The sequence below is a fragment of the Sphingosinicella rhizophila genome, assembly GCF_032378825.1.
Lineage (GTDB): Bacteria > Pseudomonadota > Alphaproteobacteria > Sphingomonadales > Sphingomonadaceae > Allosphingosinicella > Allosphingosinicella rhizophila.
In genome coordinates, this window is the sequence record NZ_JAVUPU010000007.1 from 169,439 (window position 1) to 227,109 (window position 57,671).

49 protein-coding genes (2 of these 49 running past the window's edge) are annotated in these 57,671 nt (G+C 63.0%); 37 read left to right on the forward strand and 12 right to left on the reverse strand.

Annotation, left to right across the window (positions count from 1 at the left end; translation table 11 throughout):
* A protein-coding gene (locus RQX22_RS14480; protein WP_315727263.1) for a hypothetical protein crosses the window boundary here: on the reverse strand, window positions 1-614 show its 5' portion. Its footprint begins 37 nt before the window's first position; only the first 614 of its 651 coding nucleotides appear in the window; the start codon lies at window positions 612-614; the stop codon falls past the left edge of the window.
* A 242-nt stretch (window positions 615-856) separates the two neighbouring features.
* Between RQX22_RS14480 and RQX22_RS14485 the strand changes: the two genes are divergently transcribed.
* Window positions 857-1,927 (forward strand): S41 family peptidase, encoded by a 1,071-nt coding sequence (locus RQX22_RS14485; RefSeq protein WP_315727264.1) that lies wholly within the window; start codon window positions 857-859, stop codon window positions 1,925-1,927.
* A 138-nt stretch (window positions 1,928-2,065) separates the two neighbouring features.
* Here the strand turns inward: RQX22_RS14485 and RQX22_RS14490 are convergent, their stop codons facing one another.
* Entirely contained in the window at window positions 2,066-2,545 is a 480-nt protein-coding gene (locus RQX22_RS14490) for a hypothetical protein (RefSeq protein WP_315727265.1), read from the reverse strand.
* Window positions 2,546-2,702: 157 nt separating this feature from the next.
* Here RQX22_RS14490 and RQX22_RS14495 point away from each other — a divergent pair, with 157 nt between their 5' ends.
* The 6 genes from RQX22_RS14495 to RQX22_RS14520 all read left to right on the forward strand — a co-directional run bounded on the left by RQX22_RS14495 (window position 2,703) and on the right by RQX22_RS14520 (window position 10,699).
* On the forward strand, window positions 2,703-2,882 hold the full coding sequence (locus RQX22_RS14495; RefSeq protein WP_315727266.1) for a Flp family type IVb pilin: 180 nt from the start codon (window positions 2,703-2,705) through the stop codon (window positions 2,880-2,882).
* A gap of 78 nt (window positions 2,883-2,960) precedes the next feature.
* Window positions 2,961-3,527 (forward strand): RNA polymerase sigma factor, encoded by a 567-nt coding sequence (locus RQX22_RS14500; protein WP_315727267.1) that lies wholly within the window; start codon window positions 2,961-2,963, stop codon window positions 3,525-3,527.
* Between the two features lie 12 nt (window positions 3,528-3,539).
* Complete coding sequence (locus RQX22_RS14505; protein WP_315727268.1) at window positions 3,540-4,535, forward strand: FecR family protein; 996 nt, start codon at window positions 3,540-3,542, stop codon at window positions 4,533-4,535.
* A gap of 60 nt (window positions 4,536-4,595) precedes the next feature.
* On the forward strand, window positions 4,596-7,520 hold the full coding sequence (locus RQX22_RS14510) for a TonB-dependent receptor (protein WP_315727269.1): 2,925 nt from the start codon (window positions 4,596-4,598) through the stop codon (window positions 7,518-7,520).
* Between the two features lie 86 nt (window positions 7,521-7,606).
* Window positions 7,607-9,709 carry a prolyl oligopeptidase family serine peptidase gene (locus tag RQX22_RS14515; RefSeq protein WP_315727270.1) on the forward strand — a complete coding sequence of 701 codons (2,103 nt, stop codon included), beginning with the start codon at window positions 7,607-7,609 and terminating at the stop codon, window positions 9,707-9,709.
* 357 nt (window positions 9,710-10,066) lie between these two features.
* Window positions 10,067-10,699, forward strand: a complete 633-nt coding sequence (locus RQX22_RS14520) for a YkgJ family cysteine cluster protein (protein WP_315727271.1) — start codon at window positions 10,067-10,069, stop codon at window positions 10,697-10,699.
* Here RQX22_RS14520 and RQX22_RS14525 read toward each other — a convergent pair.
* From RQX22_RS14525 to RQX22_RS14535, 3 genes are all read right to left on the reverse strand, one after another.
* Window positions 10,686-11,687 carry a homocysteine S-methyltransferase family protein gene (locus tag RQX22_RS14525; RefSeq protein ID WP_315727272.1) on the reverse strand — a complete coding sequence of 334 codons (1,002 nt, stop codon included), beginning with the start codon at window positions 11,685-11,687 and terminating at the stop codon, window positions 10,686-10,688. The genes RQX22_RS14520 and RQX22_RS14525 overlap by 14 nt on opposite strands.
* A gap of 91 nt (window positions 11,688-11,778) precedes the next feature.
* The gene (locus RQX22_RS14530) at window positions 11,779-12,876 is read right to left on the reverse strand and encodes a class I SAM-dependent methyltransferase (protein WP_315727273.1); all 1,098 of its coding nucleotides are present in this window, start codon (window positions 12,874-12,876) and stop codon (window positions 11,779-11,781) included.
* A gap of 241 nt (window positions 12,877-13,117) precedes the next feature.
* On the reverse strand, window positions 13,118-13,240 hold the full coding sequence (locus RQX22_RS14535; RefSeq protein ID WP_315727274.1) for a hypothetical protein: 123 nt from the start codon (window positions 13,238-13,240) through the stop codon (window positions 13,118-13,120).
* Here RQX22_RS14535 and RQX22_RS14540 point away from each other — a divergent pair.
* Window positions 13,230-14,153 (forward strand): AraC family transcriptional regulator, encoded by a 924-nt coding sequence (locus RQX22_RS14540; protein ID WP_315727275.1) that lies wholly within the window; start codon window positions 13,230-13,232, stop codon window positions 14,151-14,153. The genes RQX22_RS14535 and RQX22_RS14540 overlap by 11 nt on opposite strands.
* Window positions 14,154-14,171: 18 nt before the next feature.
* Entirely contained in the window at window positions 14,172-15,413 is a 1,242-nt protein-coding gene (locus RQX22_RS14545; RefSeq protein WP_315727276.1) for a hypothetical protein, read from the forward strand.
* Between the two features lie 45 nt (window positions 15,414-15,458).
* Here the strand turns inward: RQX22_RS14545 and RQX22_RS14550 are convergent, their stop codons facing one another.
* Window positions 15,459-16,298 carry an alpha/beta fold hydrolase gene (locus tag RQX22_RS14550; RefSeq protein ID WP_315727277.1) on the reverse strand — a complete coding sequence of 280 codons (840 nt, stop codon included), beginning with the start codon at window positions 16,296-16,298 and terminating at the stop codon, window positions 15,459-15,461.
* A 546-nt stretch (window positions 16,299-16,844) separates the two neighbouring features.
* On the opposite strand from RQX22_RS14550, the gene RQX22_RS14555 reads away from it, so the two are divergent.
* Window positions 16,845-17,390 carry an RNA polymerase sigma factor gene (locus RQX22_RS14555; protein ID WP_315727278.1) on the forward strand — a complete coding sequence of 182 codons (546 nt, stop codon included), beginning with the start codon at window positions 16,845-16,847 and terminating at the stop codon, window positions 17,388-17,390.
* On the forward strand, window positions 17,387-17,758 hold the full coding sequence (locus RQX22_RS14560; RefSeq protein ID WP_315727279.1) for a DUF6768 family protein: 372 nt from the start codon (window positions 17,387-17,389) through the stop codon (window positions 17,756-17,758). The genes RQX22_RS14555 and RQX22_RS14560 overlap by 4 nt, the downstream gene beginning before the upstream one ends.
* 88 nt (window positions 17,759-17,846) lie before the next feature.
* Here RQX22_RS14560 and RQX22_RS14565 read toward each other — a convergent pair whose 3' ends face one another.
* The 3 genes from RQX22_RS14565 to RQX22_RS14575 are packed head-to-tail and all read right to left on the reverse strand — an operon-like array spanning window position 17,847 to window position 20,565.
* The gene (locus RQX22_RS14565; protein WP_315727280.1) at window positions 17,847-18,671 is read right to left on the reverse strand and encodes a CPBP family intramembrane glutamic endopeptidase; all 825 of its coding nucleotides are present in this window, start codon (window positions 18,669-18,671) and stop codon (window positions 17,847-17,849) included.
* Window positions 18,671-20,026, reverse strand: a complete 1,356-nt coding sequence (locus RQX22_RS14570; RefSeq protein WP_315727281.1) for an MFS transporter — start codon at window positions 20,024-20,026, stop codon at window positions 18,671-18,673. Before RQX22_RS14570 ends, RQX22_RS14565 begins: the two co-directional genes overlap by 1 nt.
* The gene (locus RQX22_RS14575) at window positions 20,023-20,565 is read right to left on the reverse strand and encodes a hypothetical protein (protein ID WP_315727282.1); all 543 of its coding nucleotides are present in this window, start codon (window positions 20,563-20,565) and stop codon (window positions 20,023-20,025) included. The genes RQX22_RS14570 and RQX22_RS14575 overlap by 4 nt, the downstream gene beginning before the upstream one ends.
* A gap of 130 nt (window positions 20,566-20,695) precedes the next feature.
* Between RQX22_RS14575 and RQX22_RS14580 the strand changes: the two genes are divergently transcribed.
* From RQX22_RS14580 to RQX22_RS14595, 4 genes are all read left to right on the forward strand, one after another.
* A complete protein-coding gene (locus tag RQX22_RS14580; RefSeq protein WP_315727283.1) occupies window positions 20,696-21,595 on the forward strand; it encodes a LysR family transcriptional regulator in 900 nt (299 codons plus the stop codon).
* Window positions 21,596-21,937: 342 nt separating this feature from the next.
* On the forward strand, window positions 21,938-24,202 hold the full coding sequence (locus RQX22_RS14585; RefSeq protein ID WP_315727284.1) for a putative bifunctional diguanylate cyclase/phosphodiesterase: 2,265 nt from the start codon (window positions 21,938-21,940) through the stop codon (window positions 24,200-24,202).
* Window positions 24,203-24,224: 22 nt separating this feature from the next.
* Window positions 24,225-24,905, forward strand: a complete 681-nt coding sequence (locus RQX22_RS14590) for a TorF family putative porin (RefSeq protein WP_315727285.1) — start codon at window positions 24,225-24,227, stop codon at window positions 24,903-24,905.
* A gap of 257 nt (window positions 24,906-25,162) precedes the next feature.
* A complete protein-coding gene (locus RQX22_RS14595; RefSeq protein ID WP_315727286.1) occupies window positions 25,163-26,287 on the forward strand; it encodes a dipeptidase in 1,125 nt (374 codons plus the stop codon).
* Between the two features lie 53 nt (window positions 26,288-26,340).
* On the opposite strand, the gene RQX22_RS14600 is transcribed toward RQX22_RS14595, so the two are convergent.
* Window positions 26,341-27,414: an alpha/beta fold hydrolase gene (locus RQX22_RS14600; protein WP_315727287.1), complete on the reverse strand. Its 1,074-nt coding sequence runs from the start codon at window positions 27,412-27,414 to the stop codon at window positions 26,341-26,343.
* 141 nt (window positions 27,415-27,555) lie between these two features.
* Here RQX22_RS14600 and paaK point away from each other — a divergent pair, with 141 nt between their 5' ends.
* The 3 genes from paaK to RQX22_RS14615 are packed head-to-tail and all read left to right on the forward strand — an operon-like array spanning window position 27,556 to window position 29,593.
* On the forward strand, window positions 27,556-28,863 hold the full coding sequence (gene paaK, locus RQX22_RS14605; RefSeq protein ID WP_315727288.1) for a phenylacetate--CoA ligase PaaK: 1,308 nt from the start codon (window positions 27,556-27,558) through the stop codon (window positions 28,861-28,863).
* Window positions 28,864-28,886: 23 nt separating this feature from the next.
* Entirely contained in the window at window positions 28,887-29,270 is a 384-nt protein-coding gene (locus RQX22_RS14610; RefSeq protein ID WP_315727289.1) for a hypothetical protein, read from the forward strand.
* Entirely contained in the window at window positions 29,267-29,593 is a 327-nt protein-coding gene (locus RQX22_RS14615) for a hypothetical protein (protein WP_315727290.1), read from the forward strand. Before RQX22_RS14610 ends, RQX22_RS14615 begins: the two co-directional genes overlap by 4 nt.
* Before the next feature lie 27 nt (window positions 29,594-29,620).
* On the opposite strand, the gene RQX22_RS14620 is transcribed toward RQX22_RS14615, so the two are convergent.
* Window positions 29,621-30,196 (reverse strand): SRPBCC family protein, encoded by a 576-nt coding sequence (locus RQX22_RS14620; protein WP_315727291.1) that lies wholly within the window; start codon window positions 30,194-30,196, stop codon window positions 29,621-29,623.
* Window positions 30,197-30,396: 200 nt separating this feature from the next.
* Between RQX22_RS14620 and RQX22_RS14625 the strand changes: the two genes are divergently transcribed.
* From RQX22_RS14625 to RQX22_RS14690, 14 genes are all read left to right on the forward strand, one after another.
* The gene (locus RQX22_RS14625; RefSeq protein ID WP_315727292.1) at window positions 30,397-30,918 is read left to right on the forward strand and encodes an RNA polymerase sigma factor; all 522 of its coding nucleotides are present in this window, start codon (window positions 30,397-30,399) and stop codon (window positions 30,916-30,918) included.
* On the forward strand, window positions 30,915-31,943 hold the full coding sequence (locus tag RQX22_RS14630; protein ID WP_315727293.1) for a FecR family protein: 1,029 nt from the start codon (window positions 30,915-30,917) through the stop codon (window positions 31,941-31,943). The genes RQX22_RS14625 and RQX22_RS14630 overlap by 4 nt, the downstream gene beginning before the upstream one ends.
* 185 nt (window positions 31,944-32,128) lie before the next feature.
* Window positions 32,129-34,606, forward strand: coding sequence for a TonB-dependent receptor (locus tag RQX22_RS14635; RefSeq protein WP_315727294.1), 2,478 nt, complete (start codon window positions 32,129-32,131; stop codon window positions 34,604-34,606).
* Window positions 34,607-34,663: 57 nt separating this feature from the next.
* A complete protein-coding gene (locus RQX22_RS14640; protein WP_315727295.1) occupies window positions 34,664-36,109 on the forward strand; it encodes an amidohydrolase family protein in 1,446 nt (481 codons plus the stop codon).
* A 30-nt stretch (window positions 36,110-36,139) separates the two neighbouring features.
* Window positions 36,140-36,991 carry an alpha/beta hydrolase gene (locus RQX22_RS14645; protein ID WP_315727296.1) on the forward strand — a complete coding sequence of 284 codons (852 nt, stop codon included), beginning with the start codon at window positions 36,140-36,142 and terminating at the stop codon, window positions 36,989-36,991.
* 91 nt (window positions 36,992-37,082) lie between these two features.
* On the forward strand, window positions 37,083-39,071 hold the full coding sequence (locus tag RQX22_RS14650) for a S9 family peptidase (protein WP_315727297.1): 1,989 nt from the start codon (window positions 37,083-37,085) through the stop codon (window positions 39,069-39,071).
* A 38-nt stretch (window positions 39,072-39,109) separates the two neighbouring features.
* Window positions 39,110-40,510, forward strand: a complete 1,401-nt coding sequence (locus tag RQX22_RS14655) for a M14 family zinc carboxypeptidase (protein ID WP_315727298.1) — start codon at window positions 39,110-39,112, stop codon at window positions 40,508-40,510.
* Window positions 40,511-40,584: 74 nt separating this feature from the next.
* Window positions 40,585-42,132: a prolyl oligopeptidase family protein gene (locus RQX22_RS14660; protein WP_315727299.1), complete on the forward strand. Its 1,548-nt coding sequence runs from the start codon at window positions 40,585-40,587 to the stop codon at window positions 42,130-42,132.
* Complete coding sequence (locus RQX22_RS14665; protein WP_315727300.1) at window positions 42,030-42,680, forward strand: prolyl oligopeptidase family serine peptidase; 651 nt, start codon at window positions 42,030-42,032, stop codon at window positions 42,678-42,680. The genes RQX22_RS14660 and RQX22_RS14665 overlap by 103 nt, the downstream gene beginning before the upstream one ends.
* A complete protein-coding gene (locus RQX22_RS14670; protein ID WP_315727301.1) occupies window positions 42,673-44,097 on the forward strand; it encodes an MFS transporter in 1,425 nt (474 codons plus the stop codon). Before RQX22_RS14665 ends, RQX22_RS14670 begins: the two co-directional genes overlap by 8 nt.
* 3 nt (window positions 44,098-44,100) lie before the next feature.
* Window positions 44,101-45,600, forward strand: a complete 1,500-nt coding sequence (locus RQX22_RS14675) for an amidohydrolase family protein (RefSeq protein WP_315727302.1) — start codon at window positions 44,101-44,103, stop codon at window positions 45,598-45,600.
* A gap of 40 nt (window positions 45,601-45,640) precedes the next feature.
* Entirely contained in the window at window positions 45,641-46,501 is an 861-nt protein-coding gene (locus RQX22_RS14680) for an alpha/beta hydrolase (protein ID WP_315727303.1), read from the forward strand.
* 16 nt (window positions 46,502-46,517) lie between these two features.
* Window positions 46,518-47,861 (forward strand): serine hydrolase domain-containing protein, encoded by a 1,344-nt coding sequence (locus tag RQX22_RS14685; RefSeq protein ID WP_315727304.1) that lies wholly within the window; start codon window positions 46,518-46,520, stop codon window positions 47,859-47,861.
* Window positions 47,862-48,044: 183 nt separating this feature from the next.
* Window positions 48,045-49,775, forward strand: coding sequence for a CocE/NonD family hydrolase (locus RQX22_RS14690; RefSeq protein ID WP_315727305.1), 1,731 nt, complete (start codon window positions 48,045-48,047; stop codon window positions 49,773-49,775).
* Between the two features lie 54 nt (window positions 49,776-49,829).
* On the opposite strand, the gene RQX22_RS14695 is transcribed toward RQX22_RS14690, so the two are convergent.
* The gene (locus tag RQX22_RS14695; RefSeq protein ID WP_315727306.1) at window positions 49,830-50,930 is read right to left on the reverse strand and encodes a GlxA family transcriptional regulator; all 1,101 of its coding nucleotides are present in this window, start codon (window positions 50,928-50,930) and stop codon (window positions 49,830-49,832) included.
* A 149-nt stretch (window positions 50,931-51,079) separates the two neighbouring features.
* On the opposite strand from RQX22_RS14695, the gene RQX22_RS14700 reads away from it, so the two are divergent.
* The 5 genes from RQX22_RS14700 to RQX22_RS14720 form a co-directional block, all read left to right on the forward strand.
* Window positions 51,080-52,228 (forward strand): NAD(P)/FAD-dependent oxidoreductase, encoded by a 1,149-nt coding sequence (locus tag RQX22_RS14700; protein ID WP_315727307.1) that lies wholly within the window; start codon window positions 51,080-51,082, stop codon window positions 52,226-52,228.
* 168 nt (window positions 52,229-52,396) lie between these two features.
* On the forward strand, window positions 52,397-54,055 hold the full coding sequence (locus RQX22_RS14705; RefSeq protein ID WP_315727308.1) for a serine hydrolase domain-containing protein: 1,659 nt from the start codon (window positions 52,397-52,399) through the stop codon (window positions 54,053-54,055).
* Between the two features lie 42 nt (window positions 54,056-54,097).
* Entirely contained in the window at window positions 54,098-55,909 is a 1,812-nt protein-coding gene (locus tag RQX22_RS14710) for a DUF885 domain-containing protein (protein ID WP_315727309.1), read from the forward strand.
* A gap of 42 nt (window positions 55,910-55,951) precedes the next feature.
* Window positions 55,952-57,322: an APC family permease gene (locus tag RQX22_RS14715; protein WP_315727310.1), complete on the forward strand. Its 1,371-nt coding sequence runs from the start codon at window positions 55,952-55,954 to the stop codon at window positions 57,320-57,322.
* Between the two features lie 234 nt (window positions 57,323-57,556).
* Window positions 57,557-57,671 carry the 5' portion of a TonB-dependent receptor gene (locus RQX22_RS14720; RefSeq protein ID WP_315727311.1) on the forward strand. It continues 2,096 nt past the right edge of the window, so only the first 115 of its 2,211 coding nucleotides appear in the window; it begins with the start codon at window positions 57,557-57,559; the stop codon falls past the right edge of the window.

Consider the following 57,671-nt stretch of genomic DNA (forward strand, 5'->3'; position numbering starts at 1 on the left):
CCGGCCTGGATGGTCTCGACCGTGCCTTCTCCGCCGAGCACGTAGCGTATGCCGCGCGCGGCCACGTCCTGCACCCAATCGTCTTTCGGGCCCGTCGTCCACCAGGTCAGATAGGCGGCCGGCGGATCCTGATATTTGTGGGGGGAGGTGACGAGCTCCGCGCCATAGGCCTTGGTCACCGCCGCCGCATCGTCGCCGACGCGCAGGCCGCGGTCCGTCGCGATAGGAGAATCGTCGATCAGCGAAACGCTCGTCAGGCGGCCATCCTCGATCATCACCAGCATGCCCTTCGGCGCGCGTTCCGGCCGGAACTGGTCGCAGCTTTCGGGGTCCGGCCCGCCGACCGCATCGGGATTCGCGTCCGGGCCGAGCACCCGGGTGACCTCCGCCAACGTCATGCCGATCCGCAGCGGACCCCAGCCTTGGGCGGTGAGGGGCGCCGACGCATTTGCCATCGGCTCCGGCTGCAGGTCCGCTTGCGGCGGAACCGGCGTTGCGGGCGCGGCAGGATCGGCCGCATCGGTCGACGATTCGGCCTGGTTGGCGCTTCGTTCGGGCGCGCAGGACACAAGCAGCAGGGCGCCGAGGGCCATCGAATAAGTCGGCAATTTCATTATCTTCCCCTTCACTTCGTCCGGCAGGTTGCACCTGGCCTTCTTTGCTTTCGCTATTTTCGGGTCATCGGAGGATTCCAGCCGACTTGAACAACTATGCCATTCCAACGCAGCGGCGCCAGTGCGGTTGCGCCGAGCGGTCGCGATCGCGCCGCGGCGCTTGCCCGCGCCGGTTCATCCTGGCGCAAGCATTCCTGCAGGAATGTCGGCGCGCCGCGGCACGGGATGAAGGAGCAAGACCCATGGGCATCACGGGAAGAGTTGCAGCGATCGGATCGGGCCTGGCTGCACTGGCATGCGGCGGCGCGATGCTTCATGCCCAGCCGGCACCGCCTGCTCCCGCCGCCGATGCCGCGCCTTCCGGCGAAGAAGCCTTCGACCCCGTCCTCGCAAAGCAAATCGTGGAAAAGCTCGCGACCGCGCTGGAGGAGAATTTCGTCCGGCCCGAAACCGGAAGCGCTTATGCGGCAGCTGTGCGTGCGAAGGCGGCGAGCGGCGCTTATGCCCATTTCCCCTCCGCCAAAAGCTTCGCGGAGGCGGTCACCGCCGATCTGCAGGCGGTCGCTCCCGATCGCCATTTGCGGCTGTTTCCGCCCCATGCGCTCAACCTTGGCGGCGCCGGCGGCGGGCCTCCGCCGGGATCCTCGATCGTCAAGAGCGGCTGGGTGGGCGACGGCATCGCCTATATAAGCTTTCGCGCCTTCTTCGGCGATGAAAAGACCTTGACGGATCTGCGGAAATTTCTCGCCGACCATGCCGCTGCCTCCAGCCTCATCATCGACGCGCGTGAGCATCGCGGCGGCGGGCTCGCGGAAATCGACCTTCTGTTTGCGCAGCTCTTCGCCCAGGAGACCGAACTGGTCCGCATGGATACCAGGCTGGCGATCGAGCAGAGGGGCGAAGAGGCTTTCGGCGACGGCCCGACGCTGAAGCGCCTCCAAGGTCCGCCGACGGTCGTCCGGCGTGCCCATGTCGCGCTGCCCGATCCGCATGGCAGCACCCTCGCCAAGGCGCGCGTCTTCCTGCTGACGTCGGGCCGCACGGCCTCCGCTGCCGAGCATCTCGCCCTTTCGCTGAAGCGCACGCACCGGGCGCTGCTGATCGGCGAAACGACGCGGGGCGCCGGTAATTATGGCCACACGGTCGATCTTGGCGGCGGCTATGGCGCCTTCATCCCCTTCGGACGTACCTTCGATCCCGATACGGGCGAAGGCTGGGAAGGGGTCGGCGTAAAGCCCGATGTCGAAGTGCCTGCCGACAAGGCGCTGGACGAGGCGATCCGCCGCGCGAGCAGTCCGGCCTCGGCCCTATAGGGCGGGGCTCGGCAAATCAGGCTCCATTCAAAAGTCTGGCGCGCGCTGCGTTAAACGTGACGCAATTCGCACGCTCTAAACCTTTGTCATCGCATCGTGAAAAGCTGAAAACCGGTACCCACTTTTCAGCACGATGCTTTAGCGTCCGCCGCCGCCGGGGCCGCGCGGCTTGCCCCCACTCGGCCTGCCCCCACCCGGCCTGCTAGCGCCCGGCCTGCCGCCTCCGCCGGGAGGGCGCGGCCCGGAAGGCTTGCCGGGTCCCGATGGCCGGTCTGGGCCGGATGGGCGCCGCTGGCCGGGCTTTCCCGGCCCGCCGCCCGGGCGCCCGGAGCGCGGGACATCGTGGCGTGGCGGCGCGTGCCGCTGCGGCGGCGCGTCCGCATGGGAAACCGAATAGCCTTCCTTGAGCAACCGGTTGAAGGCGGAGCGGACATTGGCCGTGATCGCCGCCTGCAACTCCTTGGGAAGATCGCCGAAGGTCGAATTGGCGTGGATGGCGCCTATGTCCCTGAGCAGGGTGTTGGGAACGCCCTTCGACGCGCCCTTGAGCGCGTCGAGCGCATCGACGACGGCGGCATAGAGGATGTCCTGCATCACGTCGGTGGCGGATCTGGCCATGGGAAACCTTCGAATTCGCAAAGCGGCGGAAGTGCCGGCGCATGCGTTAGACGCGATGCGTGACGGTTTCCACCACATAGAAGTGGATCGGAATCGGACCTTTCTCTTCGTACCCGCTTAAGGGTTGGGCAAGCATGGTTCCGCCAGCATCCGGATCATGGACGCATTCCTCACCTTCGCCGCGAAGATCCTGACCAACGAAAGGGCCGCTACGGCGATCGAATATGCTTTGATCGCGGCCCTCATCTCGCTGGCCTGCATCATGGCCTTCCTCAGCCTGGGACTGAACCTGTCCAATATCTTCACGACCGCGTCCGCCGCCATGCGCGGCGGTTGAGGAATTTCCTCGCGGAAATTTGTCACTGGCGTGTCTAGACTGAATCGGCACGGTTTCAGTGTGCGAAGTCGAGGAACGATGGGCGAGGACCGGCAGACGAGGGTCGCGGACTGGGTGAAGCGCGAGGTGCTGCCTTGCGAGCATCTGGTGCGCGCCTGGCTCGCGCGCTCGCTCGTCAGTCACGCGGACAGCGACGATCTGATCCAGGAAGCCTATTGCCGGCTGGCCAAGATCGACGATTTCGAAAGCATCGAGCGGCCCGATGCCTTCTTCTTTCAAACCGTGCGCAACTTGCTGCTGAACCAGATCCGCCACGCCCGCATCATCCGCATCGAGACGGCGGCGGAGCTGGACGATCTCGGCCTGGCCGACGAAGCGCCTTCGCCGGAGCGGATTGTCGGTGCGCGGCGCGACCTGGCCCGCGTGCGGGAGCGCATCGACGCGCTGCCGGAACGGTGCCGGCGGATTTTCGAGATGCGGCGGATCGAAGGCCTTTCGCAGCGCGAGATCGCGGCGCGGATGGGAGTCAGCGAGAATATCGTCGAACATGATACGGCCAAGGCGATCAAGCTGGTCCTGAAGGCGCTCAGGCGGTCCAGCGATGTGGCGGCGGCCGAACCCTATTTGCGCACCAGGCTGCGTTGAGGATTTGACAGGATGAGCAGGCAGAGCGCGGAAGCGATCGAGGAGGAAGCCGCCGAATGGCTGGCGCGGATCGACCGGGATGGCGAAACGCCCGAGCTGATGCAGGCGCTCGGGCAATGGCTGCAGGGCGATACGCGCAGGGAAGGGGCGCTCGTCCAGGCGCGGGCGGCCTTCGCGCTGCTGAACGATCATTTCTCGGGCGTCGACCCGAATGAGGAGGAGGCGATCGATGCGCCGGTCCGCGCAGGCACGATCGGCCGCCGCCGGCTGCTTGCCGGCGGCGCGGCGGCGCTGGCGGCATCCTTCGCCGGCGGCCTGTTCCTGTGGCGCAACGGCGAAACCTATCGCACCGGTCTCGGCGAGGTGCGCCGGATTCCCCTGGCCGATGGATCGGTTGCGGCGATCAACACCGAAAGCGTGGTCCAGGTCGCGATGGCGCCCGATCTTCGCAGGGTCGAGGTCAAGAGCGGCGAAGCCTGGTTCCAGGTCGCGCCCAATCCATCCCGGCCCTTCCTCGTCGAAACCGGACGCGTGCGGGTGCGGGCGATCGGCACCGCTTTTTCGGTGCGGCGGCGCGAAGGCGGTGCCGACGTGCTGGTGACGGAGGGCGTCGTGGAGGCCTGGGCCGACGGCGCCGAAGGCAATGTCGTCAAGCTGGCCGCCGGCAACCGCGCCTTCGTGGCCGACGATGCGGCGATCGCGGTCGCCGCCAGCGCCCCGGCAAGCGTCGACCGCGCCTTGGCCTGGCGCGCCGGACAGATCGACCTGGACGGCGATCCGCTCGGCGAGGCGATCGAGGAGTTCAACCGCTACAATCAGCGCAAGCTCGTCCTCGCCGATCCCTCGGCGGCCGGCGAGCCTTTATACGGCATCTTCAGGATCGACGATCCGGAAGGCTTTGCCAACGCGATCCGGCACGGGCTCGATCTTCCCGTCCAGACCGCCGATCCGCGCCGCATCGTCATCGGCGGGCCGCGCCGGCCGCAAGAAAGTTCGCGGAAAAGCTGAGATTGCGTGTCTAGACCTCCGAAGGGTGTGAAGAAGCGCCGGCATCGAGGGGGAAGCGAAATGGCAAATCGGGTTGGACGTTTCAGGCACGCGGCACTGGCGGCAACGGGAGCGATGGCGATCATGTGCGCGGCCGCACCGGCAGCCGCGCAGACGCGGATGTTCGATGTCCCCGCCCAGCGCGCCGCCACCGCCGTCTCCGCCCTCGCCAGACAGGCCGGGGTCCAGATCCTGCTGCCGGGCCGCACCGGCGGCAATGTCCGCACCCAAGCCGTCCGCGGCAATCTGTCGGTCGAACAGGCCCTGGACGCGATGCTCGCCGGTACCGGCCTTCGGGCTATGAAGACCGGACCGCAGACTTATACGATCCTCCGCGCCGCCGGTGCGAGCGCGACGGATGCCGGCACCGTTTCCGCACAAGCCCAAGATATCGTGTCGGCGGACGTTGAGCGGGATGAGGGTCAGGACATCGTCGTGACCGGATCGCGTCTTCGCTCCCAAGGGGAGCAGCCGGTCACCGTCTTCAACGAAAAGAGGATAGATGAGCTCGGCGTCAACCAGGTCGCCGATGTGCTGCGCTATTTGCCGCAGCAATCGTTCCAGACTTCGGAAGCCACCTCGTTCGGCGCAGCGCGATCGGTGCAGCTGAGAGGTCTCGGACTTGGCACGACGCTCGTCCTGGTCAATGGACGCCGGACGGTCACGTCGGCTCTTCAGGGTACGCGGAACGTCTTCGATCTGAACATGCTTCCGCTCGCTGCGGTGGAACGGATCGAGGTGCTGACCGAGTCCGCCTCTTCCGTCTACGGCGCGGACGCGATCGGAGGCGTGCTCAACCTCATCCTGAAGGACGAAGTCGATCGCCCGACCGCCGACTTCTCCTACGGCACGGCCAAAGGAGGCGGCGCGGAATATCAGGGGTCACTTGCCTTCAGCGTGCCGGCAGGGCGCCTGCGCAACGTCTTCGTGTTAGAATATTTCAAGCGTGAGCCCCTTTTCGGACGCGACCGCGATTATACGCGAGATGCCGATTTTCGACGCTTCGGCGGTACCGATCAACGCGTCGAAAACGCAAATCCTGGCAATATATGCGCCGCCGATTTCTCCAATCTGCCGGGACTTCCTGGGCCCTGCGCAGCAGTGCCGGTCGGAAGCACCGGCGTTGGGTTAACGCCGGAAGACTTCGCCCAGACGGTCGGCCAGACGAATCTCGCCAGCAGCTATGCCGACCTCTCGATCATCCCCGCCGGGCGTCGATACAGTGCATTCGCGCGCGCCGAATTTGATCTGAGCTCGGCCATCACCGCCTTTGGCGAATTGATGTATGTCGATCGCGAGGATCATCATATCCAGCCCGCGCCGTCGCTCGACTTCACTTACGTTCCCGAAACCAATGCGTTCAATCCGTTCAGCGTGCCGGTTCTGGTGAATTATAGGTTTGATACCGAAGCCTACGGCCCCCGATTTGATCGCTACACGTCCAAGGCCTGGCGCATAGTCGGCGGTCTGGAAGGCAATTTCGACAAAGGCGGGTGGGAGACGGCCTTCCTTTATACCCATGATAAGGGCCGCAATATCGCGGAAGGCGGTCTCGATCTGGCCGCACTTGATACAGCTTTGGCCGAAAGCGATCCGACAAAGGCGTTCAACCCGTTTCAAGATGGACCCGGCGGAAGTCCTGCGTTGCTGGCGTCGCTTCGCAGAGCCACTCCGATCGTAGACAGCCTCGTCTCCGAGGCTGTCCAGGGCAGCGCATTCGTGCGCCGCGAGCTGTTCGCACTGCCCGGGGGAGCTGCCGAAGCGGTAGTCGGTGGCGAATTGCGCAATGAGTCGGTCGGCGTTCATTCACAAATATTCGGCATCGATCTGGCAGCCGACCGTGACACCGCATCCGCCTTCTTCGAACTTCGTGCTCCTCTGATCGGACCGGACCAGGACAGTCCGCTTGGCGAGAGGCTTACGATCACTGCTTCCGGCCGCTTCGATCACTATAGCGATTTCGGAGGAACCCTTAATCCGCGCATTGGCGCTTTGTGGGCGCCGACGAAATCATTTCTTGTTCGCGGCTCTTATGGAACGAGCTTTCGGGCCCCGTCGCTTTTCGAGTTGTTCCTGCCGCCGACATTCATTCCAGGTATTCCGTTGCCGGACGCCAGGCGTGGCGGCGAAATATCCCTGGTGGACATAACCCTGTCCGGCAATCCGAACCTGGACCCGGAAAAGGCGAGATCGTTCAATGCGGGCTTCGTGTTCACGCCCGCCTCGGCGGCGGGGCTGAGTCTTGGCGCCACTTATTGGTCCGTGGAGCAGGATCAGCGGGTCGTGCTCACCGATCTTTTCCTCATCCTGCAGAATGAGGAGGCTTTTCCGAACCTTGTCGTCCGAGCGGCGCCGACGCCGGCGGATGTCGCTGCCGGCCGGCCGGGAAGGCTGCAAGCGCTCAATGTCCAGAACATCAATTCGGGCAAGGTCGAGACCAGCGGCATGGATTTCGACGTTTCCTTTGGCATCGACACGTCGATAGGCCGATTTGCGCCGAGCCTGACGGCAACCTGGGTTCACAGCTACAAGGCCGCCGACTTTCCTTTCTTCCCGAGCACGGAGCGCGTCGGCCTCGCCCAACCCGACGGTACCATTCCCGATTGGAGGGCCGTCGGCACTTTGACCTGGTCGCGTCGCGGCTTCGGCGCGACCGCGAGCGCTCGCTACGTTTCCCCTTATGACGATATCGATTTCTCCGGAGAACGGACCGGCCGGAAGATTGAGCCGCCGATCGTGATAGACTTCCAATTGTCCTTCAACCTGGGAGAAATTGCCAAAGCGGACGGAGGCTTGCTCGAGGGCTTTCTGGTTCGGGCGGGAGCGATCAACCTGTTCGACGCGGATCCGCCCTTCAGCGAGGTTCGGGATGCATATGGCCACGACGCTTCCCAGTCCGAAATACGGGGCCGCTTCCTCTATCTGAAGCTCACCAAGGCGTTCTGATCGACGCCGATGCCGATGGGCGCAACGTCTCGCCCCCGCGCATATCCCGATTGCTGCCCTCCGACCTATGCGAGGAGTTCATTTTAATGGCGCATCATAAGGGTCTGTTCGCTGTCTTTCTCGCCATCGCATCGCCAGATGTGGGCTTGGCACGGCAACAGGCGGAGGCTCGGTTGCCCCACGCCATCGCCGAAGCGTCCATCCGCGTCACCGAACTCGTGGAATTTGCCGTGGCGCCGGACGGCCGTACAGTTGCTTATGTGACCGCGGCGCCAACATCCAATGGCGATGCTTATGCTCTTTCTGTCTGGGCGAGCGAGGCCAGGAAGGGGAGCAAGGGCCGCAAGCTAGCCGACCTGGCGGACAGCCCTTCGACTTACGTCCGACCCGCGCTGACATTTTCTCCGGATGGCAACCGCCTTGCCTATCTTAGTGCTGGCCAGGCGCATCTGCTTGACGTCGCAACCGGCAGGGACCGGCTAATCGCCGAGGGAAGGATTCCTGAAGGCGCCGTCGTCACGGATGCCGCCTGGTCTCCCAACGGCGAGGATGTCGCGCTGATCGTCGCATCGCCACAGCCGCAGGAAGAGGCAATAGGGGGCAAGGAGATGGACGTGTCCTGGCCCTATTGGGGAGGCGATGCGGGACCCGGCCGCCGCATCCTTCTGGTGGATGTCGCCTCGGGAGGGGTGGAATTCCTCACCGGACCGGATCTGGACGTTGCGGAGATGAGCTGGTCTCCCGATGGCCGGCGATTGGCGCTTGCCGCCACTCCGTCAGCTAGCGCAGACCGCTTCTATGAGCTCGATCTCTATATCCTCGATCGGCGTAGCCGGACCGTCACACCGATTGTGAAGCTTGAAGGCGTCGACAACCAGCCGAAATGGTCCCCGGGCGGCAAATGGATCGCTTTTGCCACTCAGGGAGGCAGAGGCGACAAGAATTGGCTCCAATTCCTTGGCCTCTACAATGTGGAGACGGGCGCGATCGAAAATCCTGCGCGCGCCGAGCTCGCAGCCGGCATGGGCACGCCGCGTGATTTCAGCTGGGGCTCCGACGCGCTTCTATATTTTGTCGGCGACCATCGGCTGCACACGCCGATCTTCGAGCTCGACCTGACCTCCGCGCGGCTTCGCCGATTCAGCCCGCTCGACCATCAGATTCTGTCGGGAGTGAGTGTTTCTCCCGCCACGCGTGCCATCCTGTTCGGCTGCGAATCCTTCGCCAGGCCGCGCGAGCTTTGCCAGTCGCCAATGGCGGATTTCAAACCTCAGCTCGTGACCGATCTCAACCCCAAGTTGAAGCTGCCGCCCCACAAGTTGGAAACCATCTCCTGGAAAAGCGAGGATGGACGCTGGGACCTGGAGGGCGTGCTGATACGTCCGGCAGGAGCCGCGTCCCGGTTGCCGCTCGTCACCCTTATCGAGGGCGGGCCATCGATGGTCCGGACACATTTCGGGCTCGTGCAGCAATATCCCGTGCACGCTCTCGTTGCCGGCGGCTATGCCGTCTTCGCGCCGAACACGCGGGGGCGCGGCGGCTATTCCAAAGCCTTCCGGCAGGCGATTCCCGACAATAAGGACTTCGTGAAAGGCGCCTTCGGCGACATGATGAGCGGGGTCGACAAGCTCGTGCGCGACGGCGTCGCGGATCCCGAAAGGCTGGGCATAGCCGGCTTCAGCTATGGCGCCGTGCTGACGGCCTATAGCATAAGCCAGACGAAACGGTTCGGCGCGGCTTCGATCAACGATGGACCCGTGGATTTCCCGGAGACGATGGCACTGGGGGCGGCGAACCTGGCGTTGCAACAGCATTGGCAGCACCAGACAGGCTTCAGCGATCCTTATGACATTGAGGATCTGTCGCGGATGAAGGCGCAGTCGCCAATCTGTCATGTCGCCAACGTCCGGACGCCCAGCCTCCTCGAATATGGCCGTCATGATTTCGGTGGGGTGGGCGAAATGATGGGCGGAAAGCTCTTCCAGGGGCTTCGCCGGTTCGAAATCCCGTCGGAATTCATCCTCTATCCTCGAACCGGACATGGCATTTACGAACCACGTCTCCGCAAGGAATCGGCACGGCGTAACCTGGAGTGGTTCGATTATTGGCTGCTTGGGCGCGCCACCGAGCGGATGATTCTGAAATACGGGCCGCCGCACCAGAGCCGCAGGGCATCGTCCGGTAGGTAGCCTTCGCACTCTGTCGTCCGGACGCCTCTGATAATGGCGGAAGCCGCGCGCGCCCCTCGAAGCAGTGAGGGGAAGAGTGGTTTGGGAGCTGCCCAACGAGGAGTGTCGAACTGGAGTCGTCCGCCGACTGTATCATAGCCAAAGTGCTTATTGGCCATGCCGGCGGACGCTTTCATCCCGATCATCGACATTGGCCTGCACATGGCGGCGATACGCCGGCGGTCGGACGGGAGATCCATGCCGCCTTTACCGGCTCCGGCCTTGCGACGTCCTCAACCATGACGTTCTTGATGCGCGGCGCGGAGGCGCCCGAGCCTCGCCCTTGTTTTCCCGCTGGTGTCCGGGCACCGATAAGGGATGGAGTCTGAGGCGGACCTGGAGACCATCTTGTTGGGGCCGGTTGTTCCCGATCGGTCATGCGGCGAATGCACGGCCTGTTGCACCACCCTGACCGTCGACACGCCTGATTTCAAGAAGCCGGCGGGGATACCCTGCACGCATCTCGGGTCGGGTGGATGCAGCATTCATGCCGTGCGTCCGCATATCTGCCGGACATGGTTCTGCGCCTGGCGAAGAATGAAGGACATGCCGGACGAGGCCCGGCCCGACCGATCCGGCCTTCTGGTATCGCTCAGCTTCGTGAAAGAGGCTCGAAATTGCTTCGAAGGCGTTTCGATCAACGTCCGGGCGCTCCCCGGGAGCGACGCCATCAGCAGCGGCATGGCAGCAACGATCCTCGATGTCCTGTGCGATCAATTGGTCCCCGTCTGGTTCAGCGACGGGAAGCGGAAAATGCTGATGCATCCCGATCGGGACGTGGCCGACTTGGTGATTTCGGGACTACCCGCACCGCAACACCTGCAAGATGAAGTGAATGCATGGCGCAAGCATTACGGGTTGTTTGCCGTCGGCGGCCAGGATGAACGTGGGAAGGATTACGACATCGATTCCCCGGATAAGGAGCCGCCCTGGTGGCTCAGGCGAGACTGAGGGTGCCAGGAGCGGTGCGCCGGGATGGCGGACCGTCCGAACCATTTTCGCCGTCCGCCAGCGGCGCGGCGAGACAGGCTTCCGCGATGGCCGTTATGTGCCTGTGATCGGTGCCGCAACAGCCGCCGAGCACCATCAGTTGCGGGTGCTGCTCGCGGAGCATGCGATATTCGCGCCCCAGTTCTTCCGGGTCGCCCTCGTCCAGATCGGTCATCGCCTCGAGCTCCGCATGGCTGCAACGCGAGGCATTCGCACGCACCCCGCCTAGCCTTTGCGTCCAGCTCTCACCGGTACGGAGGGTGTCGGCGAAATGGGACGGGTGGGCACAGTTGACCATGAAGTAGGCGACACTCCCGTCCGTAGCCTCATCCACGGCTGCTATTGCCGAACCAAGCTGTTCGCCCGTTGGCAGCCGGCCATCGGTTTCGACGGTGAACGAGATGACGGCTGCCGCTCCGGCATCCTCCGCGGCGCGAGCTATTCCGATCGCTTCCGGAACATTGGTTATGGTCAATCCCGAAATCAGGTCCGCGCCGGCTGCCGCCAGAATCTGCGCCTGCCGCGCGTGGTAGCGATGCGCCTCGTCCACGGTCATGACTTCGCCTGGATCATAGCCGTCGCCTCGCGGACCGATGCAGCCGCTGACGACGATCGGCATATCGTTGCGAGCTCTCAGGTCCCTAAGGTGGGAGATTGCCTCGGCATTCAGCTGTTCGAGTTCTGCCTGCGATAGGCCGATCCGTTCGGCCCAATCCGAACTCGCGCGCCAGGTCGGAGATTCAAGCACGAGTCCCGCACCGGCGCGACGGGCGATTCCGATATAGGCGTTGAAATAGTCGTCGAGCATGTCACGGCCGGCCTGGTCGCGCAGCAGGACGATAGAGGAGAAGCAGGGCAGGTCGACGCCCCGATTGAAGATGAAGTCGGTCTCCAGTCCGCCATCGGCAAGATGCGGCCGGCTCAGTTGAGGAAGTGTCTCGAAAGTCATTCTGCTCTCCGAATATCCGGATTGGCGGTACATTGAGGCTTCAGGTTCTCGGTGGAAGCGCGAGACGCTTCCACCTCAAACGTTCACACGTCTAGGGACGCGCTTCGATGATCATGTTCACGGGCGTCTCCGCCGCGCGCCGGATGCGGGTGAAGCCCGCTTCCCGCAGCACTTCGACGATCCTCTTCTCGCCGGCCTGGGCGCCCAGAGCCAGTCCCACTTCCTGCGCCCGCGACGCCGGCGTGCAGATGAGTGTCGAGGCCGCATAGAAGAGCTGCGAGACGAGGTTGAGATTGTCCGCAAGGCTATCCCCTGCAAGCGGCTCCACCAGCATCAGAGTGCCGTCGGGCGCCAAAGTCTCGCGGATGTGCCGGGCGGCGCCGACGGGGTCGCCCATGTCATGAAGCGCATCGAACATGCAGACCAGATCGTAGCTGTTGCCGGGATAGCTCTTTGCTGCCGCCGTCTCGAACGAAACGTTCGCCAGACCGACTGAGGCGGCTCCGTTCCGCGCCTCCTGAACCGACGGACGATGAAAATCGAAGCCGTGGAAGGTCGACTTCGGGAAGGCCTCGGCCATGAGTATCGTTGAAGATCCGTGGCCGCAGCCGACGTCGGCGACCGTCGCCCCCGATTGGAGCTTCTCGACCACGCCTTCCAGCGCCGGCAACCAGGCGCCGATCAGGTTGGCCGCGTAACCGGGTCGGAAGAACCGGTCGGTACCACAGAAGCAGCATGCATGGTGATCTTCCCAGCCACGCCCTTTGCCGGAACGGAAGGTGTCGATCGCCTTTTCGTGCGTCGTGAACTGGGCGGTAACCTGCTGCATGAAGCCCTGGAAGCAGGCCGGATGCCCTTCCTGGGCAAGGACAATCGCCTGCTCCGGAGAAAGCCGGAAAGTCTCCTGTTCCGGATCATAATCGACATAGCCGGCCGCCGCATTCGCGCTCAGCCATTCCAGGAGATAGCGCGCATCGACTCCGGCGGCTTCGGCGATCTCTTCGAAGCCGCTGGGTCCCAGGTCGCGCATGGCGCGGTAGACGCCCGTCTGGTCTCCGATGAAGGAGAGAAGCACGGCCAGGGCAGAACCCACGTCAGCCATGACCTTTCCTGAAAACTGCTCCAGCGCTCGTTCGTCGATCGACGTCGGAGCGGCTTCCTGATGATGGATGAGAATCGTGTCTGACATATCTATTACTCCTCTTGCAAAGCCGCGGCCGGGCCGTCGTTCAACAATAGCCTCAGTGACTGGGTTTCTTCCTGATCAGGTCGTGGTTCATGATCTTCTCCCTGCAAGCGCGACACGGGCTTCGCCGACCCTCGGGATTCGGGGCATTGCCCTGAGGCGCGGTGAAAGTTGCACCGGGTAGCGGATTAGTTCAGGATAGCCCCGAGCAACGTTCGCCCCGCTGACGTTCGGTGGAGCCTCATTACGCCGAGCCGACGCCCAGCAATATGGCCGAGCGGCCGGATTTCTTGATCGAAGCGCCGTCATTGGGAGGAGCAAGACCAATGGACGTGTTGACGAATATGCTGTCGGCTATGAAGCTCACGGGGAGCGTCTTCCTCGAGGCCGAATTCACGGCGCCCTGGTGTGTCTCCTCGCGGATCACCCCTGAAGACTGCGCCGCATATTTCCCGACACCGGAACATGTGATCGCCTATCATTATGTACTCGAAGGAAATTTCCTGTGCCGCGTCGGCGACGATGCTCCCATTGAGGTCCGTTCGGGGGAGATCCTGCTGCTCCCGCGCAATGAAGAACATCATATCGGGAGCTGCCTTTCAGCCGATCCGATCAACGCTCACGAACTCATCGTGCCCGCCGAGGCTGGTGGCCTTGCAAAGATCTCCTGGGGTGGCGGGGGAGATGTGGCTGCGCTCCTCTGCGGCTTCTTGGGCACCGCGACGCCCGTTAATTCGTTCATATTGAGCCTCCCCCCCATTCTGGCGATCGACGCGTCGGCTGGTGCCGCCGGTGAGTGGCTGGTGAGTTCCATACGCTATGCAACCCGGGAGACGCTGGCGGGATCACCCGAAGTCGTCGGCAAGCTCGCCGAGCTGCTCTTCATGGAGGCCGTGCGGCAATTTGTCGCGGACCTTCCCGAGGACCAGAAGGGCTGGTTCGGTGGCCTTCGGGATCCTCACGTCAGTCGCGCCATGACCCTGCTTCACACGCGCTGCGCCGATTCATGGACAGCCGGAGCCTTGGCGCGCGAGGTGGGTCTGTCACGCACCGTGCTCAACGAGCGCTTTTCACACTATCTGGGTGAGCCTCCAATGCGCTACCTGGCCAAGTGGCGCATGAACCAGGCTGCGAACCTCCTTCGCGAAGATCAGCAAAATGCCTGCAATGTGGCCTATGCGGTCGGTTTCAACTCCGAGGCGGCTTTCAACAGAGCCTTCAAGAGGGAATTCGGAATGCCGCCCGCGGCATGGCGCCGGGAAAAGTGCAAGCTGAACTGAAAGGCAATGGAGGGAGCCATGCGGCGCATCATCGTGGTACTTGCCTTGGCGTGGGCGGCTCCGGCGCTGCCCCAGGCAGGAGTGCCTGAGCCGATAAGGAATAGAGTGAATGAGCTGGTGGCGCGGTGCGTGGAGGCTGGCGGCGCCATTGGAAGCATGAGCGGCCAAGGCAGATTTGTCATTCCCGCCGACTTCAACGGTGATGGCCGGGTGGATTTCGTCGTCTCCGAGGGCAATGTTCCTTGCACAGGCAGACCCGACCTGTTCCGGACGAATGGCCTCGCTCTCGTGCAGCTTTATCTGGGCGAACCGGAGGGAGCGAAGCTCGTCTTTCAGGATCGCCTCGTCGCATATCGCATTCTGGCCGGGCGTCCGGCGCGGATGCAGATTGCGCGGCGTGGCTCCGCCTGTGGAGCCGAGGGGCAGGTCAGCGCGCGTTGCGGGGACGAACTGAGGTGGAACGCTGCTGCGCGACGCTTCGAGGAACATGCGACGGATGGAAGATCCGCTGCAGGGAAGCCGTTGATACGTCCCGCCACGATTGTCGGCACATCGACGGCTTCGACCACCGCTACTGTGCCAATTCCAGGTGCGAACGCGAAGATTAGCGGACCGGACCTGCCGTGGCGCTCCGGCGCTGAAGTCACTTTCAAGAGCCAGTGTCGGCAGGAAACGCGGTCGCGCTATCCTACCATGACGTCGGCGAGCATCGCTTCGAGTTGTGACGATTCCTGGAACAAGGTCGTCGCCGCCGGGCCGATCGCTGACGCCTTGCTCGCCGTTGTTCCCGCCCGGACCGGCGAACGGATTTTCGTCTCGGATTTGCGTTCCCGGCTTCCCCAGGTTCGGTGGCGGCCGGCGGCGAACATCCGGGAGAATCGACCGACTGCGGAGGGCATGATGAACGGCCTGTCGGTAAGTGTATCCGGTGCGCCGGCAGTGGAGAGTATCGCTTTCGGATGGAGGAAGCTCGAAGCTGAACCGCCATATGACATTCCCGCTGCTCTTGCGGCCAAAGGAGCGAAGGTGACGGCACTCGGCTGCTTCCACTTCGGACCCAGTGAGGTCAGCCGAACCCATATCGTGAGTGCTCCAGGGCGCGCATCTTTTGCGCTGGAGACTTATATTCGTGCTGCGGCGATGGGAGGGCAGGAATCCTGGATCTCCGCGTCTGCGAACCTCACGGAGAAGCTGCCGACGCTGGCCAGTCTGCGGGCAGAGCATCCAGACCCGGCCTGGGAAGCAGTCTGTCCACACTGAAGTCGTGGTCTGCACAGGCCGGGGCCCTCTCAACGCGACCGCACCTCACATGAACGAGCGTGGGTGCGGTTCTCCGACCAGATCTGGAATCGGAGAGAGCTCGTCTCCGGGCTCCGGCTCGAAGCCTTGCGCCTTCTTCGCGGCGGCAATGGCAGACACGACTTGCTCGACAGCAAAAAACGCCTGCATGTGGTTCATGCCGGGGAGGTCCAGAAACGGCACTCCTTCGGCTGCGGCATATGATCGAGCTGCGGCACAAACGGGATCCTTGGTCCCCGAATATAACAGCATAGGTACACCGGATCTCGAAAGCGCCTCCGATCGATCGGGACGATCCAGAGCGACGGCAGCCCGCAATGCCTCAACATCATTGGCCATGAACATGGCCCGTGCGGATTCCGGCAGCGTGCCGACATGTTCCTCGATGATCGACACCCAGGCTTCCAGGCCCTCTGCGATCGCCTGTCGGTACAGGCTCAAATCCTGATCATAGGGATGAGCTCCCCCAACCACGAGCAGGCCGCATCGTTCGGGATGGCGGGACGCCAGCTCCATCGCCGTCACGCCGCCGCGCGAATAGCCCAGGATGTCCGCTTTGGTTATGGCGAGATCGTCCAATATTGCGAGAACGTCTCCGGCCTCGAGCTCCGGCTCGTAAGCTGCAGGTTCATGCGGCTTGTCGCTCTGGCCGTGACCACGTGGGTCGACAAGAACCAGCTTCCTGCCGTTGCGGATGAATGCATCCACAAAGCCCGCTTCGCGCCAGACGTCCCGCGACTGGCTGAAGCCGCATAGAAGAACGAGGGGGTCGCCCGTGCCTTCAACCTCAAAGGCGATCCGCACATCGCCGTGCCAGGCATAATTGCCCGCTATGGTGTCCATCATCGTCTCGGTTGCTCCGTATGTTCACTGGTTGGGGGACACGTACGGATGGAAAGCTTCGCGTAAATGATCGAGCGGCCGCAATCCTTGCTCCTAAGGCCGGCCCGAATCCGAGTTGCTCCTGCGACGATCCGGCACAGAGATGCAGAGGTGAGGTCTCATTTCCGCGAGCGTCCGGATGCAGGGCGTGATCCCCAGCTAACCCTCGACCAGACAGGCTTGAGCGGCCACAAATGGCGCATGGCTTCCGGTGAGCCAAGCAAGGCTATGTGTAATATGTAACGGCCTGCTGGATCAGATTGTCGCCGATGGGTCTTGCGAATTGCCATGACCACCGCCCCGTGCAGGCGAGGATGCCGCGCCATCTCCGAATTCCGCAGGCTTGGCGTGGCGATCAGGCGGAACGGGCGAGGGAGCCGCGACCGTTGGCGCTCCATCACCCAACCTCAAGACGCTGAACCGCGGCAGCGCGTCTGAAGCCTGGGCGATTATAATTGAACCGCTTGGCTGCTTGGGCCCACCTATTCACGACGCGAGTGGGATGAGGCTATGGTCCGTACGACCGCCCGGATTCTGGACGAATATCTGGTGGCCTCCGCGCGTGCGGGGGATCGGCGATCGATGGAACAGCTCGTGCAGCGCTGGCAAGCCAGGCTCGTCGCGCATGCCTGGCGGCTGACCGGCGATTTCGACGGCGCGCATGAGGCCGCGCAACTGGGCTGGATCGAGATCGGGCGCGGTCTCGGGAGGCTCCAGGACGGTCGGGCCTTTCCCGCTTGGGCGTACCGGATCGTTTCACGGATCTGCGCCAGGCAAGTCGGTGACGCGATCGGCCGACGCAGGCTGGCCGAGGCGGTTGCGGCGCAGCCCGAGGTCGGACCGGCGGAAATCGGCGGCGAACTCGATGCCGCCCGGCTTCGTGCCGCGATCCGCGCGCTTCCGCCAGAACAGAGAGCGGCTGTCGCCTTATTCTATTTCGAGGACATGGGCGTCGCAGAAGTTGCAGTCGCCCTCAACGTGCCGGCGGGCACGGTCAAGACCCGCCTTATGCATGCGCGGCGCAAGTTGCGCGCTGCACTGGAAGGAGAATCATGATGCCTGATGTGGACGATCTCATCGATGAAGCGATCGACCTCGAGGAGCGCGAATTGCTGCGCGCGATCGGCGAGGAACCAGGGTTTGTGGAACGCGCTTTGGGTATGTTCGGCGCGGGCGTCCGCTGGATGGTCACGTTCATGATGGTGAGCCAGATATTGCTCTTCGTCGCCGGCGTCTGGGCGGCGTGGGGCTTCTTCGAAGCCGCCGATCCGGTCACCCAGCTCCGCTGGGGGCTGCCGGCGGCCGTGCTGCTGCTCGCGTCGCTCGCGGTCAAACTCGCTGTCGCGCCGCCGATCCACACCAGCCAGATCATGCGCGAGCTGAAGCGGATCGAGCTTCAACTCGCCCGCAGCGCGAAGCGGTGAGCCCGGGCCGCCTGTCCGACGTGCAGGCGCGGTCGCGGGCAGGCCGAACGGAAGGAAGTGGCGCTTGGTGGCCGGTAAGGTGACCCGGTCATCGATTGCCTGGCCGGATCAATGCGAGCAGGATCGTGGTGATCGCGACTGTCGCCAATCCGGGCAAGCTCGCCTCCAGCCCAAACTGCCCGCCGGTCCACCAGTCGGGGGAAGATGAGTAACTGGGCCGGAGGAGGCTGGGTTCGCCCTCGCCGCTGACTCCAAAACCAAGCAGAATGCCGTGGGTCGTGTTCGCCATGAAATGGAGGCCGATGGGTAGGGCGAGGCTGCGGGTCCGAAGATAGGCGAGTCCGAACATGATCGATGCGAGGAATATGTTCGTGGCCGCCCACAATCTGGTGACACCCGTCATCCCTGGATTTCCAAGATGGGTGAGCACGAACAATGCGGCAATGATCAACTGCGCCGGCCAAGGACCAAGCGCGTCGATCAGCCGCTGGAACAGGATTCCGCGAAACAATGTTTCCTCGGCGATCGCGACACCTGCCATGAGCAGCACCGCGCCAAGCAGCGCGTCAGTTTCCGTGCCGGTGCCACGAAATCCTACCGATCCACCCATCCAGAGTATGAGCGCGGGAGCGAGCATCAAAAGCGCCCCCAGGCATCCGCCAAGCCCCAGCTGACGCAACCATTGGCTGTCCGGTCGCCCGGTTACTTCCCATATCGCCTTACGTCGCAGCAGCTGGGTAGCGGCGGTGGCGGCGGCGATCAGCCCCGCTTGCTCGAAAATGGAAATTGCACGGCCGGCTTGGGCCGAGAGCAGGATCGCGGGAAACAGCATCGCAGCAAGGATCGCCAGGAACGCGCCCGCCCATCCGATATGCTTCAGCCGAGAGCGCCAATCGTCGAACAGAACCGTCATCAGTCTGCCTTTCCATGAGATGTCGAGACGCTCGATTGCCGCCAGCTGATCAGCGCCGCGGCGAACGCGAATATCGCCGCAGCAGCAAGCCCGGCCCGCGGCGCGACCACATTTGATGCGATCGACGCAAAAAGGAGCGCGGCGAGCAGCGTTCCGGCGGTCTGCCCCATCAGCCTGGCGGTGCCCTGCATCCCGCCCGCCGCAGCGCTACGCTCCTCCGGCGCGATCAGGAACAGGTTTCGGTTGTTGGCAAGCTGGAACATCCCGAATCCCCCGCCGCAGGCCAGTGCGGCGACGGCCAGGGGCGCAACGCCGCCTTCCGGCGGAAGGCTCGCGCTCAGCGCCAGACCGATGGCCAGCAACGTAGCGCCCAGCGCGCATTGCCCTCCCGCATCGATCCTCTCGCCGAGCCTGCGCGCAGCGATGCTCGTCATTCCCACGGCGATTGGCCAACAGGTGAGCAAAAGCCCGGTCACCATCGGCCCGTGCCCCAGCCCATTTTGGAGATAGAAAGTCAGCCCCACGAGCCCCGCCGATTGCGCGGTAAAGCAACAGACCGAAGCCAGCACCGAAGCGCGAAACCGGGGCCTCGTCAGCAGATCAAACGGCAGGACAGGCCGTTCGCGCCCCCGTTCTCGGCGCAGCAGGAGCGTGAAACTGAGCAATGCGGCGGCAAGCCATAAGGTCGCGACGAGCGGGTGATCCGCAAACTTCCGCATCGCGCCGAACAAGGATGCCGCCGTCGCAGCGTGCAGCACGATTGCGAATATGTCGACGGGGTCCCCGGTGGCCCCGACCTCGGGCAGCCGCCGCGCCGCAATCAGCGCCACTATGCTGAAGGGAAGGCCGGCGAGGAACAGCCAGCGCCACGAACCGAGCGAGAGGACCAGGGCGCCCAGCGTCGGGCCCGCCGCGGAGCAGATCGCGATGGTCAGCGCGTTCCAGCCTATGGCATCGGCAAGGCGGTCCGTTCCCAGCGCGGCCCGTAACAGCGCGACCCCCAAGGCCATGATGGCGGCTGCCCCCAATCCCTGCGCGCTACGTATCGCGACAAGGAGCGGCAGCGACGGCGCCACCGCACAGAGAAGGGACGCGAAACCGAAGAGTCCGACACCGCCGATGAAGAATCTGCGAAAGCCGAGGCGCTCGGCAAGGTGTGCGCACGGAAGCAGGCCAATCAGCAGGGCGAGCTGATAGGCGCTCACTGCCAGTAGAGCCTCGCCCGGGGGAATTCCGAATGCGCGGCCGAGCGTCGGCAACGCCACATTGACCATCCCCGCATCGAGGACCGCAAGGGCCATCGCCGCCAGCACGGCGACGATGCTCCAGCGAAGGCGGGCCGGCGAGGGGCTCATGCGCCCCCCGTCGTCCAATTGCCATCGCGCTCCACGAAGCGCGTCAGCTTGTGCTCGACTTGATCCTCATGGCGAAGGTCGCGCTCGGTGAAGCGGAACAGCAAGGCCGTCTCGCTCGAGCAACGTGTGTCGTGTATGTCGCCGGGAAGATAGGCGCTTGCTGCGCCCGGCCGCAGCACATTCGTCTCGCGCCGCACCAGCTGCACCTGGCCGTTGGCGTCGAGCAGCTTCGCATAGGTACTGACCTCGAGCTCTCCGGATTGTACGGCATAGACTACCCATGACCGACCATGATCGTGCGGCGGCCGGTAGAGGCCCCGCGTTTCGGTATGCGCCAACAGCATGAATCCGTGCGCCGGATCGCGGTGCAGTTCGCGCGCGGCCGGGCGTTCCGAATGCAGCGCCGCCAGCCATTCCTGGCGCGGGTCCGTCAGCGTCAATCCGGCGAGATGGGCGCGGCATCGTTGCACGAGCGTGGTGCTGATCGGACCCCAATCCGATCGGACATTCGCAATGAACTGGTCGAGGGCGCTGGGCATCGACATTCTCCGTTTCATATTTCGGAGCGGGAGATATCGGGCGCGCATATATGGCGGAAGACGCACGGTTTGCATTCAATCATTGCGTTTGGCGCTATATATGTGGGACGGCATGCCCTATGGAGCGACTATGGCTCGGTTGGACTTCAATCTCTTGCATGTGCTCGACGTGCTGCTCGACGAAGGCAATGTCACGCACGCGGCACGAAGGCTGCGGTTGAGCCCATCGGCGATGAGCCGGGCGCTGGCGCGGCTTCGCTTGGTGACCGGTGATCAGCTTCTGGTCCGCGCGGGCCGGGGCCTGGTCCCTACGCCCCGCGCGATCGCGATGCGCGAGAAGGCCCGGCTCCTTGTCGAGGATGCGAGCGCCTTGCTCCGACCTGTCGACCGGCTCGATCTCACGACGCTGAAACGCACCTTCACATTGCGCACGAGCGACGGCTTCGTGGAGACCTTCGGCCCGGCGCTCATTCGCCGCGTGCATGAGGAAGCGCCCGGCGTTCAACTCCGCTTCGTGCGCAAGCTCGACAAGCGCAGCGATGGGTTGCGCGATGGTAGCGTCGATCTCGAGACGGGCGTCGTGGATGACGCGATCAGCCCCGAAATTCGCAGTCACGCACTCTTTGCCGACCGCTACATAGGCGTAGCCCACGCCCATCACCCGATCGTGCGAACCCCAATCACACCGGCCGCTTATGCGGCCTGCAGCCATGTGATCGCCTGGCGGCAGGGGCTGGATCTCGGCCGAGTGGATGAGCTGCTCGCCGATCTCGGGCTGTCGCGCAACATCATGACGACAGTGGACGGCTTCTCCGCGGCGCTGGCCATCGCCCAGGGAACGGACTTGGTCGCGACCGTGCCCGAAAGGCATACCGCCGAACTTCGCGAGGGCATGTACAGCTTCACGCTTCCGCTACCCCTCCGCGCATTTACGATCTCGCTCCTCTGGCATCCCCGGCTCGATGGAGACCCGGCACATCGCTGGTTGCGCAAGAAGCTGGGCGAAACCTGTGCGCCCAGAACGATTTGAAGGCTGGCGATCATTCCGCGCCTTTGTTTTCGGCGTGGGAACGCGCGCGGACCGATTTGCGCCGCGATAGGGACAGGTGGGGTATCCGAGCCGGAATCGATTTCAGGTCAGGCCCCAATCTCGCATCTGGCCTGACCGGCGGTTAGCGCTGGCCGGACCGCTGGGCGGCGCCGGCATCTCGCTCTCGGCCTGGGGCGAGCTGGGCGACGTGGAAGACTATGGCCTGAGGCTCGGCCTGCGCTGGTAGATCCGACGGGCGGGGCGGTCCCCGGGCCGCCCCATCCCCGTCCTCCGGGCGACGCGCAAATATGAAATTAACCTCTGCGCCTTACCAGGGCAGGCGTGAGCGAGAGACGAAAGCAGGACCGCCGGACGGGCAGGCGGGCGATACTTCCCGGCGGCATCTGGACCACGGCAATGGCCGGGCTGGTCGGGTTGGCGTTCGCGATTGCCGGCCTGCTCTATTGGTCGACCAATACGGCGGACAGCCTGTCGCTGGCGCGGCAGGAAAGGCTGGTTTCCGCCATCCTCGCGCAGAGCGTCGAACGAGTCCCGCACGATCAGGAAAGCGTCACCGTCTGGGACGATTCCCTGATCCAGCTGCGGAAAAGCCCGCTCGATCTGGATTGGCTGGACGCCAATCTCGGCATCTGGCTCCACACTTATTACGGGCATGACGCCGCCTATGTCCTCGATCCGAAGGACAGGCCGCTTTATGCGATGAGCGACGGCAAGCGCGGGAAGCCCACGGATTTCATGCGGATCCGGGCAAGCGCGATGCCGCTGGTTGCGGAGCTTCGCACCAGATTGCGCAGCGGGGCAGCCGACGACCTGCCGCCGAACATCCTGACCCCCGGGGCTGCGGACATCATCGTCGCGGACGGGCATCCCGCCATCGTCAGCGTCAAGCCCCACGTTTCCGACACCGGCAGGATCGTCCAGGAACCCGGTGCCGAATTCTTCCATATCGGCGTGCGGCGGCTCGACGGCTCCTATCTCGCTGCCGTGCGCAATACCTATTCGATCGACGGAGCGCGCTTTTCATGGGGCGACGATACCGGCGCCGGCGAGCGGTCCCACGCTTTGCGTTCGCGCGATGGAAAGCTGATCGGTTATTTCATCTGGAAACCATTCGCGCCGGGATCGGCCGTGTTCGCCCGGCTGGCGCCGGTCCTGCTCGCCGCCTTTCTCGTCATCGCCTTGTTGGTCATCGTCCTGCTCTTCCGGGTGACGGCAGGCACGCGCAAGCTGTACGAAAGCAGGGCGGCCGCCCAGCATCTGGCCTTCCACGATCCGTTGACCGGACTTCCTAACCGGTCGCTGTTCGACGACAGGCTGGACCATGCGCTCGCCATCTATCGCGAGACCGCCGAGCATCGGGTCGCCTTGCTCTGCCTGGATCTCGATCGGTTCAAGAGGGTCAACGACACGCTGGGACATCCGGCCGGCGACGAACTGATCCGGGAATTCTCGCGCCGGCTCGGTGCGATCATCCGCGTGACCGATACCGCTGCCCGGCTCGGCGGCGACGAGTTCGCGATCATCCAGACCGAGGTGTCATCCTTCGAGGAAACCGAATTGCTGTGCCGGCGCATCGTCGAAGCGGCGTCCCAGCCCTTCATGCTCGCAGGAACCCAGGTCTTTGTCGGCGTCAGCATCGGCGTCGCCTTGGCCGGCAAGGACGGGCTCGATGCCGCGGAGCTCACCCGCAAGGCGGACATCGCCCTGTACGAATCCAAGGCCCATGGCCGCGGCCGGCACAAATTCTTCGCGCCGAGCATGGACGAGCCGATCCGCGCCCGCGAGGCCGCCGAGCGCGATCTGCGCGCCGCGATCGAAGCCGGCGATCAATTGTCGGTCGCCTATCAGCCGCAATATTCCGCCATCACCGGCGAGATCGTCGGCGCCGAAGCTTTGGTCCGCTGGCAGCATCCGGAAAGGGGACAGATGCCGCCGGCGGCCTTCATTCCGATCGCGGAGGAAACGGGCCTGATCGAGCCTCTGGGCGAATGGGTGATGGCCGAAGCGTGCAAGGCGGCGAAGGACTGGCCGATCCAGACCATCTCGATCAACGTCTCGCCCGTCCAGCTGCGCAACCCGCATTTCGGCTATCGGGCGATCGGTATCATCAGCGATGCCGGCATCGATCCGGCGCGGGTCGAACTGGAGATCACCGAAACCGCGCTGATCGACAGCGCCACCCAGTTCGCGGTCAATCTGCGCCTGCTGCGCGCCTTCGGCATCCGCATCGCGCTCGACGATTTCGGGACCGGTTATTCCTCCTTCAGCCATTTGCGGGAGTTCGAAGTCGATCGGGTCAAGATCGACCGCACCTTCGTCGACAAGATCAGCGTCGATGCCGGCGGCAGCGCGCTCATCCGGGCGATCATCGACCTCGCCCGATCCACGGGCCTTCAGACCACCGCGGAAGGCGTGGAAACCGACGAGCAGAAGAGCTTCCTGCAGGATATCGGCTGCAACGAGCTGCAGGGTTTCTTCATGGCCTATCCGATGCCGGCGTCCGAAATCGGCAAGCTCCTGGAGGGCAAGTCCAGCCCCGGGCGCGACGACGCGGCGGAGAGTCCGAAGCGCACGGCCGTGGGCTGATCGGCGCTGGCCACGACACATCATGAGACATCTCAAGTATCTTCTCCCAGGCGCCATGGCGCTGATCGGCACCGCTGCGGCCGCCGAGGCGCCCGTCGACATTTCCGCCAATACCGGCATCGTCTCCGACTACAGGTTCCGCGGCATCAGCCTGTCCGACCGCGGCCCGGCCGTGCAGGGCGGCGTGGACCTCACGACCAAAGCCGGGTTCTTCGCCGGCACCTGGGCCTCGACCATCGCCGATAATGAAGGCGCCGAAGTCGAACTCTATCTCTATGCCGGCTATGCGGCGGAGGTTGCCGGTTTCGATCTGACGTTCACCGCCAATACCTATCTCTATCCGGGCGCAAACGGCGTGAATTATGCGGAGCTCAGCGCCATTGCCGAGCGCACGTTAGGGCCCTTTACCCTGGGGCTGGAGGCGGCACTTACGCCCCGCCAGGACAATGTCGACGAGGCCAATCATTATCTTGGCGCTTCGGCGGCCTTCGAGATTCCAGGCACAGGCATCGTCGCCAAGGCGCGCGGCGGTTACGAGGACGGCTTCTACGATCGCAAATGGGATTGGGAAGTCGGCGCCAGCTACAGCCGCTCGATCTTCACCGCCTCGCTTTCCTATGTCGGCACCAATCGCGGCGCCGCCCACCAGGAAGGACGCGCCGCGCGGGACGGGATCGTCGCGTCGCTGCTGGCGGAGTTTTAGAGCCTGGTCGTTTGAGGTGGAAACGCGTCGCGCTTCCACCAATGACGTGAATCAGGCGCCATGCAAATGTCCAGGCTAAGCCCCCGGAATCCTGCCGCGCCGGATCCGTGCGAACCTCCGGTAGGAAATCTCCTCCTCAGCCTTAGCGATTGGCCGTTGCTTTCAGCACGCAAGCCCTGGATCATCCGACGTGGGCAAGGGAGGCTGGGGACATTGGTCCGGGCAGGCCGAGCGATCGACATGGGGGAGAGGCAAGGATGGCGATTTCACGCAGGCAGATGATCGGCGGCGCGCTGGCGACGACGGCAACGGCGCCGTTCGTCAGCAGGTCGGTGCGCGCGGAGAACAGGGCCTATCCGCCGCGCGAATATCCCAAGCGGGTGGTCGATCTGGTCAATGAATCGCTGGTGCTGGACATGCTCCACCCGATCAAGATCGCCAAGGAGCCGGCGCCGATGACGGATCAGCTTGCCGCCGATTACCGGGCGAGCGGCATCGACGCCATTCTCAACGGAGTCGGGATCGGCGGACCCGACGCACGCGACCAGGTGCTCTCCTACTTCGCTTTGTGGGGACATTATGTGCAGGTGAATTCCCACGTCTTCACCGGCGTCGGCAAGATGGCGGACATCCTCCGCGCCAAACGCGACGGCAAGGTTGCGGTGATCATGGGCGTCCAGAATAGCGAGCATTTCCTGAAGAAGGAGGACGTCAAATTCTTCTACGATCTCGGCCAGCGCGTGTCGCAGCTGACCTACAACACGCAGACGCGCATCGGCTCGGGCTCGACCGAGCGGGTCGATGGCGGCCTCAGCGATTTCGGCATTGCGATCGTGGAGGAGATGAACAAGGTCGGCATGCTGGTCGACGTGTCGCATTGCGGCCCGCGCACGACCTTGGATGCGATCGCGGCCTCGCCCAGGCCGATCGCCATCACTCACAGCAATTGCAAGGCGCTCAACGACCATCCCCGGCTCAAGACGGACGAGGCGATCAGGGCCTGCGCCGCAAAGGGCGGGGTGATGGGGATCGCCGGGGTGCGCAATTTCGTCACCGCCGCCGAACCGACCACGCTGGCCGCTATGGTCGACCATATCGATCATGCGGTGAAGCTGGTCGGCATCGATCATGTCGGCCTGGGCAGCGACCTCGACCTCTACGGCTATGACGACATGCCGGAGGATTATAAGAAATGGATGCTGAGCATCCTCAACCCCAGCTACAAGTTCCGGGAGAAGTGGGACACGGACGGCTTCGATCATGCACGCCGGGTCTACGACCTGACCGAGGAGCTGTTGCGGCGCAATTACTCCAAGGACAATATCCAGGCGATCCTGGGCGGCAATTTCCAGCGCCTGCTGACGTCCACCTGGGGCGGCTGAGGGCGCTCGACCGTCGCAGCGGTTCGGCAAACGCGGGGGATCGAAAAGAAGCGCTAATATTCCGCGGCGGGTGAGGCGGTCGCTTCGTCTTTGCGCACTGCGGCGACCACTTCCGCCACCGCCTTGACGACCAGGTCCGGCCGGTCATTCTGGATATAATGGGTCGCATCGGGGACGAGGATATGGCGCGAGCGCGTCGACCAGCCCGCTTCCTCCGCCGTCAGCAGCCGCCATTGCGCAACGAAATCCCTGGCATCCTGCTCCGTCATGCCGAAGGCCTCGAACTGATCGATCGGCAATTTCTGCGCGGTCAGCACCACCAGCGGACGATCGCTGAGATCGCGGAGCTTGCCGGCCTGGTCGAGGCTCCTGTCCAGCGACGCGGCTTCCTTGAGGGTGCCGGCGAGCGTCATCGCCGCATAAGCGCGGCCTACCTCGGCCGTCCGCCTGGAAAAGCCCGACGGGGTGCCGGGATCCTCGCCGGCCATCAGCAGGCGCGGCAGGCCGGACCATCCGAACCTGGCCAGCAAGCGCTGCGTTCCGTACATCTCCTGGACCCGCTTGTCCGCGGCAAGGACGGCGGGCGGGAGGCGCCGCTTCTGATCGGGATGGGACGCATCCACGAAAACCAGGCCCTTCACCTGGTCGCCATATTTGCGGACGTAGGTCATGCTGTAAGGACCGCCGAGCGAGTGGCCGACAAGCACGATCGGGCCGTCGATATGGGCGGCGGCGAGCAGCGCATGGAGATCGTCGGCAATTGCTTCGGCATCCTGCTTCGGCTTGGGATCGCTCCACATCACTCCGGCACGGTCATAGGCGCATGTGCGGCTGTCTTGTGCGATCGCGTCATGGACCTTGTCCCAGGCGAGCGAGCCGTTGGAATCGAGGCCGGCCTCCAGGATGATCGTGGGGGATCCGGTGCCGCGGCAATCCAGGTGCATGTTGCGGCCGCCAATGTCGATCATCCGGCCAGGGGGCGGATAATCGTTGCGCGCGCGTGCACGTTCCACCTGCTCCCAGACGATCCCGGCGGCGATCAGGGCAGCCAGCAGGGTCAGGATGGCGGTGCCGATCCACTTCAGTGCGCGCAGCAGCTTCGATGACCCGTTTGGTGCCGTCGCCATGATGCTCTCTCCCCGTCCCCGGTCGAAGATGGGCCGGTGCGGCGGCGATGTCCACTGCCATTGCGGGTGCGCGGAAGGACGGTGCCGATGCGGCCGGGATCGTCTATGGGGGCCAGGCCAATAGCCGAAGGATTGCGAACCTTGTCTTTCCCGATCGCCGCCGAACCGTTTCAGCTGGACGCCAACGAGACGCTGTCGCCGGACCAATTGCGCGTGCTGCAGACCCGGCGGATGAAGGCGAGCCTGGCCCATGCCTTTGCCGGGAATCCGCATTTCCGGCAGACCTGCCGCGACGCAAGGGTCGCTCCGGACGATTTCGCCGACCTCGCCGATCTTCGAAAATTCCCCTTTTCCGGCAAGGCGGATCTCCGTGCTGCCTATCCGTTCGGCTATTTCGCGGTGCCGATGCGCGATATCGCCCGCATCCATGCTTCGTCGGGCACCACCGGCAATCCGACCGTGGTGGGCTATACCAGGGACGATATCCGCACCTGGGCGGGCCTCGTCGCGCGATCGATCCATGCCGCCGGCGGCCGCCCGGGAATGAAGGTCCATGTCGCTTATGGCTACGGCCTCTTCACCGGCGGGCTGGGCGCCCATTATGGCGCGGAGGAACTGGGCTGCACCGTCATCCCGATGTCGGGCGGCCAGACCGAGAAGCAGATCCAGCTGATCCAGGATTTCAAGCCCGAGATCATCATGGTGACGCCCAGCTATATGCTGAGCCTGCTCGACGAACTGGAAGCGCGCGGCATCGATCCGCGATCGACGTCGCTGCGGATCGGCATCTTCGGCGCCGAGCCCTGGACGGAAGCGATGCGGGCCGAGATCGAGGCGCGGCTGGCGATACGCGCGGTCGACATTTACGGCCTGTCGGAAGTGATCGGGCCGGGCGTCGCCCAGGAATATGGCGCGACCCAGGACGGTCCGACCATCTGGGAAGACCATTTCTATCCGGAAATCGTCGATCCCGAAACGGGCGAGCCGTTGCCGGACGGGGAGGAAGGCGAGCTGGTCTTCACGTCGCTCAGCAAGCAGGCGATGCCGATCATCCGCTACCGCACCCGCGACCTGACCCGGCTATTGCCCGGATCGCAGGGGCCGATGCGCCGGATGGCGAAGATCACCGGCCGCTCCGACGACATGCTGATCATCCGCGGCGTCAACGTCTTTCCGAGCCAGATCGAGGAGCAATTGCTGAAATGCGCCGGCCTCGCTCCGCATTATCTGATCGAGATCAGCCGGCCCGGGCGGATGGACGAGATGACAGTGCAGGTCGAGCGGCGCACGGATTGCGGCGAAGGGGAGGGGGCTGCCCATGGGCGCGAACTCGCCCAATATATCAAGGTTCATATCGGCATCAGCGTCACGGTCGAGGTCGTTGCGTCGGGCAGCTTGCCGCGCTCCATGGGCAAGGCCGCGCGGATCCGGGACCTGCGCGGATCTTAAGCGCCGGCAGCGGAGGAATTCGAATGCATCTGCCTGTCTCGCGCCTCGGCCGCATCCTGAGCATCATCATCGCCGGCACCTGCCTCGCAGCCGAAGCGAAAGCCGATGACCTTCAGGACAAGCTGCTGGCCGGAGCGCGGGCGACGCGAGCGGATTCATTCGGCTTTCGCCGCACCCTCGTGATCGACAGCAGCGACAATCCGCGCAAGGTGTTGGTGGAGCAATATGATCCCCGCCGTCCGCTCGCCCAGCAATGGTCGCTGATCAGTGTCGATGGTCGCGCTCCCACCGCCAAGGAGAGGGCGGATGCACGCAGGCCAAAAGAGGGCCGGTTCCATCCTATGCCGAATTGGCGAAGTGGATCGGCGCGCCCGCGACCCGGGCAGACGCTTCGGGCGGCATCGTGACCTATCGCTTTGCCCGCCTCCCGGCGGGCACGCTCAGGATCGGATCGCACGATGCCTCCGCGCACACGCAGGCCGAGGCAGTGGTGAACGTCAAGGGCAAGACGCCGTTCGTCGAGCGGATAAAGTTCACATCGACCAGGAAGTTCAGGTTGATGCTGGTCGCATCCGTTCGGAGCATGACCATCACCGGCCGCTATACATTGCTGCCGAACGGAGCCGCCGTCCCGGCCGAGGCCTCCAGCCTGCTGGACGGATCGATGCTCGGAAAATCCGGCCAGATGAAGACGGTGGCGACCTTCAGCGACTTTCGCGCGGCCAGATAGGATCGCCCGATCGACTGCGGCCGCGGATCAGCGTTCCACGAGCTGCTTCAGGAGGACCAGCCCTTCGGTCATGGTTTTATGCGCGCCGCCAAGGATCACATCCTTCGCCATGGGCTTCCCATTTTCGTCGATCATCGTCTCCTGTTGGCAATAGACATGATATTCGACGCGCGTGCCGGCGCCGTCCGGCGTCAATGTCCAGGTTGCGTAGCCGATCAGGCCCCCCTCCTTCTTGTCGAGGCGGATCGTCCGCCGCTGTTCCGGGACAAGCTCGGCATTCACGACGAAATAATGGAAGTCGTCGCCGCCGTCCGCCATCGCCTTGAACCTTTCGCCGACGGCACCCGGCTCCCCGCTGTCATGGACGAGGGGGGTGCGTGCCTTGGACCGCCATGAATTGGTGTCGAGAATATAGGGCCAGATTTTCGCAGGCGTTGCCGCGATCACAACCTCGCTATGGACGATGAAGTCGAAATATCTGTCCGCCTTTCCGGCCGTGTCCTGCATCGTTGCTTGCGACGTTTGAGCGTGAAGCTGAGGCACGAAAGCCAGCGACGACAGGGCCGCCAGGGCAAATGCTCGTTTCACGATGATCCCTGCCATTTTCGTCCCCCTTTTTTCTTACGTCTGTCCCTGTTCCACCAGAAGCTCGCGTTCGGCAAGCGCAGCGTCTGCTCCTATTTTCGCCGTGGCCAGATTTCGAACCTCCGCTCCGCGTCCTGCTCACCGGACACGTGCAAGATGCTAGTTCCGCCGGAGTCATGCGTCTTACGTGACGAGGCAAATGGAACTAATCGTATCAAATGGCACCACAGGCGCAGGATTTCGGGGATTTCGAGAATCTCAACCGGCGGTTCCGGCCGGCATTGATGGCCTATTTCCTGCGCCGGCTGCACAATCATGCCGATGCGGAGGATCTGACCCAGGCGGTGTTCGTCCGGCTCGCCGCGCTTCCACCCAAGGAACTCCAATCCCCTGAAGCCTATGTCTTTCAAATCGCGGCCAACCTGCTCAAAGACCGGTTCCGGCGCGATCGGGTCAGGGCCGATTATAGTGCCAGCCTGAACGCCGTAGAGGGGCGCGGGATCGATCCGATTGATCCGCTCAGGATCGTCAGCGGTCGCGAGGATCTAGCCAAGCTGCGCGAGGGGCTGGCGGCGCTTCCCGAACGCGTGCGCGCAACGTTCCTTCTTTCCCGCCTCGAAAATGTCGAACGCCGCACATTGGCGGAAACCTATGGTGTGAGTATCAGTACGATCGATCGCGATTTGGCGAAGGCGCTCGCCGCCCTGACCCGCAAGATCCTGGGGGAACAGACACCATGACGCAGCGGGGCGATCAAGGCAATCCCGGGGACCTGCTGGAGACGGCCGGGTTCTGGTGCGTGCGCGTGGCGCATGGCGATCTGAGCCTGACCGAACAGCGCGAATTCGACGCTTGGATATCAGCGTCCGATGCGCATGGCCGGGCCTTCGACGATGTCGTGCGGACCTGGCACAGCATCGATGCGGTCAGTCTTCAGCCCGATGTCATCGCGCATCGTTCGCAGGCGCTGGAGGATTTCAGCCGTGCCAATTCGCGTAGGTGGCGCGCGCCCCTGCTTCGGGCACGGCGGCTGTTCGCACTGGCAGCATCGATTGCATTGCTGTTCCTGGGCTATGGGCTCTACGACCATTATGCCTTCAAGACATATGCGACCACCACCGGCGAACGACGGATCGTGCAGCTCGACGACGGGTCGCGAATTTCGCTGGATGCCGATAGCGAGGTCAAAGTCCGCTATTCCGGTGATCGCCGCGAGCTCAGACTGGCGCGTGGCCGGGCCAAGTTCGACGTGGCGAAGGATTCCCTGCGGCCTTTCACCGTCCTTGCCTCTGAGCGGATCGTGATTGCCACCGGGACAGCCTTCAGCGTCGAACTGATCAACCGGAGGATAGAGGTGATCCTCTACGAAGGCAGAGTAGCGGTATTGGAGGACAGCGACCGCGCGGGTCCCGCATCGACAAGCGATGGGCCGGGACACCCGCGACGCGAGGTTCAATTGTTGCCGGGCATGGAACTTATGACGACTGCCGCGGGCAAGGAGCTTGTGTCGCAAACGGATGCAAGCCGTTCTTTGACATGGGAGGCAGGCCTGCTCACCTTTGAGGATGAACCTCTCCAGATCGCGGTAGAACGGGTCAATCGCTATTCCGACGTGAAGCTCGCGGTTGCCGACATCGGCACCGCCCGATTGCCGGTCAACGGCGTCTATCCGGCCGGAGATATCCGGGCCTTCGTCGAAGGCGTCACCGGCGTGCTTCCCGTGCGAACCGAATTGCGCGAGGGCGTTCGCACCTTCGTGCAATGAATTTCCCGATCCGATTACGAATAAGGGACGCGACTTCCTTTTCGAGGCGTCGACACGGCCGTTCCAACGCAGATTCGGCCCCGCTCGTCGGCCGGGCAGGAAAAATTCACGACTGAATGCTAGCTCCACCGATCAGGCGCGTCTTACTCTTCAGCATCGACATTAAGTCGGGCGAAGAGGGGGATATGATGCACCGGAATCTTTCGTCATTTGCCCGGCTATCGGGGAGCGCCGCAGCAGCAGCGATTGTTTTCGCGATGCCGCTGGCCGCGCAGGCGCAGGCCGCCACTTACAGTTTCGATATTCCGTCGCAGGATTTGGGAAAAGCGCTGCGCACCTTCGGGCGTGTTTCACGTCAGCCGGTGTCGTTCAACAGCATTTTGACGCGCGGCAAAAGATCGGCGCAGATCAAGGGCAACTATACCGTCGATGAAGGGCTGCGCGCTCTGCTTGGTGACTCGGGCCTGTCCTACACGCGCGGCGCGTCCGGCGTGTTGATGGTCACCGGCCAGACCAGCGTAGCCGAACCGGTCGCCCAGGGCGGCCCGACAGGTGACCAGGCTGCCGCCGATAGCGCCGCAGATATCAATGCGGACGATAGCAGTGGTGATATCGTCGTCACCGCGCAAAAGCGGGAGGAACGGCTGAAGGACGTCCCCGCCGCAGTGACCGCTGTGACGGCGGACACGTTCCAGGAAATCAACGCGACCAAGATCGAGGATTATGTCGCGCGCATCCCCGGCCTGACCGTATCGCAAGTCGGCGGCGCCCAGGCGGCCACCCAGCTCACCATCCGCGGCATCTCCACCGGCCCCGGCGGCAATCCCACCGTCGGCATATATATCGACGGATCGCCGTTCGGTGCTTCGAATGGCACCGGTGCCTATACTATCCCCGACATCGATCCGCAGGATCTTGCCCGGGTCGAAGTGCTGCGCGGACCTCAAGGGACGCTTTACGGAGCCGGATCGCTCGGCGGCCTGTTCAAATATGTCACCGCCGACCCAGATCCGAGCCGCTTCTTCGGACGCCTCCAGGTCGACGCTTCGACCGTCGATGGCGGTGGCGAGGGCTATGGCATACGCGGCGCCATCAATGTCCCACTCGCCGAAAATGCGGCGATGCGCGTTAGCGGTTTTTACCGGCTCGATCCCGGCTATGTCGACAATGTCCTGCTTGACGAGAAGAACGTCAACGAGCTCGAAAATTACGGTTTCCGCGCCGCGCTCGGCTGGGATCTGGGCGAGAATTGGAAGGTGCGGCTTGCCGCGCTCTACCAGCATTATGACGGCCAGGCAGCGATCGTCGACTATAACAGCTTCACCATGGTGCCGGCCTTCGGGGATCTGAAACAGGAGCGCGCGTTCGGCGCCGCCGACACCGCGCAGAATGTGGGCGCCTACAGTCTGCAGATCGAAGGCGATCTCGGCTTCGCCACCCTGACGTCGGCGAGCGCCTACAATCACCAGAAGATGCTCTTCAATCTCGATTATACGACGGTATTGGGACCGCTCTTTCCCATTCCAGACCTGGGCCTGAAGGTCCACAACCCGGCCTCGCTCGATAAATATAGCCAGGAAATTCGCCTCACCTCGCCGTCCACCAACCGGCTATCGTGGCAGATCGGCGGCTTCTACACCCATGAAAAGTTCGAGACGCTCGCGCGGATCGAGACGTTCGACAAATTCACGGGCGTGCCGATTACCGGTTTGCCCGATATCGGTTCGGCCGATGGGAGCACGAAGTTCGAGGAGATTGCCGGTTTCGGCAACATCACCTACCGATTCAGCGACCAGTTCGACGTCACTGCGGGCCTGCGCTACAGCAGCAACAAGCAACATAATGTCACGGCCTATACGGGCCTTCTTTTCGGTAACAAGACCGACGATGCGCGGTCGTCGGACAACAGCCTTACTTTCCTGGTCAATCCCAGGCTGCGGCTGAACGAGAATTTGATGGTCTACGGCCGGATCGCGAGCGGCTTCCGGCCCGGCGGTCCCAACTATGTTCCAGGGCTTTCAGCCTATGAGCCGGACAAGGTGACTGATTATGAAATCGGCCTGAAGGCGGATGTCCTCGACCGGAAAATGAGCATTGAGCTTTCGGCTTACTGGATCGATTGGAAGAACATCCAGATCCAGCGGGTCAATACTCTGGGCTCGTTCATCGACAATGGGCCGTCGGCGGTCAGCAAAGGGCTCGAGGCTTCGGTCTCGTGGCGGCCGGTGCGCGGCCTCGATCTCTATGCCAATGCGGCCTATAATGATGCCCATCTCACCGAGGACATGCCGGTGGGATCGGCGATCGGCTTCGATGGCGACCGCTTGCCACTGAGCGCACGCTTCACCGCCGCGGCCGGCTTCAATTATCAGATGCCGCTTTCCGGTGAATGGAATGCCACTCTCGGCGGCGATTTTCGTCATGTCGGAGACAGGCTCGGCGCCTTCCCGAATCCGGGCCAGCCTCGCTTCGTATTGCCCTCCTATGAGATCGTCGATCTCCGTGTGGGCGTGTCCGACGATCGCTGGTCGCTGACGGTCTTTGCCAAGAACCTCACCGACGCCCGCGGCCGCAGCGCCGACGTCAATCTGGGCGTCGGCTTAACCAGCGTGTCGATCATTCAGCCGCGCACGTTCGGCGTGTCGGGTGCAGTGAAGTTCTGATATGTTCCGCGGCTGCGCCGATCGAGGCGCAGCCGCCCTTTTTACTTGGGTGCGCAAATGCACAAGCTCGTAATCGGCGCCACCATCATCGATGGCGTCTCAGACAAGTCGCGCGAAGGCGACGCGATCCTGATCGTGGACGGCCGCATCAGCGCGATTGGCCGCCACGACCAGCTGGCGGTTCCGGCGGATGCCGAGATCGTAGACATGAGCGGCAAGTTCGTCATTCCCGGACTGCTCAATGCCAATGTCCATCTGTTGGTCAACGCCTCGCTCGAAACGCTGTTGCGTTTCGAAGGCCGCTACGAGGAGTTGATCACCGAGGCGGCGCAGGTCGCCCTGAAGGCCGGCATGACCACCGTCTTCGATACATGGGGACCGCGCAAGGTCTTGATGACGGTCCGCGACCGGATCGATCGCGGGGAAACCATCGGCAGTCGCATCCGCTGCGCGGGCAACATCATCGGCTTCGATGGCCCATTTTCGGGCGATTTCTTTGCCAAGGCGGCCGAGGTCGCGAGCAGCTGGTTTGTCGATCGGGTCAATGCGACCTGGGTCGAGAATAGCGGGCGGCATCTGATGTGGATGACGCCGGCCCAGGTCGGCGAAGAGGTCCGAACCTATATCGAGCGCGGCATCGACTTCGTGAAATATGGCGCGACCGAACATGGCGGCATGGCCGCCGGCGCCTTCCTGCAATTTTCCGAGCTGGCGCAGCGCGCCATCGTCGATGAGGCCCATCGCGCCGGCCTCACCGCGCAATCGCACAGCACTTCGGTCGAAGGCCTGCGCATGTCGATCGAGGCGGGATGCGATCTGGTGACCCATTGCAACATGACCGGACCGGTGGCGATCCCCGAAGAAACGCTCGGGCTCTTCGCTCGCAGCCAATGCGGCGCGGTGATCTTCCCGCTGACCGATGCCGGGCTCGAGCACGTCAAGGGCACCGTCTCGGACCTCGAATGGACGATGTGGGGGGCTGCCGACACCAATGCCCGCAACCTCGTCCGCTCCGGTGCGCCCATCCTCCTCGCCAATGATGGCGGCGTCTTCGCACCGGAAATGCTGCGCGAGCCATGGCTCAAGGGCACCTGGAACGGCTTGCCCGAGGCCGAGGCCCTCGGCCGTCTCGCCACCGGCCATTTCGTCTGGCTCCGCGCAATGGAGGAGAAGGGCATGGCGCCGATGGATCTGTTGCGCGCGGCAACGCGCAATATTGCCCGGGCCTATAAGGTCGACGATGATTTCGGGACGCTCGAAGCGGGCAAGGTCGCCGACCTCCTCATCCTCGATGCCGATCCGCTGGAGGCCGCTCGCAATTACGAGCGCATCCACGCCGTCATGAAGGATGGCGCCTTGGTCGACCTGGCCGGATTGCCAGAGCACCCCCTGCTGACCGCAGACCTTCCCCCGCCGCTGGACGAAGAAGGAAATTACAAGCGCTTCCTCCACCATGGCGCGCGCATGCCGGGCTGTCCCTCGTGCGCGGCCGGCCAGCACTGAGGACATTGAACTCTCATAGAGGATCAGGACATGACTGCCATTTTGCCGCGACAGTTTATCGAACCGAACGTCCAGATCTTCGACCTTGCAGCCGAGGCCAATGGCGCAAGTTATGAAGTCCGGATCGGCCTGCCGTCGACCTATGCCACCGGTGATCGATCCTATCCGCTGCTGGTGATGCTCGATGCCGATGTCGCCTTCGGCACGGTCTATGAGACGATGATGCTGAACGCGATGTGGTCGCAGGCTCCGCTGGAACGGGAAAGGCAGCCTGTTCCCGAATATATCGTCGTCGGCATTTCCTTGCCGGACCGCGCCGAGAAGCCGTTTCGCCGCAATTTCGAATATATGCCGGGCGAAGACGGAACGGCCGCCTTCGACCTGCCGCGCCGTTACATGGAGCGGGTGAGCCAGTGGCTCGGGCAAGAGATCAAGCTGGGCGGCGCGCCGATCTTCCAGAAGGTGTTGGCGGAAGAGATCATCCCGGCGGTGGAGCAGCACTATCGCGTCTCGCCCGATGGCCGAATTCTGCTCGGCGCGTCGGCAGGCGGGTCCTTCTGCTGCTACACCTTGTTCAGCCGCCCGGAGCTGTTCGCTTATTATGTGATCGTCAGCCCGGGCATCGGCAGCACCACGATCTTCGATCTCGAAGCGGCTTGGGCGGAAAGCCATGATGATCTCGACGCGGGCGTCTATCTGTCGGCGGGACTGGACGAGGTCGGCGATGCTTTGATGATCCCGAGCAGCACCATCCGCCTCGCCGAGCAGCTTTCCGCCCGGCGCTACAAGAGCCTGCGTCTGCACCACATGATGTTCCCTGATGCCAATCACGTCGACACCGTCGCCCCGACCCTGGCGCGGGCGTTGAAGACTTTGCTGTGAAGGGCCGCGATTTGAAATCGCCCGACCAAGGTTAGACTGGGGCGCCGCCCCCTCCCCCGGGCGGCGCCCGTTTTTTCGGAGAAAGGTTCCCATGCCGGACACTGCCCAATCGAGCATCGCCGCCGCCACGACCAAGCGCGCCTTCGCGCAGGACGACAATTTCAAGTCGAAGCATGTCGGCGACGCGGTCGTGGCCGCCGACGGGTCGGTTTTCTACCAGTTGTTCGAGACGGTCGGCGATGCGGCCAGCGAGACCGAGCGGAAGCGCAGCACGATCTGGCGGGTGGATCCCGAGACGGCCGAGAAAGCCGAGATCACCGGCTGGGCCGCCAACGCGATGTCGCCCGCCATATCGGGCGACGGCTCCACCCTTTATTTCCTTGCCTCCACCGACAAAGCCGCGCCGCCTCAGCTCCACCGCTTGGTGATCAAGTCCGGCGCGCTGAACGCGCTCACCTCCCTCGAAACTGGCGTGACCATGTTCGCAGTGTCGCCTGGCAACGACCGGATCGCGCTCGCCGCCGTCGACCCGGAGGCGAAGAAGCGCAAGCCGAAGGCGCACACGCGCATCAAGACGCTCGTCTATCGCTTCGACTCACTGCCCGGCTATCTGCAGGATGCGCCGCAGGCGCTGCACGTCATGCCCGCGGGAGGGGGCGAGGAGCCCAAGGCGATCAGCCCCTATGACGGCCTGATCACGGCGATCCGTTGGTCTCCCGAAGGAGGCCGCATCGCCTATGTCGTCAACGGCCACAGTGGGGCGACCAAGTTCGCGATGGCCGGCGATCTCTACGTCACCGACGTAAAGGGCGAGCGCAAATTGATCCGCGAAGCGCAGATGGCCATGTCTCCGGAATGGACTCCTGATGGTCGCGGCATCATGGTGGCCAGCGCGCCCGAGGACAGTTTCGCTAAACAGTGGCAGCTTTATCTGGTCGACGCCGCGACGGGGGCAGAATCCTGCCGCACCGCCCAGCTCGATCGGTCGGTGCCCGGGACCTTCCAGGTCACCAGCCCGAGCGGCAGCGGCGCGATGCGGTTCGTGGTCGAGAACGACCAGTCGGTGATTTCCACAATTGCCTTTGGCGGCCAGGGCGCGATCTGCCGGATCGCGCTGAGCGGCGAAGAGTCAGTCGAGCCCATCCTGCGCGGCGACTTCATCGCCCGGCCCCTCGCACTGGCGGGCCGGAAATTGCTCTACAGCAAGCAGGACCTGTTCCATCCCGCAGAGCTGTGGATCATGGATCTGGACGGCAATGAGGATCGCGCGCTCACCGATCACAATGAAGGCTGGCAGGCGGAGATTGCCTGGCCGGCGCTCGAACGGGTCGAGGTCGAAAATGAGGGGATGAAGGTCGAGGGCTGGGTGATGAAGCCGGCCGGAGGCAAGGCGCCTTTCCCGGGCGTGCTCTACATTCACGGCGGGCCGCACGCCGCATTCGGCCATGGCTATTGCGAAGACATTCACGAGATGGTCGGTGCCGGTTATGCCGTGCTCTTCGCCAATCCGCGCGGCTCGACCCATTATGGCGATGCCTTTTCGACGGCGATCATCGAGCGCTGGGGCCATCCCGAACATGAGGATTTCATGGCGATGCTCGACGATCTTGTCGCCCGCAAGATCATCGATCCCGATCGGCTAGGCGTCACCGGTGTGTCGGGCGGTGGCCACCTGACCGCCTGGCTGATGACGCACACCGACCGTTTCAAGGCGGCGATCCCCGAACAGGGCGTCTATTCCATGATCAGCATGTACGGCGTGTCCGACGCCGGCGCCGATCTGATCGCGCTCGAGATGGGCGGCCATCCGCACGAGCAGCCGGAGCGCTATTGGGCGCTGTCGCCCGTCGCGCATGCCCATAGCTGCAAGACGCCGACTTTGCTGATCCAGGGCGAGAACGACATACGCTGCCCGATGGAGCAGGCCGAACAGCTCTACGCCATCCTCAAGATCAATGGCTGCGAGACCGAGTTTCTGCGGCTCGATAATTGCAAGCATGGCACGCAGATGATCGAGGATCCGTCGCTCCGCCGCGTCCGCATGGACGCGATCAAGGACTGGCTCGGACGCTATCTCTGAATCAGCCACACCTAACTTAAAACCAGAGGGAGGATATCATGCCCACCGGCTCTGCCATCAACATCGATGAGGCGCTCCACGCGCTGCCGCACTACGACAAATTCTGTTCCGTTGCGGAGCTGGACGCGTTCGCCGAAGAGTTGCGCGGCGATCCTCGCTTCACCGTCGAAGTGGCGGGCAGCAGCGAAAAAGGCGCACCCATTTATCATGTCCGCTTCGGGCGTGGTTCGCTCAAGGCGATGCTGGTCGGATCGATCCATTGCAACGAGCCGATCGGCGGCATCACCGTCCACGGCCTGATGTCATTGCTGAGGCAAGGGCATCCCGCCGTTGCGGAGGCGGATGTCGAATGGCACATCATTCCCTGCATCGACCCCGATGGCGCAAAGCTCAACGAAGGCTGGACCCAGCAGCCCTTCGACATCCGAGCTTACATGAAGGGCTTCCACGTTCAGGAGTTGGGCGAACAGGTCGATATGACCTTCCCGGTCCAGTATAAGGATATCAGCTTCGACCAGCCGGTCCCGGAATCGCGCATTTTGATGCGGCTGCTCGACGAGGTCAGACCGGATTTCTATTACCCATTGCACAATGCTTTGGCCGGCGGCGCGTTCTACGTCCTGAAGCACGATATCGGCCGCGAGCGCTACCAGGCCTTTTACGACCTGCTCGAGGAGAGCGGGCTGCCGCTCGAGCAGAACATCTTCCACAAGGTGATGTGCGACGAATATGGCGAGAGCGTCCTGTCGATGCCCGGCATTCCCAATTTCTACGAATTTTATGCGAAGTCGGGAGCTCCGCCCGCCGAATTCATCAAATTCGGCGAGACCAGTTCCGGCTATCTCGCGTCGATCAAGCCACAAGCGCAGTCGCTCGTAGTCGAGCTGCCCTATCTCAAGCACCCGATCACGCGTTCGCAAAAGGATACCGGCGAGAGTCTGCGCCAGCTCAAGATCCGCCAGGATGCGGACAACAAGTTTATCGTCACTGAGATCCTGACCGCATGGGACAAGGTCAAGGACGACCTCGACGCCGACAGCGCCCTATACCGCAAGGTGAAGCAGGGGACGGTTGCGTCGCGCGATCTTTTGCATGAAGGCATGTCGGCCTCGCCCGAGAAGACAAGGGACCTGCTCTATAATCCGAGCTACGGCCGGACGATGACAGAGAGCGAGCGGTTCACGCAACACGTCATGCGCCTCTACATGATGAGCCACGTCTACGAGTTCGTGCGGCTGCTCAAGGCGTCGCAGCAGACGGAGCGCGTGCGGCAGGCCATCGCGCGGCTGGAGCCGGTCTTCGACGAATTGCTGGACGACATTGCCTGCGGAATGGACGCCGAGCGACTGGAAATGGTCGACCATGACACGCTCGCCCGGATCATGATCGGCACTGGCCTGGTCGTGCTGGATGCGATGCTCGCCGATCGCGCGGAATAGGCGCCCGCGCAGGTTCAGCTGCAGATTTGATGACGAGGGCTAGGCGCCCCGCGACGTTGAGAGGAAACCCATCGATGCCCGATTATCCGCCTGCCCGCCGCGAAGACGTGATCAAGACTGTCGGCGGCGTCAGCTATCCCGATCCCTATGCCTGGCTGCACGAGGATAGCGAGGAAGCCTTGGCTTATGGCTGGGCCCAGAATGCGATTGCGGAACAGATTGCAAAAAACTCGCCGCGCTACGAGGCGGTCAAGGCGGAGGTATTGCACTGGCAGGAGAACGGATCCTTCCTCGACGCGCCGCGACTGAAAGGCGGCTGGTGGTTCTGGACCGACGAGGGCAATGAGCGGCAGCGAACAATCGCTCTGGTCCGGAACAAGGACGGGGGCGAGCCGAGAATTATCGCTGACACCATCTCCTTGGCTGCCGGTCGGACGGGCGGCGAGGAAAGCCGTCTCATGTACCTGGATCCGTCTCCCCAAGGACGTTTCGCCGCCTTGTTCTTCGCCGACGCCACCCTGGCGAACGGTGAGTGGCGAGTCGTGGAGACGGCAACCGGTCGACTGCTGCCGGTGGCTCTGCCGGCGTTCGCGCTCGGCAACCGCCCCGGATGGTTGCCGAACGAGTCCGGATTTTTCGTGGCCGCGCGGACGCCCGAGGGTGGCAACCTGCTCCGCTTCGTGCCGGTGACGGACGAGGCGGAGGCCTTCGAAGATCTTGCGATCTCGGATGATCTCCTCCCGGAGCATATTCCATCCTTCACGCCGCAAGTCTCACCCGATGGACGCCGCGTCGTCCTCAGTTCCGAACCGCATGAGCGGATAGCGATGGTGTTGGTCGACCTTGTCTCACGCGAGACGCGGGCCTTCTTACCCGCAGGCTGGCCGAACGAGTGCGATGGCGCGTGGCTGGATCCTGAAACCTATGTTGCGCGCATCACCGGCGATGCGCCGCGCGGCCGGGTCGTCGCCATCCCGGTTGCGACGTCGCAGGATGCGGGCAGCTGGCGCGAGCTCGTCGCCGAAGGCGAGGGTGCGATGCGCTTTGCCGGCCTGTGCGCGGGCCGTCTGGTCGTCGCCGATCTCGTCGATACCTCGGTGCGCTTCCGTACTTTCGACGCCGACGGAAGCAATGAGCGCGAAGTGCCGCTCGAAGCCATGGGGTCTTCGCCGGCATCGGAATTCCAGCGGACTTTGCGGTCGACCGATGCGCTGGCGATCATGCATCAGACATTCTTCCGATCGATCGCTACCTATGTCTATGATTTCGACAGCGGTGCGCTCAGCGAGTTCAGCCCGCCCAAGCACCGTTTGAACGGCATCCATGTCGAGCAGCGCTTCGCAACCAGCAAGGACGGCACGCGCATTCCCTATTCAATCGTTCGGAGGGACGGGCCGCGACAGGGGCCGCAGCCGACTTGGTCTACGGCTATGGTGGTTACAATATCTCGGTGGTGCCGGGCTTTCTCGGCCACGTCGTTCCGTTCGTCGAGGCGGGAGGCGTCTATGTCCGCGCCACATTGCGCGGCGGCGGTGAATATGGCCGTGACTGGTATGAAGCTGGCAAACTCGAGAACAAGCATAAGGTGTTCGAGGATCTGTTCGCGATCGCGGAGAATCTGATCGCGCGTGGCGAGGCGACGCCCGAGACGCTGGCGATGAACGGGCTGAGCAATGGCGGCCTGCTCGCCGGCGCCGCCATTGCCCACCGGCCGGACCTGTGGCGCGTCGTCGTCCCGCAAGTGCCCTTGTTCGACCTGATGGAAGGTTGGCCGCTTACCCCCGATTACGCGATGATCCGCGCGGTCGCCTACGAGGATTATGGCAATACCGAGAAGCCCGAGGAAGCCCGGATGGTCTTCGCCTGGTCGCCTTATCAGAATCTGAAGGATGATACGGCCTATCCGGCGGTGTTCCAGATATTCGGCGAAACGGATGCAGGCTGCCTGCCCTTCCACGGCCGCAAGTTCACCGCCGCGCTCCAGCACGCGAACACTTCCGACCGGCCGATCCTCTATCACTTGTGGAAGGGTGTCGGCCATCAGCCGCTCGATCCGGAAATCTCCGCCAGTTACTATGCAGAATGGCTGTGCTTCGTGATGGACCAGCTCGGCATGCCGAACGTGAAGCTGGGCGAATTCCGCGCGGCGAACGCAGGGGGCAATGGGTGAATTGGTGACGGCAAGCATAAGTCCATCACAGCCAGCGGCATCGACGGATCGGCAAAAAACCGGCGACTATGTGCTGAAGGGCGGCTGGTACACGCTCTGGGTGATGATGGCGCTGATGCTGGTGGCCAATGTCGACCGGCAGGTTCTCGTCCTGGCAGGCGCGCCGCTGGCGGTCGCGCTGGGGCTGACGGACAGCGAGCTCGGCATGGTCGAGGGACTGGCCTTCGCTATTTTTGCGGTCGTCGCAGTCTATCCGATCGCCTGGGCGGCCGATCGGTTCGACCGCCGGCTGGTCTTCGGTTTGTGCGTGCTTACCTGGTCGCTCGGCACAGCGGCGTGCGGCCTCGCACAGAATTTCGAGCAGCTTTTCCTCGCCGCCGTCGCGATCGCCGCCGGAGAGGCCGGGCTGATCCCGATCGGCGTTGCGTTCGTGCCGGATCTTTTCAAGGGACGCAAAAGACTGCTGGCCAACAGTTTCGTCTATTTCTTCGCCATGATGGGCGCTGCCGGCGGGCTGATGCTGGGCGGCGGCGCAATTGCGATGCTCGACGAATTCCGTAACGATCTACCGGCATCGCTGCAGGCGTTCGAATCCTGGCGGCTCGCCTTCTTCCTGGTCGCCCTGCCGACACCGATCTTTCTGCTGCTGCTGGCCTTTACCCGGCTGGCTTATCGTAGCGAAGTGCCCGAGGCTGCGAGTGAAGCGGCGCAGCAGCACGACTTCTGGCCCTTCCTGGGGCAGCATCGCCGGGCCGTGGCATCCGTGTTTGTCGGCATCGGCTGCTACATGCTCGGCATCGGCGGCTTTCTCGCCTGGCTTCCAGTCGTGGCGACCCGGCTGTTCGGCACGACGCCGGGCCAGAACGGATCGCTGATGGGCATCGCTACCGCCGTCGGCCTGACTGCGGGCGTCGCGATCGGCACCTATTTCGTTCGCCGGCTGGTGGTCCGGCTCGGGCCGGTCGCGTCGATCCGCTTTTACTGGATCGCGTTGCTGGCGGCCCTGCCGATCTTCATTACCTTTCCTTTCGTCGGTGCGGACTGGCAGCTCTTCGCGCTGTTTGGCCTGCTGATGCTGATCTTTACCGCCGTCGGCTGCGCAATTCCGACGATCCTGCAGGATATGGCGCCGCCCGACCTGCGCGGACGAATGTCGGCGATCTGGGGCATCGTCAACGGCACGCTCGCCGGCCTTTCGCCGACCTTGGTGGGATGGGTGTCCGGCTGGCTCGGCCCCGATCCCCGCCTGCTCCTTGTCGCCATCTGTCTGGTCGCGGCCCCGGCCTGGATTTTCGCGGCTTTGTCTTTCCGCATGGCCGAAAGGCCGTTCGCCGAACTCGTCAATGCGCTCTCCGCCGATCCCAAGCCGATCGTCGTGAACGTGGCCGATCATTTGTCGGAAATAGAAAAGGGATAAGCCATGATCAGGAAACTCACCGCGGCACTCCTGCTTTCGCTGTTGTCGTCGACCGCGTCGGCGCAGCCTCGATCGGTGATCGCGATCACTGGCGCGACGATCATCGACGGCAATGGCGGAACGCCGTTGCGTGACGCATCGATCCTGATCGAGGACGACCGCATCGTTCGCGTCGGCAAGGGCGCGATCGCCATTCCGAAGGATGCCAAACATATCGACGCGTCTGGAAAATATATCATTCCCGGCCTGATCGACACCAATGTCCACATCACCGGCTTCTTCCAGCAGGAACTGTTTCCCTTGTTCGTCTATGGCGAAAAGGATGTGTATGAAAAATATGGCTATGCGCTCGAAGCGGCGCAGATGGCGCTCAAATATGGCGTCACCACCATCTTCGACACTTATGGGCCATTGCCGCCGCTGATGAAGGTTCGCGACAAGATCAGGCGCGGCGAGGCGATCGGCCCGAGACTATTCGTCGGCGGCATGATCTTGGGATGGGGCGGGCCGAATGGCGACGGGGAGCCGAGTAAGAAACTGACGCCGCTGGAGGAGCGATTCAATTCGTTCATGACACAGGGTGTCGGCACCGAGCTCACCACCATGTATCCCGACGAGGTCCGCGCGGCGGTGAACAGATATCTCGATCTCGGGCCAGACTTCATCAAGATCGGCGTGACCTCGCACCAATATGATCCGGTGACGATGACCTTTTCGCCGCGCGTACTGCGCACGATCGTCGAGACCGCCCATCAGCGTGGTGTGAAGGTCCAGGCCCACTCCTCAAGCGTCGAGGGCAATCTGGTGGCGGCCGAGGTCGGGATCGACATCATTACCCATGCGGATATCGTCGGTCGCCAGGAATTCAGGCCCGAAGCAGTCAAGACCCTCTGCGGAAGCAAGACATTCCACGGCATCTTCGCCCACATGACGACGGGACCGGCCAAGGTGCTGTTTCATTCGGAAAGCACGCCGGTCGGAACGGCGAAGCCCATTCAAGACGCCTATCTCGCTCTGTCGCCCGATCGCAAGCAAGGGACCGTCCTTCCCAAACCCTGGGCGCAATATTTCCGCGAAAAATGGGGTTGGGGTATGAGTGTCGACGTCTGGACCCGCAACCAGAAGCGACTGATCGAAGGCGGCTGTAAGATCGCGGTGGCAACGGACAGCACGCCTGGCTCTTTCGAGGACATAACGGGCGCCGCCGGATCGATGTTCGCGGACATGGGCCATGGCACGGTCCTGGCGATTGAAGGTCTGGTCAAGCTGGGTATGTCGCCGCGTGAAGCGATCGTCGCGGCGACGAAGAATGGCGCGTTGGCGACGGGCCTGGGCGACGACCTGGGCACATTGGAAGCCGGCAAGATCGCCGACCTGCTGATCCTCGATGCAGATCCGCTGCAGGATATTTCGAACATCCGCAAGCTGTCGGTGCTGATCCACGATGGGAAGATCGTCGACCGCGCGATGCTGCCCACGGATCCGAAAATCTACAATCGCTGATCTTATTCGGAAGTCGCGAACGGGATGAGGAAAAAGCAATATGATTTCGATACCACCCAAGCCCTATGTCGACCCTTTGGTCGAGATGATCGAACTTCGATCGGAGATTAACGGCCGATCCTACGAGGTGCGGATCGGCCTGCCTTTGAGCTATCATAAAGGCGAGGGCAGTTACCCTTTGCTCGTCGTCCTCGATGCCGACATGATTTTCGGCATGTCCCACGAAATCTCGATGGCCGAGGCGATGTGGTCGATGGCGCCGAAACCCGATCAGGTGCAGGTTCCGGAAATGATCGTCGTCGGCATCTCCTTGCCGGACAGGGCCACGAACCCGCTTCGCCGCAATCACGAATATATGCCGAAAATGGACCCGGCCGAATTGTCCGCGGAGACGAGGGATTATCTGGCGAACGTCACCAGGATGCTCGGCGTCGAATTGGAGACGGGCGGCGCACCCGACTTTCTCGAGATTCTGCGCACCGAGATCATCCCGCTGATGGAGGCGCATTATCGCGTCGATACACAGCGGCGAATCCTGACCGGCGTCTCCGCGAGCGGCACATTCTGCTGCTACACCTTGTTCACCAGGCCGGACAGCTTCACCGATTACATCATCGTCAGCCCGGGCCTGATGGGCGGCGAAATCAATCGCCTGGAATCGGCATGGGCTAGGCAGAATGACGATCTGCGGGCCGGTGTCCTGCTCACCGCCGGCGGCGCGGAGATCGCCGATCCCTTCCTGATCTACAGCGCCACGGCGCGGATGGCGGAGCAATTGGGTGCGCGGCATTTCCCCGGTTTGCGGCTGCACAGCTGGTTCATCCCCGGCGCCACCCACGTGCAGACCGCCGCCCCCAGCATTTCACGCGGGCTCGTGACGCTGCTGGGCACGAAATCTTGAAATCCGGAGACTTGAGATGAACGATTATCAGGACCAGCTCGAAACGGCGTTGCGGCAGACCGGAGTCACCGGTGCGTCCTGGGCCTATTGGGATGGCGAGACGCTGCACAAAGCGGTTGCCGGCCTGCGCAACAGCCGAACGCAGGACCCCGTCACGACCGATACCCTGATGCACATCGGCTCGATCACCAAGATATTCAATACGACCTTGCTGATGCAGCTCGTAGACGAGGGGAAGGTCGTCCTCGAAGATCCGGTCGGCAAATATCTTCCCGAGCTGCGCCTGGGCGATATGGACGCGCTGGGACGGATCACCTGCGGCATGCTCGTCAATCACACCAGCGGCATCGATGGCGACGTGCTTCCCGATCATGGCCCGGACCAGGAACGCGTCGCCGATGCGATCGCGCGCTGCGCCGGTCTTGGCCAGCTGCATCCGCCGGGCGAAGCGGCATCCTATTGCAACATTGCCACGGTCATCGCCGGCTACCTGAGCCAGGAGCTTGCAGGCGAAAGCTGGTACACGCTCGTGAAGACCAGGATTTTCGAGCCGCTCGGAATGGAGCATGCACTTGCCGATCTTACCGATCTGCCGCGCTTCCGCTGCAGCGTCGGCGATCTGCGCAATCCGGCGACCGGAGAAATGGTGCAGACGACGCGGCCCTTCCTGCCATTGAGCTTCGCACCGGCCGGTGCGACCTTGATGATGTCGGCGGCGGACCTCGTCACCTTCGCGCGCGCCTTTCCGACCGGAGTGGGCGCCAATGGCGTGCGCATCCTGTCCGAAGCCTCCGCCAGACGCATGGTGACGGGCACGGCGGGGCTTCTCTCGCCGCCCTGGCAGATCGGCCTCGGCTGGATGATCCTGCCGGGAAACATGATTTCCCATGGCGGCGGCGGCCCGGGCGTCGTTTCGTCCCTCTATGCGCATCCGGAATCGGGCCGCGTTCTGGCCTTGCTGACCAATTGCGACCTGCCCGACCCGCTCAAGCCGTTCGTCGTCGATCCGATCCTCGAAAGCTGGACCGGCCAGGTGCCCAACGAGTCATTGGTCTCTCCCACCGCCGTGACGCCGTTCGATGCCAAGGCTTATGCAGGCACTTACGAAAATAACATGTTCAAGCTGGATATCATTGCCGAGGCGGGGAATCCGGTGGCGCGATTTTCGACCAAGGCGAGAATCTACGACACGAGCGGCGAAGGTGAGCTATGCGCGATGTCCCCGATCGGCGAACATGCCTTCAAGATCGCCGCGATGCTGGGCGGCCGCGATGCGGAGGTCAAATTCGCCAATCCGGATGACCAGGGCCGTATGCAGGCGATTGGCGTGATGGCGAGATTGTTCGTCAGAACCGCATGATCAAAGGCTGAGCGCATCATCAGCTTGGTTGGAGCGAAGCTCGGCCGATCCCCGCGCGCTTGACTTGCCGCATGCGTCCGGACCATACAGAAATGTATTGTCGAGAAAGCCCGGAGATTGTCTGTGAGCGGCGAGAAGAGTGACAAGCGCGAGGGGGCAAGGCGCAAACCTTCTACCGACTCGATGAGCTTGCTCCGCAATGCCGGCCGCGGTGCCGCACCGGCAGTGGAGATGATGCCGCAGCCGGACATCCGCATGCTGGTGCCGATGCGCGATGGCGTCCGGCTCGACACCTATGTCTGGCTGCCGGCGGGCGGTGTTCCGGCGCCTGCGATCATGTGGCGCACGCCGTACCGCGAGGAGGTGCTGGGCTGGGCACGGCTCGGCCTGATGCGTTATGTCGAGGAGGGCTATGCGTTCGTCTGCCAGTTGATCCGGGGCACGGGCGAGTCCGAAGGGGAGTTCCAGTTCAGCTCGCCTTATGAGCGGAGCGACGGCTATGATGCGGTCGAGTGGATCGCCGCCCAGCCCTGGTGCGATTCCAAGGTCGGCATGGACGGCGGGTCCTATGTCGGTCTCACGCAATATCTGGCGGCGTCGGCGCGGCCGCCGCACCTCAAATGCATGATCCCGCATGTCACCGCGGCCGATTATTTCCAGGAAATCCCTTATTATGGCGGCTGCTTCTCGCGGCTGCACACGCTCAACTGGCTGAACCTGATTTCGGCGCGATCGCCGGCGGATCTCACCGGCGGCTTCATTTCGGCGATGCCGATATTGAGCCAGGCCGATTGGCTGCGGCGGCTGACCATGCGGCCGGTCAAGGATGCGGCGGACGATCTGCTCGAAGGCGACAAGCTCGCTCATTATCGCGATTCGCTCGATCATCCCACGTTCGACCATTGGTGGAAGGCGAAGACGATGAGCGCCGCGGACTATGCGGCCATGGACCTGCCGACCCTGATCGTCACCGGCAATTTCGACTGGAGCATCGGCACGATGACGGCCTGGAACGGCCTGATGGCCCATGCCGGGGATCGCGACGACCGCCAGCTGCTCATCGGCCCATGGGACCATGGACAGGTCTTCCTGGGCGGCGGCGACCGCTACGGGCCGTTCGACCTCGATGCCGATCTCGGTGCCGATCCCTTCCCGATCCGGCTTGCTTTCTTCGACAGGCATCTGAAGGGCAAGGGAGACGGGCCCGATCTCGGCGGCAAGGCGAAAGTCTATATTACCGGCCGCAATGAATATCGATCGTTCAGCGCCTTCCCGCCCAGGGAGGCGCGCCGGCTAGACCTGTTCCTGAGCAGCGGCGGCAATGCCAATGGCGAGCGCGGCGACGGCCGCCTCGTCGCGAGCCAAGGGCAGGGGCCTGCGGACAGGATGCAGGCCGATCCGGACACGCCCTTCATCCCGACCCTCGCCGATGCGATGGGCCGATTCCTCGACCTCACCGAACATGCGCGGCATATCGATACTCTGGTCTATGCGACCGAGCCTTTCGAGGAGAAATTGACGATCGTCGGCGAAGCGGAGCTGGTGCTGCACGTTGCGGTCGATGCGCCGGATGCCGACATTGCCGCCTACCTCGCCGAGATCCGTCCCGACGGCACGATCGCGCAATTGGCCCAGCATGCGTTGCGGCTGCGCTACCGCGAAGGATTCGACCGGGAGGTGCTGCTGACCCCCGGCGTGAAAGTCGAAGCGCGCTTGAAGCTGACCCTGGTCTGCCACGAACTGGCGCCTGGCCAAAGGCTGGCCTTGCTGCTGCGGCCGGACATGTTCCCGCTCATCGACCCCAACCCGAATACGGGCGAGCCGATCGCCACGGCTGTCGGGATGCGCAAGGCCATGCTCAGCATCTTCCACGATGCGGGGTCGCCATCGCGGCTGGAATTGCCGGTTCTCTGACAGGCCGCTTCCGGATCGAAGCGTCGATCCACTGGTGGACCGGGTATCTTACCCTCAAGCCGGCAGGAGATCGGGCAGCATGCCAGTGATGGAACATGTCGGATTGTCGGCGCGGTTGAGCCGCGTCTCCCTGATTTCCTTGGGCGATGTGCCGAACACTTCGCGGCATGTCCGGGAGAAATGCGACGCGTCCGAGAAGCCGCATTCATAGGCGATTTCAGACATGGACTTGACGCTGTGCTCGATTAGCCAGAGCGCCCTTTCGAGCCGGATCTGCCGATAGATCTTGATCGGCGACGCATTGAGTTGCGCGAGGAAGAGCCGCTCCAGCTGTTTTGCATTCACGCCCACCGTCGACGCTATGGTCGGAATCGGAATGGTCGTTCCGATATTCTGCTGCATGACGAGCAGTGCCCGGCGAATGATCGGGTTTCGAACATTGGCACTCCAATCGACCGCGGTGCGCGCCTGCGGGTGGTTGCCGGCACGCGCTTCCTCGAACACGAGCTGGCAGGCGACCTTGAGCGCGCGCGCCCTTCCGCAATGACGTTGGATGAGATGCATGGCCAGGTCGATGGAACTCGCGCCGCCGGCGGACGTGATACGTCGCCGGTCGACCAGGAACAGATGGTCGGGCTCTGTTTCTATGTCGGGAAACTCGGACTGAAAGTCGCTGAGATGGAATTGGTGAACGCAACAACGATGATTGTCCATGAGTCCTGCCCGCGCCAGCAGGAAGCTGCCCGTGCAAGCGCCTACTAATGGTATTCCGGCGTCCGCGGCGGCTCGGAGATAGTCGATGATGGACGGATCGGTGCGGTCGTGGCTCTCAAGCCGGCCGCCGATGACGACGATATAGTCGAAACTCTCCGGTGGCTTGAGACCTGAAGTGGGGAGGACCGAAAGGCCGCTGCTCGATCTTATGGCCTTGGGGCGAGGGGCCATGACTTCCCAGCTGCAATAGAGATTGCGGCTATGATCCAGTTCGTCGCCGGCAAGACGCAATGCTTCGATGAAACCTGTCAGCGCCATCAAAGTGAAGTCCGGCATCAGCAGGAAGCCGACGCGCAGTTGGACTCCTGCCAGCCGCGGACGACCGTCGGCATCGATCTTGGATCGAGAGAGCGAATCGGACTTGCCTTCACCTGAGATCATGAATCCCGTCCTCTTATTGTACCCCACCGGCCTTTCGATCGCTCGACCGCGCCTGGAATGAACTTTGTTCAAGACAATGTCGAATATCTTCTAGTGTCGTGACGGCCATTATGTCCATCTGCCGGCGGTGATCGCCGGGATGGATATTGATGCCACAATTTGACGTTGCCGTAGTCGGTGCAGGGATTGCCGGTGCCTCGCTCGCGTATGAGCTCTCCGCAACGCATCGCGTCGTTCTGCTGGAGCGCGAGCCGATCGGCGGTACCCATTCGACCGGACGTTCGGCCGCCTTGTTCATTTCACCTTATGGCGGGCCAACAATCACGCGCCTCGCCCATGCGAGTCTCCCCTTCCTGACGAACGCGCCGGAGGGTTTCACGGACACGCCGCTCCTTACGCCGCGCGGCATCTTATGGGTGGCGCGGGCGGATCAGCTCGGTCGCCTGGAGGAATTGCGAAGAACATCATTCGATGTCGGGAAAAGATTCGAAACCCTGACCATCGAGGGCGCGTGTGCACGATGTCCGGTTCTCGATCCCGATTATCTGACCGAAGGCGGCGCTGCCTTCGATCCGGACGTGTTCGACATTGACGTCCATGAACTGCATTCGGCCTATCTGCGCGGGTTTCGCAACCGATCCGGCACGTTCATGAACAATGCCGAAGTCGTCGGGCTCGAGAGACATGGCGAGCAATGGTTTGTCGAGGCAGGCAATCAGACTTTGTCTGCGAAACATGTGGTGAATGCCGGGGGAGGCTGGGCTGGAAATGTGGCGGCTCTCGCCGGCGCCGCCACCATCCACTTCACTGTTACGAAACGGACCATGGTCGTACTTCAGGCCGGTGAGCTGAATGCTTCTTCATGGCCTTGCGTCGTCGACGTGGACGAGGATTTCTACTTCAAGCCGGACGGCTCCTCGCTGCTTGTTTCTCCTGCCGACGAGTCCGAAACCTCGGCCGCGGACGCCCAGCCGGATGAATATGATATTGCTGTGGCGATCGACCGGATCGAGAAGGCGACATTGCTACGTCCAAAGGCCATAGCCGGGAAATGGGCCGGCCTCCGAACATTCGCGCCCGACGGTAATCCGGTCGTGGGTTGGGATCCGGTTGCGCCAAATTTCTTCTGGCTGGCCGGACAAGGGGGTGCCGGCATCATGACAAGCCCTGCCGTGTCGCGGCTGGCCTCCAGTATGATAGCGGGCGACGGCTTTCCTCGGGAACTGATGGATCTCGGCGTGTCGGAAGCCTGTCTGAGTCCCAGCCGGTTGCAGCCTTCAATCCAGCATGTGCCATAGTTTCTGTATGTCTCGGAACTTCGCCATCATGCATGCCCGAAAAGTTCAAGCCTTTGTCGTATATTTGCTATCCGACAATTGCCTGGATCAAGGAACTTCGGCGTCGAGAAGGCCTGGGTGAATGACCTTACCCGGGCCGAATATTCAAATGAAAAAAAGGGGAGCGTGATGCGGAACAAGGTCATGGGCGGTTCAACGGGCTTCAGCCGATCCGCTAAATTCCTGGGGGCGATACTCTTGGCGGCTGGCTCCGTTGCTGCCAGCGCCGCACCGGCGAAGGATGTCGACACCTTTATCGATGCCTTGATGAAGGAATGGGACATTCCGGGCGTGTCGGTGGCCGTCGTCAAGGACGACAAGATCATTTTCGCGCGGGGCTATGGCGTGCGCCAGGCCGGCCGGCCGGAGCGTGTCGACGAGAATACCAGCTTCGGCATCGGCTCGGTGACGAAATCGTTCAATGCGACCGCGGCGGCGATGGTCGTCGACGACGGCAAGGTCGGCTGGGACAAGCCGGTCATCGACTATATTCCCTCATTGCAGTTCAGCGATCCCTGGATCACCCAGCATGCCACGGTACGCGATCTGGCCGCCCATCGCCTCGGCATCGATGGATTTCTGAGCTACTTCGTCCGCGGCGGCGATCTTGATTCAACGGTCCGCGGTGCGCGCTATATCGTACCGCAAGCCGCCTTTGGTGCCTTCACCTACTCGAATACGGGGACGACGATCCTCGGCAAGGTGATCGAGAATGCGTCCGGCCAGAGCTGGGACGATTTCGTCACGAGCCGCATTATCAGGCCGCTTGGCATGAAGAATTCCTACAGCACCGAATATAGCTTCATCGATCAAGCCAATCTGGCAACATGTTGGCTCTGCGCTTTGCCGGCGGGAAGGCCGGTTGGAATCGACGCGCTGAAGGATCCGAGTGCGAACGTGTCGGTTCCGCATGGACTGGTACCGGCCGGCGCATCGGAGGCCGGAGCCGAATATAAGCTTCAAGTTCTTCCCTGGAGATCAGACCGCAGCGTTTTCCCCGCAGGCATGCTCCATTCATCCGCGCGTGACATGGCGCAATATGTGCGGTTGCACCTTGCAAACGGCCTCTATCAGGGGAAGAGGTTGGTGAGCGAGGCGCAGATGCGCCAACTCCATTCGGCGCAGGTCCTCATGACGGCCGACTATTACAGCCACTACCCCGAGGGCGGATCGACGATCGGTTACGCCATGGGATGGCAGACCGGGACTTATAAAGGGCGCCGCACCGTCTCACATGGCGGCGGCCGGGTCGGATATAATGCCAACGTTGTCATGTTTCCGGACGACAATATGGGAATCGTCGTCCTCCAGAATCTCGATTACCAATCCGCTTTCACCGCCGCGACGATCTCCTTGCGCGTCGCCGATCACTTCCTGAACATTCCCGTGTCCCGCGAAACTGAGCAGAAAATCATCGCGCGCCCGAAGGATTGGAAGCCGGTTTCGGCGCGGCCCGCCGAATGTGACGCGACGGGCAGTGGCGAGACGCCGTCTGCAGCGGACATCGCCGGGAAATATCATAGCGATCTGCTCGGCGACGCCGAGATCGTCGTCGAGAATGGGCGGCCGGCCTTGGTCTTCGAACCGACATCCGTCGCCGACCTGGTTCCCGCCAGGCGCGGAAGCTTCACGGCATGTTTTCGCGGATACCAGCCGGCTGCTTACCCGGTGAGGTTCACCTACGATGCCGCCAACAAGATCATCGGCTTCGTGTTCGCGGAGGGCTTGCATGGAATATCCCCGCTGAATCCTGCTTCCCAAGCCGTGGACTATGTAAGGGTGCAATGACGACGACCGGTCGGCACGCATGCTTCAGAACGAGAGGATGAAATGATGGTCGTCGCGCATTTCAGGCTGATAGCCATTGCTGCCTTGTTCGCTTTGGGAGCGGGACTGGCAGAAGGTCCGGCAACGGCTGGGGCAGGTGCAAGCGGCGCAGAGGCATCTCAAGCAAAGGACGGCGTCAAGGCCATCGCCGACGATTTGCTGGCCCATCTGCGCGCGACCGAGCCTTATGTGCGCCTGAGCCAAGGGCTTCCCGTCACCCGCCTGGACGATCTGTCGCCGGGGGCAGCCAAGCGGGAAAGCGAATTCGCCACTCGGCAACTTGCCAGGTTGTCGAAAATAGATCTGGCCGATTTGCCGCACGATCAGTGGATCCTGGCAGGGACGCTCCGTCACCATTTCGAAAGCCGTGTTCATGCCCAGGAGGATTATTGGCTCAGTTTCGCGGTCACCCCTTATAATGGCGGGTTCGCGCTATCGGGGGCCCGACAAATTCTCCAGGGACAGCCGCTCGATAGCCCGTCGCAGCGCGAAAATTACCTGAACCTGTTGAACGAATATGCCCGGATGATCGAGGAAATGACGTCGAAAACCCGGGCACAGGCGGCACGCGGAATTCGGGTGCCGCGCCCGGCGATCGACGGCATCAAGGCGAGCTATATCGGCTTGAGGGACGCGGCGTCGCAGATGCTGCGCGTGGCGCCGGGTCGGCTCGATAAAGTGGATGCAAAGCAACGCGCCGATTTTGAGGCGGCCGTTGCAGGCCGCATAGAGAAGCGGATCGTTCCGGCACTCGACAATGTGATTGGTGTTTTTGACGATCTTTATGTTTCACAGGCGCCAACGGACGTTGGCCTTGGCCAATATCAGGGAGGGCTGGAGAGCTACCGGCGGCGAATTACCTATAATACCGGCCTCCAACTGACGCCTCAGCAGGTGCACGACCGCGGCTTGGCGGCACTCGCCGATATCGACGCAAAGCTCGAGGCCATCCGCGCGAAGGTCGGGTTCAAAGGCGATCGCCAGGCATTCGAAGCGCAGTTGCGCAAGGATCCACGCTTCTTCGCAAAAACGCCCGAGGATCTTGAAGGACGGTATCTGGCCTATATTGGCCGGATCGAGCCGACAGTGCCGCAATATTTCTCGACTCTTCCGAAGGCCGGTTATGGCGTGAAACGATTGGACGCGGCTGGCGAGGCGGGGATGACCTTCGGCTATTATCAGGACCCGAACCCCTCCGAACCGCGCGGCTTCTACCGATATAATGCATCGGAGCTTGATAAACGTTCACTGATCATGGCGCCGCATCTGATCTACCATGAGCTTATCCCGGGACACCATTTCCAGGTCGCACTGGCGGCGGAGGACAAGTCTCTTCATCCGGTTCGCGAGTTTTTGTTCAATGCGGCGTTCAATGAAGGATGGGCCGAATATTCCGCCCATCTGGCGGGGGAAATGGGCGGATATCCGGATCCGTATGAAGAATATGGCCATCTGCTGACGCAGTCGTTCATGGCCACACGATTAGTTGTCGATACGGGCTTGAACGCCCTCGGCTGGTCGTTGGACAAGGCGCGTCAATATATGCGCGCGCACGGCGCGGAATCGGACGCCTTGGCTGCCACCGAAACGCTGCGATACTCGACCGATCTTTACGGTCAGGCTCTTGGTTACCGGTTGGGCTACGAGCAGTTCCGGACACTGCGGAAGCGCGCAGAGGCGGAATTGGGCAATCGCTTCGACATTCGCGCCTTCCATGCGGCTGCCGTCGGCAATGGTGCGATGCCCCTCAATGTGCTCCAAGGCCATCTTTCATGGTTCATTGCGCAGCAAAAGCGCGCGAACGTCAGTCAATGACCGGCGATCGCTGCGCCACACAGGCCGAGCGGTCCAATCGTCGTGACTGATCCGGCGGGCACCGCAGGCCCTGTGTCCCTGCGGCCGGTGCTGGGCCGCTGGCAATTATTGTCCATCGGCATCGGGGCGATCATTGGTTCGGGAATTTTCGTCATACCCGGCCCCGCGGCGGCGCAGTTCGCCGGGCCCGCAATCATTTTCTCCTTCCTCATCGCGGCGTTCGGGTGCGTGCTGGCGGGCCTGTGCTATGCCGAGCTTGCGGCCATGTTTCCAAGCGCGGGCAGCGCCTATTCGTTCAGTTCGCGGGTGTTCGGGCGGTTCGTCGGATGGCTGGTCGGCTGGTTGCTGATCCTCGAATATCTGTTCGCCGCCGCGATCGTCGCCCAGGCTTTCTCAGGCTATTTCGCGGTCCTGCTCGGGCCATCGGTTGCGTCGTCGCCGTTGATCGTGAATCTGCTGTTGCCGGTGATGATCATGGCGGTCGCGGCCTTCATCGCGGTTCGTGGGGTCGACTTCTCCGCGACCGCGGTGAGCATCCTTGTCGCGATCAAGGTCGGCGTCATTCTCCTGGTGATCGTGGCGGGCGCGCAATATGTCGATCCCCGGAACTGGCAGCCATTCGTGCCGGCCAATACGGGGGTCTGGGGCGAATATGGCTGGAGCGGCGTTCTGCGCGCGGCCGGTATCGTGTTCTACGTCTATCTGGGGTTCGATACGGTCGCGGTCGCCGCGCAGGAAGCGCGCCGGCCGCAGCGCGATGTCCCGTTCGCACTGATCGGTTCGCTGGCCACCTGCACTCTCCTGTTCATTCCGATGATGCTGGTGGTCACGGGGATGGTCGATTATCGCGCATTGAACGTCGCCAATCCGATCGGCGTTGCCGTGGAGGCCGCGGGCCCGGAGGCCGGCTGGATGGTACCGCTCGTCAGCATTGGCGCGACCATCGGCATGGCATCGGTTCTGATCGTCATATTGATGGCGCAATCCCGAATATTGTTCGCAATGGCCCAGGATGGCCTGCTGCCGGCCAGCCTGGCGCGCTTGCACCGCGAAAAGCGGACGCCGGTCGCCGCAACGATCGCGACCGCAATCGTGGCATGCGGAATAAGCCTGTCGGTGCCGATCGCGACCTTGGGCCATATGGTTTCCATCGGCGTCCTGTCGGCGTTCGTCGCGGTCGCCGCCGCGGTCCTGGTGTGGCGCCGCAAATATCCCGACGCGCAGCGGCCGTTTCGCGCGCCCTGGGTCCCGGCCGTGCCGATCGGGGCCATCATCGTTTGCGGCTATATGGCCTTCGCCTTGCCGGGAGAGACCTGGCTGCGCTTCGGGATCTGGATGGTGCTGGGCATCCTCATCTACCTTGTCTACGGCGTCCGCTCAGCCAATAAGGCGGACCGCCAACGGCAGGATTAGGATCGAAAGCGATCCTCGCCGGCATCCGCTCCGCATCAGCGCGGCGACATGATTTCAACGCAATAGTTTTTCCGACAGCGCGCCCGGGCGCGGCTCCGTTGCAACCAAGTTCAAGCCGGCTCAAACCTTCAATCTATTGTCGAATAACTTCTATTCCCGATCGCCCCCTTCGCCGCAACCTGACCATGATGACGGCCATGTGCAGGGAAGAGGGGAAAAGAAATGAAATCGAACATGACGTTGGCGCTCCTGGCGAGCAGCTTTCTGTTTCCGGCGATGGCTGCGGCGCAATCATCGGAGCAGGCGGCCGAGACCGCCGCCCCGAACGAGGGGGGAGCGCCGGCTGGCG

What these genes read in the sequence shown, in the direction of transcription:
- RQX22_RS14660 (WP_315727299.1), top strand. Translation starts at nt 40,585, where the DNA reads ATGCCCGATTATCCGCCTGCCCGCCGCGAAGACGTGATCAAGACTGTC.
- RQX22_RS14675 (WP_315727302.1), top strand. Translation starts at nt 44,101, where the DNA reads ATGATCAGGAAACTCACCGCGGCACTCCTGCTTTCGCTGTTGTCGTCG.
- RQX22_RS14600 (WP_315727287.1), bottom strand. Translation starts at nt 27,414, where the DNA reads ATGGCGACGGCACCAAACGGGTCATCGAAGCTGCTGCGCGCACTGAAG.
- RQX22_RS14485 (WP_315727264.1), top strand. Translation starts at nt 857, where the DNA reads ATGGGCATCACGGGAAGAGTTGCAGCGATCGGATCGGGCCTGGCTGCA.
- RQX22_RS14635 (WP_315727294.1), top strand. Translation starts at nt 32,129, where the DNA reads ATGATGCACCGGAATCTTTCGTCATTTGCCCGGCTATCGGGGAGCGCC.
- RQX22_RS14645 (WP_315727296.1), top strand. Translation starts at nt 36,140, where the DNA reads ATGACTGCCATTTTGCCGCGACAGTTTATCGAACCGAACGTCCAGATC.
- RQX22_RS14610 (WP_315727289.1), top strand. Translation starts at nt 28,887, where the DNA reads ATGCATCTGCCTGTCTCGCGCCTCGGCCGCATCCTGAGCATCATCATC.
- RQX22_RS14595 (WP_315727286.1), top strand. Translation starts at nt 25,163, where the DNA reads ATGGCGATTTCACGCAGGCAGATGATCGGCGGCGCGCTGGCGACGACG.
- RQX22_RS14525 (WP_315727272.1), bottom strand. Translation starts at nt 11,687, where the DNA reads ATGACTTTCGAGACACTTCCTCAACTGAGCCGGCCGCATCTTGCCGAT.
- RQX22_RS14630 (WP_315727293.1), top strand. Translation starts at nt 30,915, where the DNA reads ATGACGCAGCGGGGCGATCAAGGCAATCCCGGGGACCTGCTGGAGACG.
- RQX22_RS14625 (WP_315727292.1), top strand. Translation starts at nt 30,397, where the DNA reads ATGGCACCACAGGCGCAGGATTTCGGGGATTTCGAGAATCTCAACCGG.
- RQX22_RS14520 (WP_315727271.1), top strand. Translation starts at nt 10,067, where the DNA reads ATGGAGTCTGAGGCGGACCTGGAGACCATCTTGTTGGGGCCGGTTGTT.
- RQX22_RS14495 (WP_315727266.1), top strand. Translation starts at nt 2,703, where the DNA reads ATGGACGCATTCCTCACCTTCGCCGCGAAGATCCTGACCAACGAAAGG.
- RQX22_RS14490 (WP_315727265.1), bottom strand. Translation starts at nt 2,545, where the DNA reads ATGGCCAGATCCGCCACCGACGTGATGCAGGACATCCTCTATGCCGCC.
- RQX22_RS14510 (WP_315727269.1), top strand. Translation starts at nt 4,596, where the DNA reads ATGGCAAATCGGGTTGGACGTTTCAGGCACGCGGCACTGGCGGCAACG.
- RQX22_RS14705 (WP_315727308.1), top strand. Translation starts at nt 52,397, where the DNA reads ATGCGGAACAAGGTCATGGGCGGTTCAACGGGCTTCAGCCGATCCGCT.
- RQX22_RS14590 (WP_315727285.1), top strand. Translation starts at nt 24,225, where the DNA reads ATGAGACATCTCAAGTATCTTCTCCCAGGCGCCATGGCGCTGATCGGC.
- RQX22_RS14690 (WP_315727305.1), top strand. Translation starts at nt 48,045, where the DNA reads ATGAGCTTGCTCCGCAATGCCGGCCGCGGTGCCGCACCGGCAGTGGAG.
- RQX22_RS14560 (WP_315727279.1), top strand. Translation starts at nt 17,387, where the DNA reads ATGATGCCTGATGTGGACGATCTCATCGATGAAGCGATCGACCTCGAG.
- RQX22_RS14575 (WP_315727282.1), bottom strand. Translation starts at nt 20,565, where the DNA reads ATGCCCAGCGCCCTCGACCAGTTCATTGCGAATGTCCGATCGGATTGG.
- RQX22_RS14620 (WP_315727291.1), bottom strand. Translation starts at nt 30,196, where the DNA reads ATGGCAGGGATCATCGTGAAACGAGCATTTGCCCTGGCGGCCCTGTCG.
- RQX22_RS14570 (WP_315727281.1), bottom strand. Translation starts at nt 20,026, where the DNA reads ATGAGCCCCTCGCCGGCCCGCCTTCGCTGGAGCATCGTCGCCGTGCTG.
- RQX22_RS14505 (WP_315727268.1), top strand. Translation starts at nt 3,540, where the DNA reads ATGAGCAGGCAGAGCGCGGAAGCGATCGAGGAGGAAGCCGCCGAATGG.
- RQX22_RS14640 (WP_315727295.1), top strand. Translation starts at nt 34,664, where the DNA reads ATGCACAAGCTCGTAATCGGCGCCACCATCATCGATGGCGTCTCAGAC.
- RQX22_RS14655 (WP_315727298.1), top strand. Translation starts at nt 39,110, where the DNA reads ATGCCCACCGGCTCTGCCATCAACATCGATGAGGCGCTCCACGCGCTG.
- RQX22_RS14540 (WP_315727275.1), top strand. Translation starts at nt 13,230, where the DNA reads ATGAAGCTCACGGGGAGCGTCTTCCTCGAGGCCGAATTCACGGCGCCC.
- RQX22_RS14680 (WP_315727303.1), top strand. Translation starts at nt 45,641, where the DNA reads ATGATTTCGATACCACCCAAGCCCTATGTCGACCCTTTGGTCGAGATG.
- RQX22_RS14545 (WP_315727276.1), top strand. Translation starts at nt 14,172, where the DNA reads ATGCGGCGCATCATCGTGGTACTTGCCTTGGCGTGGGCGGCTCCGGCG.
- RQX22_RS14515 (WP_315727270.1), top strand. Translation starts at nt 7,607, where the DNA reads ATGGCGCATCATAAGGGTCTGTTCGCTGTCTTTCTCGCCATCGCATCG.
- RQX22_RS14685 (WP_315727304.1), top strand. Translation starts at nt 46,518, where the DNA reads ATGAACGATTATCAGGACCAGCTCGAAACGGCGTTGCGGCAGACCGGA.
- RQX22_RS14650 (WP_315727297.1), top strand. Translation starts at nt 37,083, where the DNA reads ATGCCGGACACTGCCCAATCGAGCATCGCCGCCGCCACGACCAAGCGC.
- RQX22_RS14580 (WP_315727283.1), top strand. Translation starts at nt 20,696, where the DNA reads ATGGCTCGGTTGGACTTCAATCTCTTGCATGTGCTCGACGTGCTGCTC.
- RQX22_RS14530 (WP_315727273.1), bottom strand. Translation starts at nt 12,876, where the DNA reads ATGTCAGACACGATTCTCATCCATCATCAGGAAGCCGCTCCGACGTCG.
- RQX22_RS14550 (WP_315727277.1), bottom strand. Translation starts at nt 16,298, where the DNA reads ATGATGGACACCATAGCGGGCAATTATGCCTGGCACGGCGATGTGCGG.
- RQX22_RS14555 (WP_315727278.1), top strand. Translation starts at nt 16,845, where the DNA reads ATGGTCCGTACGACCGCCCGGATTCTGGACGAATATCTGGTGGCCTCC.
- RQX22_RS14565 (WP_315727280.1), bottom strand. Translation starts at nt 18,671, where the DNA reads ATGACGGTTCTGTTCGACGATTGGCGCTCTCGGCTGAAGCATATCGGA.
- RQX22_RS14500 (WP_315727267.1), top strand. Translation starts at nt 2,961, where the DNA reads ATGGGCGAGGACCGGCAGACGAGGGTCGCGGACTGGGTGAAGCGCGAG.
- RQX22_RS14710 (WP_315727309.1), top strand. Translation starts at nt 54,098, where the DNA reads ATGATGGTCGTCGCGCATTTCAGGCTGATAGCCATTGCTGCCTTGTTC.
- RQX22_RS14670 (WP_315727301.1), top strand. Translation starts at nt 42,673, where the DNA reads ATGGGTGAATTGGTGACGGCAAGCATAAGTCCATCACAGCCAGCGGCA.
- RQX22_RS14700 (WP_315727307.1), top strand. Translation starts at nt 51,080, where the DNA reads ATGCCACAATTTGACGTTGCCGTAGTCGGTGCAGGGATTGCCGGTGCC.
- RQX22_RS14695 (WP_315727306.1), bottom strand. Translation starts at nt 50,930, where the DNA reads ATGATCTCAGGTGAAGGCAAGTCCGATTCGCTCTCTCGATCCAAGATC.